We start from the raw sequence: 55213 nt of genomic DNA, 5'->3' as shown, positions 1-55213 counted from the left end.
CAGAATGAAACCGCCGGCGCCGGTGGCGACCGAGATTTCGGTGGCCACCGCGCGCTTGCCGGACGGAAGCAGCGACGACATCACACGGCCAGACGAATCAGCGATCTTCTCGCGCCGAACAGGCTCGCCCTCGAACATGGGCAGGCGCACCACGACGCCTGTCAGTTCAGTCATGGCCTGCGGGCGGGTGTTTTCGGTGATGAAACCTTCGACGATGCTGCCTTCGGGCCAGGCCATCCAGCGCATCGACTTGTCGTCAAGCCGGGAGCCGACGGGAAGGTTTGCGGCGGAAACCAGGACGTTGACCGTCGGTTCCTTCTTCATCACCGCCTCGGCCTGTTGCAGCACGACGGATTTCGAGCCGCTGAGCCGCATGGCCAGCAGCCCGGCCATGCCGGCGGCGACAATTGCCACTGCGAGAATGATGATACGCGCGGGTTTCATGATCGTTCCTTGAGGGACACAAAGGTCTGTGCCTCGCAGAATGGTCAGCAATTGGTATAATTATGGTTAATAAGCCGCTTACGATCTTGGTTAACGATCGCTTTCTTTCGACACGACGAAATGCCTCACCGGATGTTCTCGAGTGCCGCGAGCACGAGGGGCGACTGGGGGTAGGTCATCAGGCCGGCAAGGCCAATGCCGATGGCATAGGGCACCTTCTTGGCGCCGAGCAGCGAATGGGGCAGCGGAAGGCCCATGGCGAGCATGGTACTGGAGCGGGCGCGCAACAGCAGGATGGCGATGGTCAGGATGCCGCCGAGATAGGCGACATGGATCAGGAACGACAAGAGCGAGGGGCTGAGACCGTACCAGACGGCAGCCGCGGTCAGCAGCTTGGCGTCGCCGCCGCCCATGACGTTCAGCGCGAAAAGCGAAAAGCCGACGGAAAAGACGATGAGGCCGGCGAGAAGATGCAGGCCGAAGCCGGTCCAGGTGAGGCCGATAAACGGCGCCACGACGAGGAAAGCCGCCAGCAGGATCACCGGGATCCGGTTGGGGATCGTCATTTCGAGAAAATCCGTCAGAGCCGCGAGAACGAGGCACATCGGGAATATGACGAATATCGCGGCTTCAAGCATGGCAATATCCCACACCGACAGGGCTTAATTTTCCGGAAACGCCGGTTCGGAAGAACCGATCAAAGTCACCGGGTCCCCCTATAAAAAAAGTGCCGCCCGTGAGAGCGGCACTTTTGGAAGCCGAAGATCGGCTTGAGTGTATTACGGCTGGTTGTTGTTCAGCTCGGTCGACAGGTTGGTGAAGGTGTCGTTCAGCGAGTTGCCGAGCGTCGAAGCACCGGTGATGAGGGCGACGGAGATGAGAGCGGCGATCAGGCCGTACTCGATTGCGGTTGCGCCGGATTCATCCTTGAAGAAACGTGCAAAAATCTTGGTCATGTTACTCTCCTACTCCACGAAGTTGTTCAGCACTTCCGGCAACTGTTTGCCGTTGCTCGGATGACTGCAAACTACACAGCGGCCATTGCCATCGGCTTAACAAAAAAGGTTAGCGAGTCCTAAAGGCCGGAATGCGCGCAGTGTGGTAAATGAATGGGGAACGGTTCTTGTGACATTTGATCCAATTCTGCACGCGCCTCGCGTCTGTGGAAAATTACAAAGTATTATCAGCATCTTGCCTGCACCGCCGGAAAGCGTGAAGGCATGGGCACGGCCTGCCCCGGCGCAAGTATCGCCGGCCCGCGACCGCCAGCCGGGGTCTTAACGAAGCCTCGGCTGCGCCATTTCGGCACCCGAGGCCGGTCGGGGAGCGCGAAACGCCGAATTGCATCTCTTCGACTGATGAAAAGAAACCGGCGATCCGCCCCCGCCGCCGCCCGCACACGGCAGAAATCGCCTCCCCGTCGCCTTCAGGGCCGTTTCGCCCGGCAACTTAACGGTTCATTCACCATTCCTGCCCATGCTCTGGAGCCAGTCACTATAAGAAGCGGTTCAAAAGGCTGGCAGTTATGTTGTCTCGCAGCACAATCTTCTCGCTTGCCGGCGCCCTGGCGCTGAGCGGCGTTCTTGCCGCAGGTCCGGGCCGAGCCGAGGACGACACCGTCCTGCGCGTCTATATGAACAGTGCGCGCGTGCTCAAGCTCGACCGCCCCGTCAGCAAGGTGATCGTCGGCAATTCCGACGTGGCGGACGCAACGGTCGCCGACGCCAAGACCATTGTGCTTACCGGGCGCGCTTTCGGCACCACCAATCTCGTTCTGCTCGATGCGGACGGCAACGCGATCGTTGACGAGCGCATCCTGGTGTCGATCGACGAGGGCAATACCGTGCGCGTTTTCAAGGCAACGTCTCGAACCGTCCTGTCGTGCTCGCCCAATTGCGAGGAACATGCCGCCACCGGCAGCGCAGCCGCCACGAACTGAGCCGCAACCGGGCTTCGGCGGCTCTTGTCCCAAGCGAGACGGCGGAACCTCGAATTGTAGATATCGCCGAAACGGAAAATCAATACTTCGCTCTTAACGTCGAGCCTTATTCCGGACATCGGATATGAGCGATGAGCGCGAACGTGAAGCACCATGAAGGGCAACCGAAGGCCCGCCGGCAGAAACGCCGCGCCTGGCGTCGTCTCCTGCGCTCCCGCGACGGCGCGGCGGCGATCGAGTTCGCCATCCTCTCGGTCCCATACTTCATCATCGTCTTCGCGATTTTCGAGACTTTCGCAGCCTACACCGCCGAGCAACTGGTGACGAATGCCGTCAATACGATGGCGCGCGAACTGCGCACCGGCAACATCACATTCGCTCTCGGCCGCTCGACGGACATGACGGAGACGGAGTTCCGCACCGCGTTCTGCGAGGAGGTCTCGATCATGATCGCCTGCTCGGCGAGCGAGGCGGACACGCCGGAGAAGCTCTATCTCGACGTCGAAACACTGCCGACCTTCAAGGCGATTGCGGACAAGGCCAGTATCCCGCGCGTCGGCGGCGAGTATTCCGACCTCGACACCTCCGTCTTCCATTTTTCGCCCGGCGGGCCTAACACCATCAACCTGCTGCGCGCCTATTACCGTTGGAACATCACCTTCGACTACCTCCGCGCCATCACGCATATCCGGCCGGATAGCGAAACCCAGCAGTTCCTCATCATCGCGACCACCGCGTTCAGGAGCGAGGACTACCCGTGACGCGTCCCGACACCTTCGACAGAGAGAAAAACGTGCGCCGCGACGGCCGCACGGCCGTTCTCGCGCGCCCGGCCGCGCTGCTGCGCCGGTTCCTGTCCGAGCGGGACGGGGTCGGCGCGGTGGAGTTCGCCCTCCTGGCGCCCGTGCTGATCGTGCTCTACCTCTGCGCCTTCGAACTGATGACGGGGTTCAGCGTCTCGAAAAAGGTTACAATGGCGGCGAGCACGGTCGCCGACCTCGTGAGCCGGACAGACAAGGTTTCCAAGGCCGATCTCCTGGGGATGGTCGATGTCACGAACGCCGTTTTCCCCCCCTACGGCGTCGATAACCTCTCGCTGAACATCACCGGCGTCTCCATCGACAGCGCCAAGCAGGCCAAGGTGGCCTGGTCCTGGTCGAATTCCGGGGCGGCACCCTATGCGGTCGGCGCGACGGTCGCCGTGCCCGACGACATGCTGAGCGAAGAGACCTTCCTTGTCCGGTCCGAACTGAGCGTCGATCACGAGCTGCTGATGTATCTCCCCGCCCTCTCCGGTTCGGCGATCAAGGAAATCACGATCCGGCGCGAGTTCTTCTTCCGGCAGCGCATCAACACCGACATCAGCTGCACCGACTGCTGACCGGCTGCCTTTCCGGCGGCGTTTCCTCGCAGACGCAGAACCCGTTCACAGGCCTGCCCACAGGTTTGCCAAGCCGATCGCTTGGCGCTAAACATGCCGCTTCGACCGCCCGGAAGACAAGGGGCCATGACGGCCAAGTCCCGCGGCGCAGGTGAGCCATGGCACGAGCATTTCTCTTCGTTCTTGATTCCTTCGGCATCGGCGGCGCGCCCGATGCGCCCGCCTATGGCGATGACGGTTCCGACACGTTCGGCCATATCGCCGAGTTCTGCGCAGCAGGTGCGGGCGACCGCAAGGGCCTCCGGTCCGGTCCGCTTTCGCTTCCCAACATGTCGGCGCTCGGGCTGATCGCCATCGCCAAGCTCGCGACAGGCCGCGCGCCGGCCGGCATGCCGCTGCCCGAGCGGGTTTTCGGCCTGCACGGCGCGGCAAACGAGGTCTCGCACGGCAAGGACACGCCGTCCGGCCACTGGGAGATGGCCGGCACGCCGGTGATGTTCGACTGGGGTTACTTCCCCGCCGAGGGAGAGGCCTTCTCTCCCGAATTGGTCGAGGCGATCTGCCGCGAGGCGGAGCTTCCCGGCATTCTCGGCAATTGCCACGCGTCGGGCACCGAGATCATCGCCAGGTTCGGCGAGGAGCATATCCGCACCGGCAAGCCGATCTGCTACACATCCTCGGATTCGGTCTTCCAGATCGCCGCCCACGAGACGCATTTCGGCCTCGAACGCTTGCTGAAGCTCTGTCAGATCGTGCGTAAGCTGATCGATCCGCTCAATATCGGCCGCGTCATCGCACGCCCCTTCGTCGGCGAGGCGCCCGCCACCTTCCAGCGCACCGGCAACCGCCGCGACTATTCCGTGCTGCCGCCGGAGCCGACATTGCTCGATCGCCTCGTCGAGGCCGGCCGCACGGTGCATGGCGTCGGCAAGATCGGTGATATCTTCGCCCACCAGGGCGTGTCCCGCGTCATCAAGGCGAACGGCAACATGGCGCTGATGGATGCGACGCTTAAGGTCATGGACGAAGCGGCGGACGGCGATCTGGTGTTCAGCAATTTCGTCGATTTCGACATGCTCTACGGCCACCGCCGCGACGTGCCGGGCTATGCCGCGGCGCTCGAGGCCTTCGACCGGCGGCTGCCCGAGGTGCATCGCAAGCTCAAGCCCGGCGACATGGTGCTGATGACCGCCGACCACGGTTGCGACCCGACCTGGCGCGGCACGGACCATACGCGCGAGCGCGTGCCGATCATGGCCTTCGGCCCCGGCATCAAGTCGCGCATGATCGGCATCCGCAACACCTATGCCGATATCGGCGAGACGGTCGCCGCCCATCTCGGCATTCCGGCCGGGCCGCACGGACGGAGCTTCCTTTGACGGCACATCTGAAAAAGGCTGAACTCCACTGCCACGTGGAGGGGGCTGCACCGCCAGCGCTGACGATGGCGCAGGCTGAGAAATACGGCGTGGCAACCGACGGCTTCGTCCAGGACGGCGCCTATGTGTGGAGCGACTTCACGAGTTTCATCGCCTGCTATGATTTCGTCGCTTCGGTCTTTCGCACGGCCGAGGACTATGCGGCGCTGGCCGAGGCCTATCTTCTCGAGCTTGCGGCTGCGAACACGATCTATAGCGAGCTATTCATTTCACCGGACCATGGCGAGGCCGTCGGCCTTTCGCCCGACGACTATGTCGGCGGACTTGCGGCCGGCATTCTGTCGGCCCGGGAAAAGACCGGCATCGAATGCCGCATGGTGATCATCGGCGAACGGCATCTGGGACCGGAGAACGTGCTGGCCCGCGCCAAATGGGCGGCCAGGTTCGACCATCCGCTGGTCACCGGTTTCAACATGGCCGGCGAGGAGCGGATGAACCGCGTGGCCGACTATGCGCCGGCCTTCGACATCGTGCGCGGGGCGGGCCTCGGCCTCACCATCCATGCCGGCGAGTTGTGCGGCGCCTTTTCCGTCGCCGATGCGCTGGATCTGGTGAAGCCGAGCCGGATCGGCCACGGCGTGCGGGCGATCGAGGATGCGGATCTGGTGAAGCGCCTGGCCGATCTCGGCACGGTGCTGGAGGTCTGCCCGGGATCGAACATCGCGCTCAAGGTCTTTCCCGACTATGCCAGCCATCCGCTCCGGCGCTTTGTCGAGGCCGGGGTGCGCGTCACGCTCAATTCCGACGATCCGCCGTTCTTCCACACGTCGCTTGCCGCCGAGTACGAGACGGCGTCGAAGGTGATGGGCTTCTCCGACGCAGAGATTGACGCGATGACCAGGACGGCGATCGAGGCGGCCTTCGTCGACGAACCGACCCGGAAGGCGCTGCTTGACCGTCTTTGAGCGGCCGCGCCTGGGGATGAGCGGGCAAATTTCATCGACGCCCTTGCGGGCGCCCGAGGGAATGTGGAAAACATTTCCTATCACAAAAGAAGAATAGAAGGGCCCGACCATGGACGGCGTCACAGTCATCAACCACCCGCTGGTTCAGCACAAGCTCACCATCATGCGCCGCAAGGAGACCTCGACCTCGAGCTTCCGCCGGCTGCTGAGGGAAATCTCCACGCTGCTCTGCTACGAGGTGACGCGTGACCTCGAACTGACCATGGAGACCATCGAGACGCCGCTGACGACCATGCAGTCGCCGGTGCTCGAGGGCAAGAAGCTGGTCTTCGCCTCGATCCTGCGCGCCGGCAACGGCCTTCTGGAAGGCATGCTGGAACTGGTTCCCGCCGCCCGCGTCTCGCATATCGGCGTCTACCGCGATCACGAAACGCTGCAGCCGGTCGAATACTACTTCAAGGCGCCCGATGCGCTGGACGAGCGCCTGATTATCGTCGTCGACCCGATGCTCGCCACCGGCAATTCGTCGATCGCGGCGGTCGACAAGTTGAAGGAGCGCGGCGCGAAGAACATCCGCTTTCTCTGCCTGCTCGCGGCCCCGGAAGGCATCAAGCATTTCCGCGAGGCGCATCCGGACGTGCCGGTCTTCACCGCGGCGATCGACAGCCATCTCAACGAGAAGGGCTATATCATGCCCGGTCTCGGCGATGCGGGCGACCGCATGTACGGGACGAAATGAAACCTTAACCAGTTTGCCGAGATCACGGTCCGGAACGGCAGTTCCGGACCGTTTTCGTTTGCGCTTTAGCGGCTTTTCAACCGGGATGGGCTAACAGACCCCAAGAGGCTGAGACAGGCGGGAGACATGCCATGCTGATGCGCGCAATCGGGCTGGTTTTCGTGGCGGCGGTGCTGGCAACGCAGGTGCCGGGTGCGTTCGAGGCTTGGCAGAAGCCCGTCTCCGGCGGCGGCGGTGGGACACCGACCTCGACGCCGGTGGCGGTCGTGCCCATTGGAACCACGATCCTGGAAGCCGACGCGACCGGCCACTATCGCGGCACATTCAAGCTCAACGGCAAAGCGACCGAGGCCATGGTCGATACCGGGGCCTCGCTTGTGGCGATCAACGAGACGACCGCACGGCGCATCGGGGTCAGCATCGCCTCGCTCGACTTCAAATATCCGATCAGCACGGCCAACGGCGAGACCCGCGCCGCGCATATCCGCCTGCAGCGCGTCGAGATCGGTTCGGTCCGGGTCGAGGACGTCGATGCCTTCGTGCTGCGCGACAAGGCGCTGTCCGGCACGTTGATCGGGGTCAGCTTCCTCAAGCGCCTCGGCAGCTATTCCGCCGAGGGCAACCGGTTGCGACTGGAACGCTAAGGGCCGCGAAGCCGCCCTCGCCTCGACGTTCAGCTGATGCGTTTGCCGATGACAGGACGCAGAGCCGGCTTCTCGTCGGCAATGCCATAGCTTGCCATCACCATCTGCGCGGCGCGCTCTCCGCTGTCGCGATCATTGGCATGCACGGTGGCGATCAGATCGCCCCTCTCCACGGCCGTACCGAGCGGCATGAGACCGGTCAGGCCGACACGATGGTCGATGGAATCCGTCGGACGCTGACGCCCGCCGCCAAGCGCGACGACGCAGAGACCGAGGCCGCGGGTATCAGCCGAGGCTAGATAGCCGTCGGACTTGGCAAGCACCGGAATTTCGATCGCCGCCTTCTGCAGGTAACGATCCGCGCGGTCCATGAAGTCGACAGGGCCGCCGAGCGTATGCACCATGCGGCCGAACAGCTCAGCCGCCTTGCCGGAAGCGAGCACGTCACGGCACCGGGCCAGGCCGGTCCCGATATCGGCGACGGTACCGGCATTCACCAGCATTTCCGCCCCGAGCGCCAGCGTCACCTCCTCGAGCCGGGTGCCGGCCTTGGCGCCACGGAGGAAATCGACTGCGTTCTGCACTTCGACGGCATTGCCCGCCGCATCGGCAAGCGGTTCGTTCATGTCGGTCAGGAGCGCCGTGGTGCGCACGCCGGCGCCATTGGCAACAGCGACCAGCGAGCGGGCCAGCGCCTCGGCATCCTCGGCCCTGGCCATGAAGGCCCCATTGCCGACCTTGACGTCGAGAACCAGGCTTTCCAGCCCTGCGGCGAGCTTCTTCGACAGGATGGAGGCGGTGATCAGCGGAATGGATTCGACGGTCGCGGTGACGTCACGGATGGCGTAGAGGCGCTTGTCGGCCGGGGCGAGGTCGCCCGTCTGGCCGATGATGGCGCAGCCGACCTCATCGACCACCCGGCGGAAGGTCGCCGCATCGGGCATGACATCGTATCCGGGGATCGACTGAAGCTTGTCGAGCGTGCCGCCGGTATGGCCGAGGCCGCGGCCGGAGATCATCGGCACGGCGAGCCCGCAGGCCGCGACGATCGGCGCCAGCATCAGCGAGACATTGTCGCCGACGCCGCCGGTCGAATGCTTGTCGGCGATCGGCTTGCCGACGCCTGCCCAGGACAGGACCTCGCCGGAATCGCGCATGGCAATCGTCAGCGCGACGATTTCCTCCGGCGTCATGCCCTGGAAGAACACTGCCATGGCAAAGGCAGCGACCTGCCCTTCGGATATGGTTTCCTGGCTCAGTCCCTCGACGAAAGCGGCGATCTCGGCTGCGGTGAGCACGCCGCCGTCACGCTTGCGACGGATGATTTCCTGGGGAAGCATGGATCAGTATCCCGTATTGTCGGCGGTCGAACGGCCACCGCCGAGCACCGTGAGAATATCGTCGAGCAGCCCGGAAGCGCCGAAGCGGAAGGTGGACGGCATGACCCAGTCCTCGCCCAGGATGGTATCGGCAAGCCGCAGATAGAGGCCCGCATCGGCGACCGTCGAGATGCCGCCGGCCGGCTTGAAACCAACTTTCCGGCGACTGTCGCGGATGGCCTGGAGCATGATGTCGGCCGCTTCGAGCGTCGCATTGACGGCGACCTTGCCGGTGGAGGTCTTGATGAAGTCGGCACCGGCGGCGATCGCCAGTTCCGAGGCGCGGCGGATGAGGCCGGTATCCCTGATCTCGCCGGTTTCGAGAATGGTCTTCAGCAGGACAGGCTCCGGACACGCGGCGCGCACCGCCTCGACCATGGACGTCACGGCCGCTTCGTCGCCGGCCAGGAGAGCCCGGTAGGGGATGACCAGATCGATCTCGTCGGCGCCGTCGGCGATGGCTTCGCGGGTCTCGGCCAGCACGTCCTCGAGCTTCAGGTCGCCGGAGGGGAAATTGACCACGGTTGCGATGCGGACCGGGCTTTCCGGCCCGAGCAGCGTGCGGGCGCGGGCGATGAACCGCGGCCAGATGCAGATGGCAGCGGTATGGCCGTAGGGCGTTACCGCCCTGGCGCACAGCGCGTCGATCTGCTGCGGCGTGCAATCGTCCTTGAGATTGGTGAGATCGACCAGGGCCAGCGCCCGGGTCGCGGTTGCCCGCGCTTCGTGACTATCCAAGGTCCGTCCCTCCGCCTGCTATCATCCTCTTGAGGATGGCGGCCAATCGCTTGCCGCCGATGGGAGCCATGTCCTTGGTCTCGGCATGACTGAGTTCTGCCCCGGTCATTCCCGCCCCGTAATTGGTAATAACCGATGCGGCCGCGACGCGCAGCCCGAAAAAGCGTGCGAGGATGACTTCGGGCACCGTCGACATGCCGACGGCATCGGCGCCGAGGATGCGGGCCATGCGGATTTCGGCCGGCGTTTCGAAGCTCGGGCCGGAGAACCACATATAGACACCGGAGGACAGCGGTATGCCCTCCTCCTCCGCGGCGCGCTGCATGGCGACCGTGAGATCGGCGTCATAGGCGGAGGTCATGCCGACGAAACGGCTGTCGCTTCCCTCGCCGATCAGCGGGTTGACGCCGGAAAAATTGATGTGATCGCTGATCTGCATGACCGAGCCCGGCGGCAGATCCTCGCGCAGCGAACCGGCGGAGTTGGTGAGGATCAGCGACTGCACGCCGAGCCCCCGCAGCACCTCGATCGGTACCCGCATGGCGTTCGCGTCGCCGTGCTCATAGTAGTGGATGCGGCCCGCCAGCATGATTACCGGCTCGCGGTCGAGATAACCCGCGACCAGTTCGCCGGCATGGCCGGACACGCCGCTCTCCGGAAAGCCGGGCAGATCATGGTAGGAGACGCGGATCGGATCGCGGATCTCCTCCACAAGCGAGCCGAGGCCCGATCCAAGAACGATGCCGTAGCGCGGCAGAAGGCCGTCCAGCCGGTCGACGAGGAAGTTGATCGCCTCCCTCATCCGAGGATATCCGTCTTGAAGGAGAAGGGCAGGAGTTCGTCCATGGTCATCGTCTTCTGCAAGCCGACCTCGTCGCACAGATAGATCTTCGTGCCTGCCTCGGCGAATTCGGCGATCTTCTGGCGGCAGCCGCCGCAGGGCGGGCAGAGCGCCATCTTCTCAGCGATGACCGCCATCTCGACGATCTTCGTGGCCCCACCCATGATCATGCAGCCGATCGCCGTCGGTTCGGCGCACCAGCCCTGCGGGAAGGAGAGGTTCTCGATGTTGGCACCGGTGTAGATCCGGCCATCGTCGGCGCGGATCGCCGCCCCGACGGGGAATTTCGAATAGGGCGCATGGGCGAAGCGCATGGCGTCGCGCGCGGCCTCGAACAGGTCATGGGACATGGATCAACGCTCCTTCACGTAAGGGACACCGCCGGCCTTCGGCGGGTTGGCAGAGCCGATCAGGCCGGCCAGCAGGATGCAGGTGAGGATGTAGGGCAGCGCCTGGAAGATCTGCACCGGCACTTCGCCGATACCCGGAACCGACTTGCCCTGCATGAAATTGGCCAGCGCATCGAGGAAGCCGAACAGCAGGCAGGCGAGCAGGACCGGAACCGGTTTCCACTTGGCGAAGATCAGCGCGGCGAGCGCGATATAGCCCTTGCCGGCCGACATGTTGTTGATGAAGGCCGCCGACTGGGCGATCGCCAGATAGGTTCCGGAGAAGCCGCAGAGGAAACCGGCGACCAGAACGGCGCGGTAGCGCAGCCAGGTCACCGAAATGCCGGCGGTGTCGACGGCGCCCGGATTTTCGCCGACGGCGCGCAGCCGAAGGCCGAAACGCGTGCGATAGAGCACCCACCACGAGATCGGCACGGCGAGGAAGGCGAGATAGGTCAGCAGATTGTTGCCGGAGATGACGTTGGCATAGAGCGGGCCGACGATGGGCACGTCGCGGATCAGGTCGACGCCCGGAAGCGTGATCGGGGAAAAGCGCGCATCGGCGGTGAGGCCGGGGGTGCGTCCGCCCTGGCGGAACCAGGCATGGCCGAGCACGGCGGTGAGGCCGGCGGCGGCGAAGTTGATCGCCACGCCGGAGACGATCTGGTTGCCGCGATTGGTGATCGAGGCAAAGCCGTGGACCAGCGAGAAGGCCAGCGAGACGCCGATGCCGGAGGCAAGCCCGAGCCAGGGCGAGCCGGTCATGTAGGCGGCCGTGGCGGCGGCGAAGGCCGCGGCCAGCATCTTGCCCTCGAGGCCGATGTCGAAGATGCCGGCGCGTTCGGAAAACAGGCCGGCCAGCGCGGTGAAGATCAGCGGGATCGACAGACGCACGGTGGAGCCGAGGATGCTGACGAGAATGTCGAAGTAATCCATGTGCTCACCTCACGCTTTGACGATTTGCTGGTAGATGCGCACGATCGTCGGCCGGAACATGTATTCGAGCGCGCCGGCGAACAGGATCACCAGACCCTGGATCACCATGATCATGTCACGGGTGATGGTGGGCATGTCGAAGGACAGTTCCGCACCTCCCTGGTAGAGCACGCCGAACAGGATTGCGGCGAGCACGATGCCGATCGGGTGGTTGCGGCCCATCAGCGAGACGGCGATGCCGACGAAGCCGGCGCCGCTGACGAATTCGACCTGCAGGCGGGCAGACGCGCCCATCACCGGATTGAGCGCCATCATGCCGGCAAGGCCGCCGGAGATCAGCATGGTGATGATGACGATCTTGACATAGGGAATGCCGGCATAGGCGGCGACCGAACGGCTGATGCCGAGCGTGCGCATCTCGTAGCCGAGCTTGGTGCGCCAGATCAGCACCCAGACCAGCACGCACATGACGAGCGCGATCAGGAAGGAGACGTTGAGCGGCGCTGGGCCGAGCTTCAGGCCGAACATCGCCATCAGCCAGTCGAGCTTGGGCAGCTGTCCGCCTTCGAGGAAGGTGCGGGTTTCCGGCGCCATCTTGCCGGGCACGATCAGCACATGCACCAGCACATAGTTCATCAGCGACGAGATGATGTAGTTGAACATGATCGTGGTGATGACGATGTGGCTGTTGCGCTTGGCCTGCAGCCAGGCGGGAATGGCAGCCCCGGCAGCGCCGAACAATGCTGCGGCACAGATGGCGAGCGGCATCGTCACGTACCACGGCACGTAATGGTCGAGCGACAGCGCCACTAGCGCCGCGCCAAGACCGCCGAGATAGGCCTGGCCTTCGGAGCCGATGTTGAACAGGCCGGCATGATAGGCGACCGCGACGGACAGTCCGGTGAAGATGAAGTTGGTGGCGTAGAACAGGGTGAAGCCGATGCCCTCGCCGCGTCCGAGCGCGCCGGCCAGCATCAGCTTCAAGGCTTCATAGGGATCCTCGCCGATGATCCAGACCACGAGACCGGAGACCAGGAAGGCGAGGACGAGGTTGATCAGCGGGATCAGCGCGTAGTTGATCCAATTCGGCAGCGGTACGGAAGCGGTGCTCATCAAAACCTCATGCGGCAATGCCGGCCATCATCAGGCCGAGCGTCTGTTCACCGGTCTCCGGGCTCTTCTCGCCGACGATCTTGCCGGCGAACATCACCAGCACCCGGTCGGAGAGCGAGCGAATCTCGTCGAGCTCGACCGAGACCAGCAGCACGGCCTTTCCGGCGTCGCGCGTTTCGATGATCCGGCGATGGATGAATTCGATGGCGCCGATATCGACGCCGCGGGTCGGCTGGCCGACGACCAGAAGCTTCGGGTCGCGCTCGATCTCGCGGGCAACCACGATCTTCTGCTGGTTGCCACCGGAGAAATTGGCGGTCTTCAGCCGCGGATTGGGCGGGCGGATGTCGTATTTCTCGATCTCGTCGACGGCGGCCTTGCGCACCGCATCCGGATTGAGCCACGCGCCCTTGCCGTAGCGGGCGTCACGATGATAGCCGAGGATGGCGTTCTCGGCCTCCTCGAAGGCCAGCACCAGGCCCATGTGATGGCGGTCTTCCGGAATATGCGCGATGCCAAGTCGGCGCAGGCGTGCGGGGTCGAAACCGGTCACAGGCTCGCCGCCGAACAGGATTTCGCCGGAGGTCGGCTTGCGGATGCCGGTGATGGCCTCCAGCAATTCGCTCTGGCCATTGCCCGCGACGCCGGCAATTCCGACGATCTCGCCGGAACGGACGTCGAAGGAGACGTTGTCGACCATGGTGACGCCGCGGTGGTCCTTGACCGTCAGGTTGCGCACCGAGAGGAAGACCTCGCCGGGCTTGGAATCACCCTTGTCCACATGCAGCAACACGCGGCGGCCGACCATCAGTTCGGCCAGTTCCTCGACCGTCGTTTCCGACGTCGTGCGGGTCGCGACGATCTCGCCGCGGCGCATGACCGACACCGTGTCGGTGATCGCCATGATCTCGCGCAGCTTGTGGGTGATGAGGATGACGGTCTTGCCCTGGTCGCGCAGCACGCGCAGGATTTTGAACAGGTGGTCGGCTTCGGCCGGGGTGAGAACGCCGGTCGGCTCGTCGAGGATCAGGATCTCGGCGCCGCGATACATGGCTTTCAGGATCTCGACCCGCTGCTGCAGGCCGACGGGCAACTCCTCGACGACCGCATCCGGGTCGACCTCGAGTTCATAGTCGTCCTCGAGCTTCTTCAAGGCGTCGCGCGCCGCATCCGTGCCCTTGCCGAGCAGGGGGCCGCCCTCGGCGCCGAGCATCAGGTTTTCCAGCACGGTGAAATTCTCGACCAGCATGAAGTGCTGGTGCACCATGCCGATGCCGGCGGCGATCGCCGACTGGCTGTCGCGGATGGCGACCGGCTTGCCGCCGATGCGGATCTCGCCGCTGTCGGCATGGTAGAAACCGTAGAGAATCGACATCAGCGTCGACTTCCCGGCACCGTTTTCGCCGATGATGCCGTGGATCGAGCCCTTGGCCACGGTGAGGTTGATGTTCTTGTTGGCGTGCACCGCACCGAACTTCTTGTCGATGCCGATCAGCTCGATCGCCGGCGCCTGGCTCTTGTCGTTCATTCCGGTCCCCCAGACATGGAAAGGGCGCAAGGCGGATAAATCAACCGCCTTGCGCCCGCATCAGATCACTTCGGGCAGGAATTGTCCGACATGTAGTCGTGAACCTTGATGGTTCCGGCAATGATGTCGGCCTTGGCCTTCTCGACGGCTGCCTTCATATCATCGGTGATGAGCTTGGCATTGTTGTCGTCGAGCGCGTAGCCGACGCCGTCTTCCTTGACGCCGAGCGCCTGGACGCCGGCGGTGAACTTGTCACCCTTGCTGTCGGCATAGGCGTTGTAGACGGCGAGGTCGACGCGCTTGACCATCGAGGTCAGCACCGAGCCCGGATGCAGGTGGTTCTGGTTGGAATCGACGCCGATCGACAGCTTGCCGTTGTCGGCAGCGGTCTGCAGCACGCCGAGGCCGGTCGCGCCGGCTGCCGCGTAGATGACATCGGCGCCCTGGTCGATCTGGTTCTTGGTGAGCTCGCCACCGCGAACCGGGTCGTTCCAGGCCGCACCGGTCGTGCCGGTCATGTTCTGGAATACCTGAACGTCAGCCTTGGCAGCGCGCGCGCCCTGCTCGTAGCCGCATTCGAACTTGCGGATCAGCGGGATGTCCATGCCGCCGACGAAGCCGACCTTGCCGGTCTTCGACGCCATGCCGGCGAGAACGCCGACGAGGTAGGAGCCTTCTTCTTCCTTATAGACGACCGAGCGGACGTTCGGCAGGTCGACGACCGAGTCGACGATGACGAACTGGGTGTCGGGGAATTCGGCGGCAACCTTTTCGATCGCCGAGGTCCAGGCGAAGGACACGGCCACGACCGGGTTATAGCCCTTGGAGGCGAAGTTGCGGATCGCCTGCTCACCCTGCGTGTCGCCGGTCGGCTCGAAGTCGCGATAGTCGATGCCGGTTTCGGCCTTGAACTTTTCCGCTCCGGCATAGGCTGCTTCGTTGAACGACTTGTCGAACTTGCCGCCGGTGCCGTAGACAAGCGCCGGCTTGACGTCGGCGGCGAGCGCCGTTGCCGACATCGCGGCCAAGGCAAAGAGACTCAAAAGGGTTTTCTTCATTTTGCAGCCCTGTTGTTGCTATTGATCTTATTGGGTCCTCCCGCAAGCGCTTTGACACGCATGTCTGCGGAACCACCGACCCCTTTTCCAGGGGCCTGGCTGGACGCATCCTTGCATGGCTTTTGGAAAAATTCACCCGATTTTTTTCAACTGGTAAAGAATAGTCGAACGGGCGAACTTTCCGTCTCTCGCGCCGAAAATTCAGCCAGATCAAAGGGCTTGCTGCCGCTTGCGCAGGCAGATCGCGCTCAGTCGGCGGCCGGAAGCGGGCAGGCCACGCCGAGACCGCGCAGAGCGCAATAGCCGCCCGGGTTCTTCGCCAGATACTGCTGGTGGTAGTCTTCGGCATAGTAGAACGGCCCGGCCGGAGCGATCTGCGTGGTCACCGTCTGCTTGCGGCCCGCGGCGATCAGCGCCTGCTGAAAGGCATCGCGGACCCTTAGCGCCGCGTCGATGTCATCGGCGTTCTCGGCATAGATCGCCGAGCGATAGGTGGTGCCGATATCATTGCCCTGACGCATGCCCTGGGTCGGATCGTGCGCCTCGAAGAAGACCCGCAACAGCGCCTCGAGCGTCACGGCCTTCGGATCATAGACGACCTTCACCACCTCGGTGTGGCCGGTCAGCCCGGTGACCGTTTCCTGGTAGGTCGGGTTCGGGGTGAAGCCGCCCTGGTAACCGACGGCGGTGACATAGACGCCGGGCACCTTCCACAACAGGCGCTCGGCGCCCCAGAAGCAGCCCATGCCGAGATAGATGGTCCTGAAGCCCTCGGGGCAAGGCCCTTTCAGGGGATGGCCCGAGACGAAATGGGTCTCGGCCGTCGTCAGCGGCTCGGTCCTGCCCGGCAGCGCCGTCTCGGCGGTCGGCATGGTCGTCTTCTTGTTGAACATATCGATCAGGAACATCAGGCTCTCCTTGCGAAGGCCGTCCGCGCCTTCGGAAACGACGACCCCGAACGGGTCAGGCGGCGAAACGTCCGGCAGGCGACGGCTTCTTGTAGCCGATCATCCAGAATATCAGCGCAAGGCTGAGAAGCACGGCAAAGGCGGGCTGAGGCAACAGCCAGGCTTCGAACACCTGCCAGACGGAGGCACCGGCCCTGTCTCCCACGACAGCGCGGAACCGCACGAGCGAGGTCGGATCGATCTCCACCCAGGCCAGACGAAGCGGGGTGACGACAAACTGCGACGCGGACACCGAGGCAATCGAATCCATGGCGGCGGCGATCACCGCAAGACACAGAGCAGTAAAACTCACCAGGCGGAAAACAAACCGCACCATCCCCATTCCCCCAAGCAATCACACCGCGCGTTCAGGACGCCTGCCCCACACAAGCGCCCGCGCGTCGACGCGGACCAGCTAATAGATAGGCTTTTGCCCGGGCAAGTCAAAAAACCGTCAGATTTCGGTTGATCGCCGGGAAATCCTCGTTATATATCGCGCCCGACCGGCCGCTTCACCCAAACGATGCGCCGGATCTTACGGACAGGTGGCCGAGTGGTTTAAGGCGCACGCCTGGAACGCGTGTGTACGTGAAAGCGTACCGAGGGTTCGAATCCCTCTCTGTCCGCCATTCTATTAGCCAATATATTATTTTATAACGATTTTTTCGATTGACTAATTTCCGACCCAACGCTCGGCCCTTCACCAACACTATGCTTTGACGAACAATTAAATCGTTCGTACCGCATTGAGAGCCGGCCTACAGCCGATCGAACAAGACCGCAACGGGCTCTTTAAGGGTGACGTACCAAACGAGTTTCACCGGCAAAAGAGGGAAGCGGCCAAGCGCCACCTTGAACCATTTGAGGCGTATTGCGTAACTTGCAGGCGCAAGCATTCGCTTCTGGACGATTCCATTTATGAGAATTTCATAGGCAGAATGGTCTTGGTCTCTGTCGAATGCCCGGTTGGGTCATCTCGTGCTCCGGTCATGCTGTCCCGCAGCCGTTTTGACGCTGTCTCCGAGCTACGCGGTGCCAATCTCAGCACGAAGACTCCAGACTGCGCAGCCGGCCCGGATCATTCGGGGGAGTTTGGGCTTGCACCTTTAACCAGTAAAAACTATCTATTTGGCAGAATACCTCTTCAGTTAGCAGAGCCCTGCAGCAAGCCGCCAGCTTTCACGAACGAAATCGAGTTCTCCCCATGCTCACGAAAAAAGGCAAATACGGATTGAAGGCGCTGGTCGATCTGGCGCAGCTCGATCCGGGCGAAACCGCGTTCGTCACCGACATCGCCACGCGCAACAATATTCCGAAGAAATTCCTCGATACGATTCTGCTGGAGCTGCGCAACAACGGAATCCTGCGCTCGAAGAAGGGGCCGAACGGCGGATATTCGCTTTCAAAACCCTCCGACGATATCATGATCGGTCAGGTCATTCGCGCGCTGGACGGCCCGCTCGCCCCGATCCGTTGCGCCAGCCGCACGGCTTTCGAGGCCTGCGACGACTGCGCCGATCCGGCGACCTGCCAGGTGCGCCTGTCGATGACCGAAGTGCGCGATGCAATCGCCACCATTCTCGACAACATGACGCTCACCCAGTTCGTCGCGCGCGAGAAGAACATCGGCTCCGAGGGCTCGCCAAGGCTTGAGCCGCAGGCCCGTTGATTCGCCCTGATGGACTAAGCCGTCATTTCGTCCCGGCCGGCGATCAATAGCCTGCCGAGAGCGGCGACGACAGCCTCTTCTTCTTCGCCTGCCGTTCGCCCGGTGTCCATCCGTTGCGCAGCGACACGCAGAATTGACGCGATCCGGTGGGCTTGCGCGATCGTCTCCGCCGCAGGATTGACCTGGGCTCCATCGATCGCCGCGGCAGCCCGCAGAATCAGGGCATGGACCGTCTCGATCTCGACCTGTCGCCAGCCGATTGCATGGGCCGATGCGACCGTTGCATCCGTCCCGGGATCGATCCTCGACAGAACGGTCTCCAGCTCTCGCCTGCCCCGCCCGAGAACGATGGCAGCCCGCAGAAGCCTGTCCACGCTCTCCACCATCTGACCTGCCTGGTTGCGGGTGAGAGCAAGGACACTGTCGGCCGCCACGTGAACGCCGGTAAACCGGAGCAACGACGAGGCCTCATCCCCCGGTTGGGTAGATTCGACACCCGCAGCGTGGCGCGGCACGAGAAGCAGGGCTGACTGTCCGGACGGATCAGCGACGGGTAGGGCAAGCCAGTCCGCGTCCACCACAGAAGTAACGTGCACCTCCCCTTCGAGGCGAAATCCCATGCCTTCAGGCAGGACACGCGCATCGGTCTTCAGCTCGGCAACGCCTCCTCCGGTCAACAGGAGGAAGCACTCGCCCGCCGCGGATCTGGCAAAGGCGGTTCTGCGCTGCTCTTCGCTGCCGGCATTGCGGATGGCCTCAAGTGCGGAGCAGTGGGATGCGAGGGCCTCGGCCGCCCTGGTCGAAACGGCGGCGATCACCGAAACGGCTTCGGCGAGCACGACGTTGGAGACATCGAGGCCGCCAAAATCACTCGGAACAGAGACGGGGAGAAGGCCGGATCGGCTGAGAGCCTCGGCCACGGGCAATTGCGACAAGGCGGGAAGGACGGCGGATGCGGCCGCGAGCACGTCCCCTTCCGCGTCGATGCGGTTGGGCACGGGACGGAGACGCTCGTGCAGATGCGTAATGGTTCCCATTGTTCGCTCCTTCAGGTTCTGCAGGCCGATCGCACCGCGACTTCGGAGGACGGAGACCGTTGCCACCATCAGAGCAGGATGAGAACGGCCACAAGAAACACAACGGCCGAGATCGCTGCGAGCGGCGCCAGGCGCTCGGCAAGGGCGCCGCCTGCGGTTTTGCGACCCTGGCCGGTCAGACTGTCGAGAACATGAGCCATGATTGTCTCCTGACTAGAGTACCGAAAACATGCCCCAGAAAAAATTCTCCTGGTCTCGGGCGCGTTCCGTATGCTGGTCGGCCTTGACATCCTGGTCCTCTGCCAGAGCCCTCGGGCGTCCACTGACCGCCTCGCGGCCGGTCGATTTTACCCGGCGCGTTATGCCGAACAGATCGAAGGAAAAGCTGTCTATACCCATCGGCATGCCTCATTCCTCCTGCTGCGCCCATCATGAGCTGATGTCGCAGTGTCGCCGTATTTTCGGCGATCGTCAATATTTTCGATAAAAACACTATTCTATTCTGCCTGACGTGCTTGGCACACCATTCTCCGGACCGCGCAAGCCTGAGCAAAAGCGGGAGAGCTTGCCGCAGACACCCGATCAGCCGTCGAGCGGCGAATAGCGCCCATTGCCGTAGACCAGCGAACCGCCGCCGAGGACGCGGATGCCGACGACCCGACCGATGACGATCGCATGGCTGTGGCGCTCCAGCACCTCCTCGACCTCGCAGTCGATGGCGGAGGCCGCATCCTCGAGAACCGGCGCCCCGGAAGCAAGCGTGGTCCAGGAGGCCCCTCGATAGCGATCCGGTCCCTTCAATCCGCCCCTGCCGGCAAACTGGTTGGCGAGCCCCTCATGCAGCGAGCCGACGACATTGACGCAAAAATGCCCGTAGCGCTCGACCACCGGCCAGGTGGAGGAGGTGCGATTGAGCGAGACCAGCATACGCGGAGGCTCAACCGAGAGTGCAGTGGCCGAGGTCACTGTCGCACCGGTGCGCGCGTCCCCCTCGCCAGCCGTGATGATGCTGACGCCGCCACCCAGGTTGCGCAATGCGGACTTCAGGCCATCCGCGTCGACGGAAGGCTCAATAGAGGGAAAGAGGGGCTCATGTTTGACTTGGCCCAGACTGATAAATGAACTGTTCATCGGGAACTCCGTGAAGGCTGGCAATCCGTGATCTGGAACCTTTCTAGCAGGCCAGACTTACTCCCCGTAGACATTCGATTTTATAATCTATATATTTTGTAGAAAATACATCTTCAAGTCCCTTGGATCGGGACGCTTTCGAAGCCGAAAGCTTCAACTGAAGGGAGAACGCCATGCTGCGAATGACCCTGCCCTCGGAAAAACCCATGCTCTCAGCCCACGACGGATCGTGCCGGGTCGCCATCATCGGCGGCGGTTTTGCCGGCGCCTCACTCGCCCGCCAGCTGGCAATCGGGGCGAATTGGGACGACCACCAGATCGCCGTCTTCGAGCCACGCGCCAGCCTGGGCGCAGGGCTTGCCTATGATACGGCCGACCCTGCCCTCAGGCTCAACGTCGAGGCATCGCGGATGCGCGCCATTCCCGGAGAGCCCGATGCCTTTGCCCGCTGGCTCGAAACAAGCGGAGCGAACGAGGCCGACCCCGATGCACGGGTCGGCAGCGGCGGCATCTACGCCCGCAGATCGGCCTTCGCCCGCTTCATGGCCGAGCGCATGCAGCCGTTTATCGACAGCGGCATCGTGCGGCATGTTCGCGAACGGGTCGAGAGGATTGCAAGGTCGGGCTCCCGATGGCGCGTGACCGGCAGTCTTGGTACCGAGATCGTCGCCGACATCGTCGTGATCGCCACAAGCCATCCAAAGCCCAAGGCACCCGGCATGATCGCCCTGGCGCTCAATGGCCATCCGCGTTTCATCACCGATCCGTCGCGAACCGATGCTCTGGCTTACATTCGCCCGGGTGAGAGAGTCTTCATTTTGGGAGCAGGCCTGACGGCCTTCGACGTCATCGCATCCTTGCGAAGCCGTGGTCACGACGGCGCGATCGTCGCTTTCTCGCGATCCGGCTTGCTGCCGCAGCCCCAGGTCGGCGGCACGCTTGCCCCAACCGGAAACTTCGTCGTGCCTCCAGCGACGAGCGCCCGGAACCTTCTGCGACGCGTGCGTGTCGCGATTGCCGACGCGAAGCGCTCCGGCCTTCCCTGGCAGAGCGTGTTCGACGCGCTTCGCCAGCAGGGGCAGACGATCTGGCAGGCGCTGCCGCGCCAGGAGCAGGCGCGGCTCCTGCGCCATCTGCGCCGCCGCTTCGAGACCCACCGCTACCGTATGCCGCCGCAGGTCGCAGACCTCATTCGCCAGGATATCCGGAACGGCCGACTTATGACGCGGGCCGGACGGATCTGTCGGGTCGAACGCGCGCCTCATGCGATTTCCATCGACCTGATCGTCAAGCCGGACGGCGTGGTCGAGCGGCAGTCCTTCGAATGGGTGGTGGTGGCAACCGGACCGGATCATACTGCCGCTATCGGCTCGCAGCCCTACCTCGCCGAACTCGACCGCCAGGGCTTCGTCAAGACGGACGGCCATGGCCTGGGCATCGCCTGCGACCGTGAGAGCCGCGCCATCGGCATCGATGGCCATGCGACGGAGGGGCTCTTCATCGCGGGGCCGCTTGCCCGGGGCACTTTCGGCGAACTCACCGGTGTTCCGGAAATCGCGGTCCAATGCGAACAGATCGCCAGGCAGATCATCGAAGGCGTCAAGGGCCGTCGACCGATGATGCACCACTCCTAGAGCGTTTCCAATCTAGCCAGGAAACGCTCTAAGCCAGACGAAGGCCTCCGACACGGTCGGAAGCCTTCTGGCGAACAAGTCATCGCCCCTCAGGCATTGCCGAGGATCGCCTCAAGCAACTGCCGCTCGAGCGCGGCAAGCTCTGGATCGCCGTGGCGCCGCGGATGCGCGGCGTCAACCTCGACATCAAGCGCAATGCGCCCCTCGTCGAGCACGATCACGCGATCGGCGAGATTGACCGCTTCACTGACGTCGTGGGTGACGAGGACGGCCGTGAAACCCAGTTCACGCCAGACACGGGCAACGAGCTGCTGCATGGTTATGCGGGTCAGTGCGTCAAGAGCGCCGAGCGGTTCGTCGAGAACGAGCAGGCCGGGCTTGCTGACCAGCGATCGGGCTAGCGCCACGCGCTGTCGCTGCCCACCGGACAGGCGGGACGGCCATTGTCCGGCCTTTTCCGAAAGCTGCACTTCTTCGAGCGCGGCAAGCGCTTCCCGGCGGGCCGTTTCCTTGTCGACGCCCTCACCGAGGCCGACAACGACATTGTCGAGCACGCCTGCCCAGGGGAGCAGCCGCGGCTCCTGGAAAACGATACGCGCATTGGGCACGGCCTCGTCACCGGACACGTCGGAGAAAGTGATCGAACCTCCGCTCTGCTTGTCCAGACCGACCAGCAAGCGCAGCAGCGTGCTCTTGCCGCAACCACTCTTGCCGACGATCGCGATGAACTGGCCGGCGGGTACATCGAGATCGATGCCGCGCAGGACCTTGTTGTCACCGAACGACTTCTCCACATCGCGAAGCCGGATCGATACCGGACCGGACGCATTGACGGCAGGGCGCGTGACGCCGTGATCGGCATAGGCTCCAGCATTGTCTGGCCGCTCGGTCAGTGCATAGAAGGCATGTCGCATCATCGTCCGATCCTCACTTCTGATAGACAGGGTTCCAGGAAAGACTGTAACGCTCCAGCGCACGGGCAATCATATCGGCCAGCTTGCCGAGGGCCGCATAGACCAGCAGCGACAACACGACGACATCCGTCATCATGAATTCGCGCGCCTCGTTCGCCATGTGGCCGATACCCGACGAGGCGGCGATCGATTCCGAGACGATGAGCGTCAGCCACATGATGCCGAGCGCGTAGCGCAGGCCGACGAAGATGGACGGCAGCGCACCGGGCAGGATCACCTTGCGGAAAAGGGTGAGACTGCTCATGCCATAGATCCGGCCCATCTCAAGGAGGTCGCGATCGACGTTTCGCACGCCGTGGAACGTGTTGAGGTAGACGGGAAAGAGCACACCGAGCGATGTGAGGAACAGTTTGGATTCCTCGCCAATGCCGAACCACAGGATGACGAGCGGGATCATCGCCAGATGCGGGATAGTGCGCAGCATCTGCAGGGTTGTGTCGGTCAGCTGTTCCGACAGCTTCGAAACCCCGTTGGCGATGCCAAGCGCCAGACCGATCGACCCGCCGACGACAAGTCCGGCCAGGGCCCGGGCGCCACTGACGGCGATGTCATGCAGCAGGGCGCCCGAGCTCAACTGGTCGACGAAGGCAAGGCCCACATCGGTCGGGGCCGGCATGATCCGCGACGAGATCCAGCCGACGGAGGACAGGAACTGCCACACCACAAGTACGACGGCCGGCAGCAAGTAGGGCAGCAGCCCTGCGAGCCGGATCTTGGGCAAGCTGATGGCGGGTATTGTGAGGCGGGCGCGGCGGGCCTCAGCATCGGTTACGATCTCGTATGCCGTCATGTCCTGTCTCCTGGTCAGAGGTACAGCCGTCCGGCTTACCGGGCGGCTGAGGGGCAATCGAAGTGCCGATTTCGGCGGCTCAGGAACCGGACACGAGCTTGACGTTGCCGCCGTGGCCGCCGCCGCCGAAGACCTGGCGCTCGCCGAAGGACGAGCGGATCTGGTTGCGTGGGCCGCCAAGGCCGATTTCCGGGAAGAGCAGCTCGGACACGGTGTAGGCCTCCTCCAGATGCGGGTAGCCGGAAGCGACGATCGTATCGATGCCCAACGCCTGGTATTCGCGCAGGCGGGCGGCGACCGTCTTTGGCGAGCCGACCAGCGCGGTGCCGGCGCCCGAACGAACCAGACCGATGCCGGCCCAGAGGTTCGGCGAAACTTCCAGCTTGTCGCGCCGGCCATTGTGAAGCGCCACCATGCGTGCCTGGCCGACGGAATCAGAACTCTTGGCAAAGACCTCCTGGGCTGCGGCGATCGCCTCGTCGGAGAGCTTGGAGATCAGCCTGTCGGCGGCGGCCCAGGCCTCCTCGTCCGTTTCGCGAACGATGAAGTGCAGACGGATGCCGAAACTCACGTCCTTGCCCCTGGATGCTGCCGCCTTGCGGACGGAGGCGATCTTTTCCGCCACCTGTGCCGGCGGTTCGCCCCAGGTCAGGTACTTGTCAACGCGACCGCCGGCAAACTCGATCGCCGCGTCCGACGAGCCGCCGAAGTAGAGCGGCGGGCGCGGCTCCTGGACCGGCGGGATGCCGAGCTGGGCATTCAGCGCCTTGATGTACTTGCCGTCGAGATTGGCCTTGCCGGTTTCGATCAGTTGATTGAAAACCTGGAAGAATTCCTCGGCATGGGCGTAGCGTTCGTCATGCGGCAGGAAGATGCCGTCGCCCGCCAGCTCCTGGGCGCTGCCGCCGACGACGATGTTCAGCAGCAGACGTCCATTGGAAACGCGGTCGAGCGTCGAGGCCAGACGAGCATAATAGGCCGGCGAAGCCGTACCCGGCCGGATCGCCACGAGAAACTTCAGCTTTTCCGTAACCGCCGCCAGATGGCCGGCCAGCACGAAGGACTCCTCGCAGGCCACACCGGTCGGGATCAGCACGCCGGTATAGCCGAGGCGGTCGACGGCGGTGGCGATCTCGCGGAAATAGCCCGGATCGGCGGGCCGGCTGCGGTCGTCGGAGCCGAGATAGGATCCGTCACCCGAGGTTGGGATGAACCAGAGGAAATCGAGCGGCTTTTCAGTCTTGGTCATGTCGAGGTCCTTTCAACAATGGGAGTCAGCTGGCCTTCGGCCGCCAGACGATATCGGAAATGGTGAGCTTCTTCGGCAGAATGCCGAGGCCGTGGAACTCGTCGGCGAGCGCCTGCTGATAGGAGATCGCTTCATCGGTCAGGGGATGGACCCTGCCGAGGTCGGCGCCCTTGCGGGTCAGCACGGTGCGGGTCACCTCGATCGGCACACCGGTGATTTCCGAAAGCGCGGAAATCGTCTCTTCGATGTGCGATTGCGCCCAGGCGCCTGTCCTTGCCAGTTCGTCGATCACCTCCGACAGCACGTCCGGATTGGCGGCCGTGAAGTCGCCGTTGCCGAAGTAGAAGCTCCAGCTGTCGACGATGCCCTCCGCGGTCGTCAGCACGCGCGTCTGCGGATCGGCTTGTGCGATCGCGTAGTAGGGGTCCCAGATCGCCCAGGCGTCGATGCTGCCGGTCTTGAAGGCGGCGGCCGCGTCCGGCGGGGGAAGGTCGATCGCCTCGACGTCGCCAACGTCGAGACCCGCCTTGCGTAGCGCCTTGACGGTGAAATTATGGGCGCTGGAACCGCGCTTGAACGCGACCTTCTTGCCCTTCAGATCCTCAAGCGAGGCGATCGGCGAGTCCTTGTGCACGAGGATGGCAGAGCCCGTGGACGGACCGCGATAGGTGCCGACATAGAGCAGGTTGCCGCCGGCGGCCTGGGCGAAGAGCGGCGGAACGTCGCCGGTCGGGCCGAAATCGAGCGAGCCGGCGCCCAGCGCTTCGAGCAGCGGCGGACCGGAGGTGAATTCCGACCAGGTGACGCTGATGCCCCGTGGCGCCAGTCTCTTTTCGATGGCGCCCGTGCGCTTCGCCAGCGCGAGCACGCCGTTCTTCTGCCAGCCGATACGAAACTCGGTCGCCGCCGCCCGGGCGGGCCGGAGGGCGGGCATCGAAAGCGAGGTCGCTGCCGCTCCGATCAGTGCCAAACTTTGCCTGCGCGTGATCATGGTCTCTCTCCGATGGGGGTTGGCGGGATCAGCTGGCCTTGGGGCGCCAGACGATGTCCGAGATGGTGAGCTTCTTCGGCAGGACGCCGAGCGCATGGAAGTCGTCGGCGAGCGCCTGCTGATAGGCGACGGCCTCGTCCGACACCGTGCCGACCTTGCCGAGATCGGATCCGGCGCGCGTCAGCGTCACCCGGGTGACGTCGGCGGGAACTCCGGTGATTTCCGACAGTGCCGCGGTGGTTGCCTCGATGTCCGCTTGGGCGGCAGTACCGACCTTGGCGAGCTCATCGAGGATCTCGGTGATCAGTTCGGGGTTCTGCGACGCGAAGGCGCCGTTGCCGAGGAAGTAGCCCCAGGCTTCGACGATGCCCTCCGAGGTCGTCAGGAGGCGGGCGTTCGGGTCCTTCTCGGCGATGGCGAAATAGGGATCCCAGATCGACCAGGCGTCCACGCTGCCGGTCTTGAAGGCGGCGGCCGCATCGGGTGGCGGCAGGTCGACGTTTTCGACGTCGTCCGGCGTCAGGCCGGCCTTGGCCAAGGCCTTGAAGGCGAAGTTGTGGGCGCTCGATCCGCGCTTGTAGGCAAGCTTGACGCCCTTGAGGTCGGCAAGCGTCTTGATCGCCGAATCCTTGTGAACGAGGATGCCATGAAAGGCAGCCGGCGGCTTGTAGGTGCCGACATATACAAGATCGCCGCGGGCGGCCTGGGCAAAGAGCGGCGGCACGTCGCCGGTTGGGCCAAAATCGAGCGAGCCGGCACCGAGCGCTTCGAGGAGCGGCGGACCGGAGGTGAACTCTGACCACTCGATGGTAATGCCACGGTCGGCAAAGCGCTTTTCGAGCGCGCCCTGCTGCTTGGCAAGCGCCAGCACGCCAAACTTCTGCCAGCCGATCCGGATCGTCTTGGCTTGCGCCCATGCCGTCCGCGTGAAGGGCAAGGCAGTGACGGCAAGGGCTGCGGCAAGCTTGAGACCCTGTCTCCTGGTAATCATGTCGACCTCCGATGTGTGCCAATCGCGGCACCGCTGAAACAATACCCCCACGGTAATATTCTCTATAGTTTTTGTAAGGAATATTTTTCCAACCGATCCGGTGATCTGGAGATTATCCGTCGCGTCGTGCGTTGCCGTTTGGATCGACTGCCGGACGGGGCGAATTCAGCGACTGCATTCCAGCCGCGACGGGGAATCACAACCCGGCGGCCGTCGCGGCCAAACCGCAGAGGGACGACATCTGCGCAACCAGTCTGCGTCGCTGGGCTCCAGCCGCAGCGCCCAGTCCCGGTTGGCCGGGACAGAAAAACCCGCGGTGTTTGCCGCGGGTTGTCTTCATTGTCCAAGGTCTGTCTGATCACTTCGGTTTGTAGATCTGATCGAAGATGCCGCCGTCGCCGAAGTGTTCCGGCTGTGCCTTGGCCCAACCGCCGAAGATCGGGTCGTCGATCGTGACCAGCTTGATGTCGGGCAATTGCTTCAGCAGTTCGGGCTTGACCAGATCCCGCTTGGACGGGCGGTAGAAATGCTTGGCCGCAAGGTTCTGGCCCTCCTCCGAATAGAGATAGGCGAGATAGGCTTCGGCCTGCTTGCGCGTGCCCTTGGCATCGACATTGCCATCCACGACAGTGACCGGCGGTTCAGCCAGGATCGAAAGCGGCGGTACGACGATGTCGAAGGAGTCCGCACCGAATTCGGCGCCGGCCAGGTAAGCCTCGTTTTCCCAGGCCAGCAGGACGTCGCCGATCTGACGCTGGGCGAAGGTGGTCAGCGATCCACGGGCACCGGTGTCGAGGATGGGCGCGCGCTTGTAGAGTTCCGCGATATAGGCAAGGATCTTGCCCTGGTCGCCCTTGTATTCCTCATGCGCCCACGCCCAGGCCGCGAGATAGTTCCAACGCGCGCCGCCCGAGGTTTTCGGATTGGGGGTGACGATCTGGACATCGCCCTTCACCAGGTCGCCCCAGCTCTGGATTCCCTTGGGATTGCCCTTGCGCACCAGGAAGACGATCGTGGAAGTGTAGGGCGAGGAGTTGTTCTCCAGCCGTCCGCGCCAGTCCTTGGCGATCTTGCCGGTATTCTTCGCAATGGCGTCGATGTCGCCTTCAAGCGCCAGGGTCACCACGTCGGCCTCCAGCCCGTCGATCACGGCACGGGCCTGCTTGCCCGAACCGCCATGCGACTGCTGTACCGTGACATCCTCTCCGGTCTCGGTCTTCCAGTGCTTGGCGAAGGCCTCGTTATACTCCTTGTAGAACTCACGCGTGGGGTCATAGGACACGTTGAGCAGGGTCGTTTCCGCGAATGCGGCGGGAGCATTGCCGAGGGCAAGACCCAGGCTGAGAACCAGACCGAAGCTTTTCTTCAAAATATTCATTTCACACCTCCATTGGATGCATTAACTCTATCGAATCAATAGAGTTAATCAACGACATGGAATAACAACGCAAAACTGGTTCCCTCGAGGCACTCTCGGCGCAAAATCAGACGGGCGGAGCCAGCAATCGGCACATCCGGTTTTCTGTCAGCTGCAGTGAGCAGAGCATTCTGTTTTCGGCCTAATCTGCCAAAGAGGCGGTTGCAGCCGCCTTCTCCGGCAGTCGACCATGGCATCAACGCACATAAGCGGCCGCTCAGACCGCCTGGTCGTGCGACGGCTTTTCCCAGAGGTTGACGCCGCCCTCGACCGCGTAGCGGTCGATCTCGACGAGTTCTTCCGTGGTGAACGACAAATTGTTCAGCGCCGCGACATTCTCCTCGACCTGCCGCGCCGAGCTTGCGCCGATCAGGGCGGAAGTGACGCGCGGATCGCGAAGCACCCAGGCGAGCGCCAGTTGGGCCAGCGATTGGCCACGGCGGGCGGCGATGTCGTTGAGCGCGCGTGCCCGCTCAATATTCTCTTCCCTCAGGTGATCCGGCCGCAGGAAGCCACCGCCCGGTCGGTTGACGCGGGCATCGTCGGGGATGCCGTTCAAGTATTTGTCGGTGAGTAGTCCCTGAGCCAAAGGCGTGAAAGCGATGACGCCGGCTCCGACCTCGTCGGTCGCCTTCAGCAGGTCCTTTTCGATCCAGCGGTTGAACAGGTTGTAGGACGGCTGGTTGATCAGCAACGGCACGCCCCGCTCCGCCAACAGCGTGGCGATCTCGCGCGTCTTGTTGCCGGAATAGGACGAGATGCCGACATAGAGCGCCTTGCCCTGCTCGACCGCGGATGCGAGCGCCGAGGCCGTTTCGTCCAGCGGCGTGTCGGCATCGAAGCGGTGCGAATAGAAGATATCGACATAGTCGACACCGAGGCGCTTCAGGCTCTGATCGAGGCTGGACAACAGCGCCTTTCGCGAGCCGCCGCCCCGCCCATAAGGCCCCGGCCACATGTCCCAGCCGGCCTTGGTCGAGATGATCAGCTCGTCGCGATGGCCAGCCAGATCCTCTTTCAGGATGCTGCCGAAATTGATCTCCGCGCTGCCGGCCGGCGGACCGTAATTGTTGGCGAGATCGAAATGGGTAATGCCGAGATCGAAGGCCTTGAACAGGATTGACCGCTGCGTTTCGATCGGCGTCGTGTCGCCGAAATTGTGCCAGAGGCCGAGCGAGATCGCCGGCAGCTTGAGGCCGCTTCGGCCGACACGGCGAAAGGCGGCGTTGTCATAGCGGTCGGAGGCAGGAAAGTAGGTCATCTGGTGTTTCCATTGAATGAAAAAGACCGGACACAGGCTCTTTTGCAGGCCTGTGTCCGGCAAGTTGGGCTTGCCCTGAATTAAAGGGCACCATGCCTCGGCGGCAGGAGGCCGTTGAGGTAGTAGTTGCCGATATGGTGATATTTCCACCGGACCGGGTCGTGCAGCGAGTGGGTGCGGGCATTGCGCCAGAAGCGATCGAGACCATAGCTCTCGAGCGTGGAACGGGCGCCGCCCAGCTCGATCAGCTTGGTCGCCGCCAGTTGCGCCACTTCGGTTCCAAGCGCCTTGACCTCGGCAACCGCGATCGAGGCTTCGGCGACAGTTCTTTCGTTCGGATCAGCCGTCGCGAGATCCAGCAGTCGTCCTGCCCGCGCCAGTAACGCGTCGGCGGCATGGACCCGTATGGACACATCGCCGATCTGATGGATCGAATGCGGATCCTCGTAGCCATGTTCGATAGAGAGCTCAAAGAACGGCCGCGCGTAAGCCCTTATGTAGGAGATCGCCTCGGCCAGCGCGCCGCGGGCAAGGCCCACCTGTACGGCCGAATGGATGATCTGGGCGAACGGCCCCATCGGCGTCGGCTTTTCGAAGACGACGTCGTGGTCGACGACCTGGAACGGCGTGATCTCGACATCGTCGAAAGTGACTGTGCCGCTGCCGGTCGACCGCTGGCCGAAGGAGGACCAATCATCGACCAGGTCCAGACCCGGAGTGGCTCGGTCAATGAACACGATATGCACCCGACCGGTATCATCCTTTGCAACGACCACGATGATGTGGGCGAACAGCGAACCGGTCGCGTAGAATTTCTGGCCGTTAAGCCGAAGCTTGCCATCGCGCTTCACAAAACTGGTCTTGTAGTCGACCGGCGTCCTGGTGCCGATTTCCGTGAAGGCGTTGCCCAGCCGGTCGCCATCGAGGATGCGCGCGAAATAGTGTCGCTTCTGCTCCTCCGTGCCGGCGAGCCGCAAGGCCTCCACCATGTAGAAATGGTTCTGCGGGATCTGGCCGATCGAGGAGTCGGCGGCCGAGATGATGGCCGTCACCTCGGCCAGCGTGACGGCGGAGACGCCGGCACCACCATAGTCCTTCGGCACGGTGATCGCCCAGAGACCGGCTTGGGAAAAACGCTCGATCTCGGCGATCGGCAGCCGCCGCTCACGATCGCGGACAACGGCTCCGGCGGCAAATTCCCGCGCGAGTTCGCGCGCTACGGCGATGGCTTCCGCATCGTCCTTGATACGGTGTGCCTTGGTCTGGCGCGGCGGGATGTGGGGTGCCGGGCGGCCGGCGGTAAGTGCGGCCTCCCGATGCAGTTTTCTGTCGTTCTGGCTCATCGATCCGGCCTCAATTCCAGGCATGGCGCGGCGGATTGACGCCGTTCAGGTAGTAGTTGCCGACATGGTAGAACTTCCAGCGGACCGGATCGTGCAGGGTATGCACGCGGGCATTGCGCCAGTGGCGGTCGAGACCATGTTCGGCCAGCGTCGAGCGGGTGCCGGCAAGCTCGAACAGCTTGTTGGTGGCGAGGATGGCGATCTCGGTGGTCAGCACCTTGGATTCGGCGGTCTTGATCGTGGCCTCGGAGACTGTCTCCTCGTTCGGATCAGCGCCAGCCACGTCGATCGCGCGGCCGGCGATCTCCAGCAGGGCTTCAGCGGCATGCAACTTGATCTGCAGATCGCCGATCGCCGCGATGGTGAAGAGGTCCTCGCCAGCGGTTTCCTTGCCGCTATCGATCCAGGGCCTGCTCTGGGTCTTGACGAAGGTTATCGTATCCTCGATCGCGCCACGGGCGATCCCGAGATCGATCGCCGACTGGATGATCTGCGACACAGGACCCGCAATTGTCGGATGTTCAAAAGAGGTGACGTGCAGCGCACGGGCCTTCGGCACCCTCACATTCGCGATCCGCACACCACCCGAAGCAGTCGTGCGCTGGCCGAAGCTCGACCAGTTGTTGGTCACCGTGAGGCCTTGTGCATCGCGGTCGGCGAACACCAGATAGGCCTGCCCGTCCTCGGTGACGGCGACGATCGGCACGACATGGGCGAGAAGCGCACCGGTGGTATAAAACTTCTCGCCGTTGACCACGGCCTCGTCGCCCTCGAACCGGACACGGGTTTCGAAGGCGGCAACGTTCTTGCTCTTCAGCTCGGAAAAGGCATTGCCGAAACGGATGCCCGAGAGCGCCAGGGCAAAGAGGTCGCGCTTCTGCTCATCCGTGCCGTCGAGATCGATCGTGCCGACGATCGCCAGGTGGTTCTGGGTGATCTGGGCGATGGCCGGATCGGCGGCCGCGATGGTCTCGATCACCTTGGCAAGCGTGGCGTAGGAGACGCCCGGTCCGCCATAGGCCTTCGGCACATTGATGCTCCACAGTCCGCTCTGGGAGTATTCGTCGAGCTCGGCGATCGGCAGCAGACCTTCGCGATCGCGCAGGGCCGCGCCGATCTTGAACCTTTCGGCAAGCCGCTCGGCGATCTCGATGGCTTCGGCATCGGTCTTGATGACATGCGCCGGCGTTGCGGGCCGCGGCCGGGGCGCCACCGGATCGGTGGAGTTGACGCGCGGATGGATGGAATAGTCGATCTTGGTTTCGGGAAGCGTACCCATGGTCATATCCTCATTGAAAAGGGGAGAGAGAAATCAGCTGCCGGTCGGGCGCAGGGCTTCGCTGCGCTTGATCGCCTCGATGTCACGGTACCGGGCGCCCGGATGCGGCGCCTCAAGCCGGGCGCCACGGCCGAACAGCTTTTCGCGCAAGGTGCCGGGACGGTATTCCGTGGGGTAGACGCCGCGTTTCTGCAGCTCCGGCACGAGATAGCCGACGATGTTTTCGAAGGTTTCCGGGGTGACCGCATAGGCGAGATTGAAGCCGTCGACGCCGGTTTCCTCGACCCATTGCTGCAGCTCGTCTGCAACGGTCGCAGCCGAACCGACGATCACCGGGCCCATGCCGCCGATGCCGCCCCATTCGGCGAGTTCACGGATGGTCCAGCGCTTGTTGGGATCGCCCTCCGACAGGCTCTCGACCGCGGAATGGATCGCGTTGGTCTCGACTTTCGTGACCAGGTCATCCGGGCGGTATTGCGAGAAATCGATTCCGGTCCAGCCGGACATGAACACCAGCGAACCGTCATAGGACACGTAGTCGAGATAGTCGCGGAACTTGGCGCGCGCCTTCTCGTCTGTCTCGTCGACGATCACCGTGAGGAGATTGTAGATCTTCAAGCTGTCCGGCGCGCGGCCTGCGGCCGCGGCCCGCTGGCGGACATCGGTGACGTAGTTGCGCAGGATGGTCTTGGTCTGGGCGGCGACGAACACGCACTCGGCATGCTCGGCCGCAAACTTCTTGCCGGCCCCCGATGCGCCCGCCTGGTAGAGAACCGGCGTGCGTTGCGGCGACGGCTCGGTCAGCGCATAGCCCGGAACGTCGAAATATTTGCCCTTGTGGCCGATCTCATGGACTTTTTCCGGCAGTGTGAAGACCCGGTTGTCGCGGTCGCGTACCACGGCACCGTCTTCCCACGACCCTTCCAGCAGCTTGTAGATCACCTCGAGATACTCGTTGGCGATGTCGTAGCGGTTGTCGTGTCGCTGCAGGCCGGCCTGACCGATATTCTTGGCGCCGCTCTCCAGGTAGGAAGTGACGATGTTCCAACCGACGCGACCCTTGGTGTGGTGGTCGGCGGTCGCCAGACGGCGGGCAAATGTGTAGGGGTGCTCGAACGAGGTCGAGGCGGTAATGCCGATGCCGAGATGCTCGGTCGCAAGCGCAATCGGCGCGGCCAGCTGCAGCGGATCGTTGACCGGGATCTGCGCCGCTTGATGGATCGCGTGGTAATTGTCGCCCTTGTAGACATCGTAGTATCCGATGACGTCGGCGATGAAGATGCCATCGAAAATGCCGCTTTCGAGCGTGCGGGCAAGATCCTGCCAATAGTCCAGGTCCTTGTATTTCCACGACCTGTCGCGCGGATGGGCCCAGAGCCCAGGCGATTGATGACTAACGCAGTTCATATCGAACGCGTTGAAGTGAATGGTCCTGCTCATCGAAAGGCTCCTCAATCGGTCTCAGTGTGCGAGCAGCATCGCAGAGCGCGGAGAGAAAAACAGTTATTCTATATTTTTTATCAATTAATCGAGGGAACGTTTTTCCCCGAAAGCGGCATTTGAGGAAAACCGCTTTGACCCATGCCGGCCGGTGTGGCCACACCGATCCGCTCTCGGAGTTCGCCACGCCGCCGAACCGGGAGAATTCGGCAAAAGCATTTCGCTTGCCCCCTTTGAAACGGCACAAACATACTTTGTCTATTTAATTTATAGATTATAGCGTCTACCGAGTGTCGAGAAGACATCGTTGGGGCAGGCAGAACATGGTCAATCCGGTCTTCGGACAAACAGGCACGTCGATCTTCGAATCCATGTCACGGCTGGCGACGGAGACGGGCGCAATCAACCTTGGGCAGGGTTTCCCGGAGGGTTTCGAACCCGCGCCGCTGATCGAGGCTGCGGTTCAGGCCCTGCGCGACGGCCCGCACCAGTATCCGCCGATGATGGGTCTGCCCGCGCTTCGCCGGGCGGTCGCCGAAAATGCAAAACGCTTTCTCGATATCGACGTGGATTGGCAAAGTGAGGTGCTCGTCACCTCGGGCGCGACCGAAGCCCTGACGGATACCTTCTTTGCCCTTCTCGATCAGGGCGACGAGGTGATCGTCTTCGAACCGGTCTATGATGCTTATGCCACGCTGATCCGTCGTGCCGGCGCAAAGGTCGTTCCGGTCCGGCTGACGCCCCCGCACTGGGAGCTGCCGCGCGAAGCGCTGGTCAAGGCCATCACGGCGCGCACCCGGCTCATCGTGGTGAACACGCCGATGAACCCGATCGGCAAGATCTTCGATCCGGAGGAATTGTCCTTCCTCGCCGACCTGGCAATCGCCCATGATCTCATCGTCGTCGCCGACGAAGTCTATGAGCATCTGGTCTTCGACCACCGCCCGTTCCATTCGCTGTTTGGCGTCGAGGCAATCCGCGACCGGGTGGTGCGCATCGGCTCGGCGGGCAAGAGCTTCTCGGTGACGGGTTGGAAGGTCGGTTACGTCACGGCGAGTGCCGGACTGTTGCAGCCGATCGCCCGCGCCCACCAGTATGTCACCTTCACCACGCCGCCGGCGCTTCAGGCCGCAGTCGCCGTCGGGCTGACGCTGCCGGACGACTATTTCCTCGACCTGCGTCGGACACTCGGGGCGCGGCGGGATCTGCTGGTGCGCGGCTTGCGCGATGCCGGCTTCGACGTTGCCGATGTGCCGGCAACCTATTTCGCCGTCGCCGATATCGGCCCGCTCGATCCCGACGGCGACGATCTGGCCTTCTCCCGCCGCCTCACGCTCGAGGCCGGCGTCACCCCTGTGCCCGTCTCCTCCTTCTATGGCGACCGCGACGTGAAGAGCCATGTGCGGTTCTGCTTCGCCAAGACGGAGGAGACGATCCTCGCCGCGATCGAACGGCTTCGCCGCTGGCGGGAAAAAGAGGGCTGGAGGGCGGCATCGTGACGCGGCGCGGGACGCCTCCCGACATTGGCGCGGCCATCGCCGCGCTCGAAGCGCGTTATCCAGCCTCGGTGACGACCGGCAAGTCGGCGCGCCGCCTGCATGCCAGCGACGAGAGCCATCACGAAGGGCACGAGCCGGACATCGTCGTGCATCCAAGGACGACGGAGGAGGTCGCCGACATCGTGCGGATCGCAGCCCGTAACCGTGTGCCGATCACGCCCTTCGGCGCCGGCTCGGGTCTGGAAGGCGGCGCCATCCCGCAATTCGGCGGCATCTCGCTCGACACGTCCGAACTCTCCGAGATATTCGAGATTCGCTCCGACGACATGATCGCCCGCGTCGGCGCCGGCGTCCGCCGGCTCGACCTCAACCGGGCGCTGCGCGACACGGGCCTGTTCTTTCCCGTCGATCCGGGCGCCAATGCCTCGATCGGCGGCATGGCCTCGACGGGAGCCAGCGGTACCAATGCCGTGCGCTATGGCGTCATGCGGGAAAACGTCCTCGGCCTGACCGTGGTCACTGCCGACGGCAACATCGTCAAGACCGGTTCGCTCGCACGCAAATCCTCCTCCGGCTATGATCTCACCCGCCTCTTCGTCGGCTCGGAAGGCACCCTCGGCATCATCACGGACGTCACGCTACGGCTCCATCCCATTCCTGATGCGGTCTCGGCCCATGCCGGGTTCGAGACGCTGGCCGGTGCGGTCAATGCGGTCACCGACATCAAGCGCGCCGGCCTTGCCATCGGCCGCGTCGAGCTTCTCGATGCGCCGCTGGTCGAGGTGATCAACCGCCGCGGCGCCATGCGCCTTGCCGCCCTGCCAACCCTGTTCTTCGAATTCCACGGCTCGACATCAGACATTGCCTCCGTCTCCGGAACCGTTTCCGAGATCATCACGGAAAACGGCGGCGGCGGGCTTCAGTGGCCGACACCTGGCGAGCAAACGACAGCCCTTTGGGAAACCCGCCGCGATTGTCTTTCCTGGGCGAAAGCTGAGCGACCCGGCTCGCAGTCCTGGCCGAGCGATGTCTGTGTGCCGATCTCAAGGCTCGCCGAAGTGATCCTGGCGACCCGTGAAGATGTGGCCCGCTCGCACATCCCGGCCCATATCGTCGGCCATGTCGGCGACGGCAATTTCCACTGCGTCTTCATCCACCTGCCCGAGGAAGAGCACGCCGTCGCGGAGCTCGCGGACCGCATCGTGACACGTGCCCTCGAGGCCGGCGGCACGGCAAGCGGCGAGCATGGCGTCGGTCTCGGCAAGCGGAAATTCCAGCTCGCCGAGCATGGCGCCGCTGCCGTCGCGCTGATGCACTCGCTGAAGCAGACGCTCGATCCGCTGGGAATTCTCAATCCCGGAAAGGTCCTGCCGGACCTCTCCCACACCTGAACCGCCTCGCATCTCGAAAAGGAAAGACATCGCATGCGTACTCCCTCTCTGATCACCGGAACCGTATCGGCCATCGCCCTGTTGATCGCCGCCCATGCCCCGGCCTTCGCCGAAACCATCAAGTTCGGCGTCACCGCCGGTCCGCACGCCCAGATCGCCGAGGCGCTGGTTCCGGTCGCCAAGGCCAAGGGCCTGGATGTCCAGGTCGTCGAATTCTCCGATGGCGCATTGATCGACCCGGCCACCAATGACGGTGACCTTGATGCCAACGGTTTTCAGCACACGCCGTATCTCGAGCGGCAGAACAAGGACCGCGGCCTCAACCTCGTCTCCGTCGCCGGCAAGACCGTCCTGCTGCCGATGGCCGGCTATTCGAAGAAATTCAAGTCGCTCGCCGACCTGCCGGATGGCGCTCAGGTGTCGATCCCGAACGATCCGTCCAACGGCGGCCGCGCGCTCAAGCTTCTCGAAGCCGGCGGCGTGATCAAGCTGACGCCCGGCGTGACCTTCCAGGCCACCGAACTCGACATCATCGAGAACCCGAAGAACATCAAGATCATCCCGATGGAGACCGCGCAGCTGCCGAGGTCGCTGGAAGACGTCGATTTCTCGGTCATCACCTCGCACTTCGCCCTTTCCGCCGGACTCAACCCGAGGAAGGACGGCCTGCTGATCGAAGACCAGCTGTCGGAATATTTCTGCCTGATCGCCGTGGCCGACAAGAACAAGGATGCCCCCTGGGTGAAGACCCTGGTCGAGGCCTACAAGTCTCCCGAAGTGAAGGCCGTCATCGAGAAGACCTTCGAAGGCAACGTGGTCGCAGGTTGGTAGGATGAACCTTCTGGCACGCACAGGGTCTGTTCTGCCCCGCCCCGCCCAATCCGGGCCGGCAAATGGCGCGCAAGCTGCGCCACTTGCTGCCCGGCCGATCATCGAGGTTCACTCGTTGACCAAGGTCTATGACCTGAAGGCCGGTCCGGTTCTCGATAACGTCTCCATCGTCGTCGAGGAAGGTTCGGTCCACGGCATCATCGGCCGGTCCGGGGCGGGCAAGAGCACGCTCGTGCGGTGCCTGAATGGTCTCGTATCCCCCACTTTCGGCCGGATCACCGTATCCGGCCGCGAGATCAGCGCCCTGAAAGGCGCGGACCTGCGCAGGGCGCGGCGCGACATCGCCATGATCTTCCAGCATTTCAGCCTTCTGTCCTCTCGGACGGCTGCCGCCAACGTCGCCCTGCCGCTCGAAATCGCCGGCGTGCCGAAGGAGACGATCCGTCAGCGCGTTCCGGCCCTGCTGGACCTGGTCGGACTTGGCGGCAAGGCAGATTCCTATCCGGTTGAACTCTCAGGCGGCCAGAAGCAGCGCATCGGCATTGCCCGCGCACTGGCCCTGGAACCAACAGTCCTGCTCTCCGACGAGGCAACCTCGGCGCTCGACCCCGAGACGACGGAGCAGATTCTCGCCCTGCTCAAGGACATCAACCGTCGCACCGGCATCACCGTCGTCCTCATCACCCACGAGATGGAGGTGGTCCGCCAGATCGCCGATCACGTGACGGTTCTGGAGCACGGCAAGGTCATCGAGACCGGCCCGACCTTTGACGTCTTCGCTTTTCCCAAGTCGCCGATCGCCCGCTCGTTTTTGTCGAGCATCGTCGCCCATGACCTGCCACCCGAGGTGTCGAATGGGCTGGTTGCGACCGCCACGGCGGAAACCGATCCCGTGCTGCGCATCACCTTCACCGGCGTTGCGGCCCATGATCCGGTCGTTGCGACCCTGGTCGAGCGCTTCAAGGTGCGGCCCAATATCCTGCACGGGCGCATCGACTACATCGCGGGAAAGCCGCTCGGCATCATGACGCTGATCGCCGAAGGCGGCGAGCCGAAGCTCGATGCCATCCTTTCCTATCTGTCTTCCCTCGGTCTCCACGGAGAGGTCATCGGCCATGCTGTCCGGTCTGTTTTCGCCGGCGCTCATCGCGCTCATTCTTGATTCACTGCGGGATACGGTCACCATGGTGACTGTCGCAGCCTTGCTTTCGACCCTGATCGGACTGCCGCTCGGCGTGTTGCTGGTGGTAACATCGCCGGGCCAGTTCCTGGAGCGGCCGCTGTTCAACAAGGTGATCGGCACGCTGGTCAATCTGGTGCGCTCGACGCCATTCATCATCCTGATGGTGGCTATCATTCCGTTTACCCGGCTGATCGCCGGAACGACGGTCGGCACCTATGCCGCCATCGTTCCGCTGACGGTAGCGATCACCCCGCTCTTTGCGCGGCTTGCCGAGGCCGCCATGCGCGAGGTCGATCAAAGCCTGATCGAGGCCGCCGAAAGCATGGGCGCAAACCCGCTGCAGATCATTTTCAAGGTTCTGCTGCCCGAGGCCCTTCCCGGCATCGTCGCCGGCCAGACCGTCACCCTCGTCAGCCTGATCGGTTACTCGGCCATGGCGGGCACTGTCGGCGGCGGGGGCCTGGGCGATCTCGGCATCCGCTTCGGCTACCAGCGCTTCATGCCCGAGGTCATGGTCGCTGTCGTCGTCATCCTCGTCGTCATCGTCCAATCCGTCCAGATGTCCGGCGATCTCGCCGCCCGCCTCGTCAACCATCGGATCGCCCGCAGCCGCCGATCCCGCTGAAAGCGCCCGGCCGCCGAAAACGGGTGGCCGCCGGCGTTGTCAAATTCATCCTCCGATGGCTGCTCGGGGGACGCCCAATAAGGAGAACTCAAATGACCATACACACCCTCCCGGTCCACCTGCCGCTCATCGACATTTCGCGCTTCCATGCCGGTCCCGCCGAACGCGAACGCTTCATCGCCGACCTGCGCAAGATTCTGCACGATCACGGTTTCTTCTATCTCACCGGCCACGGCGTCGATCCCAAGCTTGTCGCCGACGTGGTTGCCAACTCGAAGCGCTTTTTCGCGCTGCCGCTCGAAGAGAAGCTGGAGATCGAGATGGTGAAGTCGCCGCATTTCCGCGGCTACAATCGCGCCGGCTATGAGCGCACCCGCGGCCAGCAGGACTGGCGCGAACAGCTCGACATCAATACCGAAGGCACAGCGGTCGAGATCGGCCGCGACACGCCCGCCTGGAAGCGCCTGCTCGGCCCGAACCAGTGGCCAGCCGCCCTTCCGGAATTGAAACCCCTCCTGCTCGCCTATCAGGCGGAGGTCACCCGCGTCGGTATCGACGTGCTGAAGGCGATCGCGGTTGCCCTCGGCCAGCCAGAGGATGCCTTTGCCCAGATCTATGAGCCGCAGCCGTCGCAGCTTCTGAAGATCATCCGCTATCCCGGCCGTGAAGTGGCTGAGACCGATCAGGGCGTCGGTGCCCACAAGGACGGCGGCTTCGTCACCGTGCTGCTGCAGGATACCGTTCCGGGCCTGCGCGTCCAGACCGAAGACGGCGTCTGGCTGGAGGCGCCGCCGGTGCCGGGTACCTTTGTCATCAACACGGGCGAACTGCTGGAACTGGCGACCAATGGTTTTGTTCGTGCCGACGTGCATGACGTGATCGCCCCACCGGCCGGCGTCGAGCGCTTCTCTGTCGCCTTCTTCCTGGGCTCGCGTTACGACGCCACCATCCCGGTCATCGCGCTGCCGGAAGAACTGAAGCGTGACGAGCGTGGTGTGACCGTCGACCCGCTCAACCCGATTTTCCGCGAAGTCGGCCAGAACCACCTGAAGAGCCGCCTGCGGTCGCATCCCGACGTCGCACGGGCGCATCACGCGGACCTGCTAACGCCGGAGCAGCTCGCCGGCGAGGCGGTTGCCTCAGCCTATTGACGCACTTCGGCCCCGGAGCGCCCTTGCGCTTCGGGGCCGAGCACGGACGCCCGCGCGTAACGCGCAGAAGAGCAAAAAAATCCTGCTCGGTCATTTCTATTAGTCTATAAAATCTATCAATTTTATATTGATTAATTAGTCTGTTCCCATCATCTCATCCATGGGGACAAGCCGATGACCAACACGCCCACCAGACAACAGCAGCCAGCATCCGGTGCGTTTTCGCGCCGCACACTCCTCAAGACGGCCGGCATCGCCGGAGCCGCCGCCGGTTTTGGTGCCCTCGCAGGCCGCAGCGGCTCCTACGCCATCGCCGGCAATCTCATCCCGATCAAGCTCGAATGGACCGAAGTCGCAGCCTGCCATTCGCCGGTGGGCTTCGGGCTTGCCAAGGGCATCTATGCCAAGCACGGCCTGGAGGTGGAACTCTTCTATCAGGGCGCCAGCGGCCAGACGCTGATCCAGGCGCTTGCAACCCGCAAGGCTGAAGCCGGACCCGGTCTCCTCTATGATTGGCTGAAGCCGATCGAACAGGGTTTCGACGTCAAGCTGTTTGCCGGCTCTCATGGCGGCTGCCAGCGCGTTCTCGTCAAGCCCGATTCCGGCATCAAGACGCTGACGGACCTCAAGGGCAAGACGATCGGCACCTTCGACGTCATGTCGCCGTCGCGCGTCGCCTTCTCGGTGGCGCTGGCCAAGGCCGGCCTCAACCCGGAGACCGACGTGACCTGGAAGGTCTTTCCCTTCGACCTCGTCGCTGAAGGCGTGTTGAAAGGCGAGGCCGATGCCGTGGCGCACATGGACCCCTGGGCCTATTCCTACGAAAAGCAGCACGGCTTCGTGAAGATCGCGGACACCCAGACCGGCGCCTTCCAGGACCGCGTGTGCTGCGTGCTTGGCGTGAACGGCGACTACTACGAGGCCAACAAGGATGCGATCAAGCGCGTCGCCGCGGCCAACCTGGAAATCCACCAGTACACGGCCAAGCATCCGGACGAAGTGGCCAAGTGGTACTTTGATACGCTGAGGCCGGGCCTGCCGCTCGAGGATCTCACCGAAGTGCTGGCCTCCTTCACCTATCACGACCACTGGTTCGGCAAGGAACTGCTGAAGGAGGTCAGGATCGGCTACGAGGACCTGAAGCTCACCGGCGTTGCCGATGCCTCCACCGATCCGGAGGAAATCGCCAACCGCATCACCATCGACATCTTCGCGTGATCCGGCCATGAGCGAGGTCATCCGAAGCGACATCGATCTTCTGTCCCGGGCGGCAACGCCCCGCAGAAACCTCCTGTGGCGCGACGGCCTTCTGGCCGCCGCGACCTGGGCGACGGCCGCCGCCATCACAGCACTGCTGCCCGATGTCATCACATGGGGCGCGACCGGCCTGTTCGCCATCGTGACGGGCGCCATTGCGGCCGTATTCCTGGCGCTCTCCCTCGCCGTCCCGCAATTTGGTCGTTCGGCGAGAACCCTGGTCCACTACGGTCCGTGGTTCATAGCATTGGGCATCTGGCTTGCCGCTTGGGAACTGCTGACGGCCAAGCTCGGCTGGCTGCCAAAGCCCTTCTTCTCGCCGCCGCAGGGGCTTTTGCATGTCTATGTGACAGACTGGGATCGCCTGCTCGTCTGCGTCGCCTACACGGCGCGGCTCTGGGGCCTTGGCTTCTTCTCCGGCATCGCGGTCGGTTTTGCCGCCGGCGTGGCGCTGGGCTGGTCGAACCGCTTCTCCTATTGGGGCATGCCGCTCCTGAAGCTGATCGGCCCGGTTCCGGCGAGCGCCTGGATCCCCTGCACCTTCTTCATCTTTCCGAGCACCTTCCAGGCCTCGATCTTCCTCGTTGCCCTGGCGTCGGGAATCCCCGTGGCGATCCTGACCGCCGCCGGTGTCGAACAGGTCAACCGCGCCTACTACGACGTCGCCCGCACACTCGGCGCCTCCAAACGCTACCTGATCTTCAAGGTGGCGATCCCGGCCTCGCTGCCCAATGTCTTCGTCGGTCTGTTCATGGCGCTCTATTATTCATTCGCCGTCCTGGTCGTTGCCGAAATGCTCGGGGCCAAGTTCGGGCTCGGCTGGTACCTGCAGTTCAACACCGCCTATTCGGCCTATGCCAATGTCTACGCCGCGCTGATCGTCATGGCGCTGATCTGCGCCGGCCTCGTGCACCTGCTGTTCGTCGCCCGAAACCGGCTTCTCGGCTGGCAGAAGGGGATCCTCTGATGGCGCTGGCTTACCAACAATCCGAACCGGCAAGCCGGAACCTGGCCCTGGATATCGACCGGGTGTCGCATGCCTACGATCTGGGCGAACGCCTCCTGCCGGTCCTCGACAATGTGTCAATCACCGTGCAACCCGGCGAGTTCGTCGCGCTGCTTGGGCCTTCCGGCTGCGGCAAGTCGACATTGCTGCGGCTCGCGGCAGGCCTCGAACATCCTCGCCAAGGCGAATTGCGCGAAGACGGCGAAACCATCGGCGAACCGAACCCCGACCGCATTCTCGTCTTCCAGGAGGCAACGCTGTTTCCCTGGCTGACCGTGCGCAAGAACATCGCCACGGGCCTTGATGCCCGCGGCGTGCTGCAAGAGCAGGGGCACCGAATCGACGAGGTGCTGAAACTCGTAAAGCTCGAAGCCTTCGCCGACGCCTATCCGCACCAGCTGTCCGGCGGCATGGCCCAGCGCGTGGCGATCGCCCGGGCGCTGGTCAACGATCCGAAACTGCTGCTTCTCGACGAGCCCTTCGGCAAGCTCGATTCGCTGACGCGGCTGTCGATGCAGAAGGAGCTGCTTCAGCTATGGAAGCAGGCCGGCTTTACCGCCCTGCTCGTCACCCACGACGTCGAGGAGGCCCTGCTGCTCGCCGACCGCGTCATCGTCTTTTCCGACCGCCCGGCGCGCATCGTCGCCGAGGTAACCGTCGAAAAACCGCATCCGCGCCGACGCGACGATGCCGAACTGGTGCAATTGCGCCAGACGCTCCTCGAACAGTTGGGGGTGGCTCATGACGTCTGAGACGCGGCTCCCCGTGCTGCTGGCGGCAATCGGCGTGGCCGTTACGGCACTTTCAGTTGGCTGGTGGTGGCTGATCTTCGGCACGGTCGTCGAAAGCGGCTACATCACCCATGTCCAGGCGGCGAGCTGCCTCGCCGGGACGTCGGCTCTGTGCAACCTCGCCCAGGCGCTCTGCACCAACGATCACCTGTTCGGCATCCGCTGGTATGCGCCCGAAGTCTTCTGGGCCGGTGCGGCAATGCTGACTGCCGCCCTCGTCCATCTCGCGATCCGGGCAGACAACCGGCCCGCCGATCAAACCCACTCAACGGAGGTAGAACCATGACCATTCAGCAGTCGACCGACACGATCGTGCAATCGGCAACGCCGCAAGTTCCTGTAGGCGCACCGAGCTTCAAGAGCCTTCACCCGGAAACCCTTGCGCTCCATGGCGGGAACTTCCGCTTCGATCCGACGACCGGCGCCGTCGCCGTTCCGATCTACCAGACCACCTCCTATCAACTGCCGGGCACCGAAGGCGCCGACAAGCTCTTCGCGCTCGAGGCACCGGGGCACCTCTACAGCCGGGTCTCCAATCCGACCCAGGACGCCTTCGAGCAGCGCCTTGCCGAAATCGAAGGGGGTGCCGCGGCCCTGGCAGTCGCATCCGGACAGGCTGCCTCAGCATTTGCCATCCTGAATGTCGCCCGCGCCGGCGACAACATCGTCAGCGCCGCCGGCCTCTATGGCGGCACCTGGGCACTGTTTGCCGCGACGCTGAAGAGCTTCGGTATCGAAACCCGCTTCGTCGACGCTGCCGATCCGGAAGCCTTTGCCCGTGCCACCGACGACCGTACGCGCGCCTATTACGCTGAATCGCTGCCCAATCCGAAGCTTGAAGTCTTCCCGATCGGCGAAGTCGCCGCCATCGGCCGTCGCTTCGGGATCCCGCTCATCGTCGACAATACCGCGGCACCGCTCATCATCCGCCCGCTCGAACACGGCGCCGCGGTCGTCGTCTATTCGGCGACCAAATATATCGGCGGACACGGCACGTCGATCGGCGGCGCCATCGTCGATGGCGGCAATTTCCCCTGGGCTGAGCTGAAGGATCGTCAACCCAACCTGAACGAGCCCGATGCGAGCTATGAGGGCAAGACCTGGATCGAGAAGGCCGATGCTATCGGCTTCTTCCCCTATATCCTGCGGGCCCGGGCCGTGTTGTTGCGCGACATCGGCGCGGCCATCAGCCCGCAGAATGTCTTCCAGCTGATCCAGGGCCTGGAAACCCTGCCGCTGCGTCTTCGCCAGCACAACGAGAACGCCATCAAGGTGGCCGAATTCCTCAAGAACCATCCGAAGGTCGCGAACGTGATCTTCCCGAAGTTCCAGACGGGACTGGCCGGCGAGCGCGCGGCGAAGTACCTGAAGTCCGGCTCCTATGGCGCGCTTATCGGTTTCGAACTTAAGGGTGGCCGCGAGGCGGGCCGGCGCTTCATTGATGCGCTCAAGCTCTTCTACCATCTCGCCAATATCGGCGACGCGCGGTCGCTGGCGATCCATCCCTCGACCACGACCCATTCGCAGCTTTCGGCCGACGATCAGCTCGCGACCGGCGTCACGCCCGGCTACGTTCGCCTTTCCATCGGCATCGAACATGCCGATGACATCATCTCCGATCTCTCCCAAGCGATCGACGCTGCCTGAGGCAACTTGGACAGCAGGAGAAGGGGCGGATGTGACACCCACATCCGCCCCTTTTTCTTTCGGGCTCGAAGACCACGTATGTGACTGGGTCAGCCGGCCAGCTTGCCAACATCCCGCCGGTCGGCCGCCAGTGTTTCGAGCGCCGTGCTCAACTGCTCGGCGACGAAGACGGCATGGTCGGTCACCTGCGGCAAGCCCATCAACTCGCCGAAGGTACCGCGCGCCAGGGGTCCGCCGATGAAGAGACCGGGTGCCGCCTTGCCGTCGACGCCAAGCGCGCGGGACCGGCTGTCGCACAAGAGCCCGAGCCCGGTCGGGCAAAGCGCCAGATAACCCTGCGTCTCCAGCTCGGTCAGGAACGGTTGAGACTTGAGAATGCCCCCATGGGCGGGACCCGTCGTCACCACAACCCAATCCACAGTCAATTCGCGTATGACGTCGCTTCCCTTCAGCTTTACGCCGACGTTCAAAGCGGGGCCGACTACTGAAGCGGTAGCAAGAGAGGCGGCCAGGACTTCCAGGCGGCCGGCACCGATCGCGTCATCCAGCACGCGCTCGACCTGCGGTGCGATCCGGAACCGGTGGGCATCCCAATAAGGTCGCACGTGACGTGCCAACCTGCGCCGCTCCTGCACGGGGAGGACCTGCCAGATCTGCTGGCCTTGGGCACGCACGGCATCAAGCACCGGATGCCAACCGAGGCCCAGGCGTCGCGCTTCGCGCAGTGCCCCCCGGATGCGGAATAGCAGTTGCGATGCGGTGAAGGCCGGCTGCGTGACGAAATCGCCAAACGGTTCGCGCGCCACGGCGGGATGGCCGCGGGATCTAAGGCCTCGGCGGGAGATGGAAACGATATGTCCGACATGACCGCGTTCGGATAGAGCCGCCACGACGTCGGCCGAGGTCAGCCCGTTGCCGATGATCAACACCCGGTCATTCACGCCGATCGCATCCAGCGCGCCGGGCGCCGTCGGATCGATAATGTAGTGCGGATTTCCGGCAAGCGGGGACAGCACCCGCGGAGGCGCCGTTTCAGGATGACTGGTGGCGAGCACGACGAGGTCGGCCTCCAGATCCGCCCCATCGGCGGCGCTGACGCGCCATCGGCCCTTGGAGCGCGTCAGTCCGGTCACGCGCGTCCGCCGATGTTCCACCGCGCCGCTGGAAAGATAGGGCGCCACCATTGCGAAGGCATAGTCCCCAAAGACATGGCGGCGCGGAAAGGGCTGGCCGTCCGGGGCGAAGGCCGTTTCATCACCCGCCAACGCGCCCGTCTCGGCGATCCACCGGGCAAAGCTTTCCGGATCGTCGGGAAAGAGGCTCATCTTCGAAGCCGGCACGTTGATCCGGTTCGCCGGCTCGTTGGTATCGTAGGCCAGGCCCTTGCCGAGTTTTTCCCTCGGCTCGAACACGACAATGCGCGCTTCGCGCCCCGCGCGATTTCGCGATGCCAGATGAAGGGCGACGGCGGCTCCGGTGAAACCGCCGCCGATGATTGCGACGACGGGAAGGGGGGCGTGGGGCGGCATTTCGATCTCTCCAACGAGGAATGGCACGGGACGCGAAGGCGCAACGGACCTCGGGTGAATGGGACGAAGTTATCCAGACAGGAGCGTCAAGCGAACACATCTATTTCTATAGATTCAGACCACTATAGATTATTTTCCCTCGCGCTCTACGCCTTGATGTCACGGACCTTGGGCGCTTCCCGTCGTCGAGACGGATCGAACTGCTCGCAAATCTGGCCAAGGCGGAAATTCGTGACCGAAAGCCTCGGAAAAAGAGAGGAATTTATCTCTACTAATTTGATGGATTAACTCATCATCTTCTCAATCGCATGCAAAGCATCCGCGACCAGCCAAGGAGAGGAAAGCATCATGGCATTGAAACGCAGAGATATAGCCGGCCTTGTCGCCGCCACCGCCCTTTTCACCATCCTGCAGGGAGCACCGGCTTTCGCCGCCGACGTCACGCTCAACATCGGCTACCAGCCGATCGTCGAGCCATCACGCGTGCCGCAGGCCGACGGCACCTATGAGAAGGTGACCGGCGCGAAGATCAACTGGCAGAAATTCGACGGCGGCGCCGACGTCATCGCCGCGATCGCCTCCGGCTCGCTCGACATCGGTTATGTCGGCTCCTCGCCGCTCGCCGCCGCCGCAAGCCGCGGCCTACCGATCGAAACCATCGCCCTCGTCGGTCTGATCAGCGAGGCGGAAGCCCTTGCCGTGCGCGACATTTCCAAGCCCGAAGATCTGGCCGGCAAGAAGATCGCCACGCCCTTCGTCTCGACCGCGCACTACAGCCTGCTGACAGCGCTGAAGCACTGGAACATCGATCCGAAATCGGTCGAGATCCTCAATCTGCGCCCGCCGGAAATTGCCGCCGCCTGGTCGCGCGGCGACATTGACGGCGCCTATGTCTGGGATCCTGTTCTGGCTGAGCTCAAGAAGTCCGGCACGGTGCTTGCGACCTCGGCGGACGTCGCCGACTGGGGTGGCCCGACCTTCGACGCCTGGATCGTCAGCAAGACGTTTGCCGAAGCCCATCCTGACATCGTCGCCGCCTTCGTGCGCGTCACCGGCGATGCGACCGCGGCCTATCGCGCCGACCCGGAAGCCTGGGGCCCGACCTCCCCCGAGGCCGAGAAAATCGCCAGGCTGACCGGCGCCAAGCAGGACGAAGTTCCCGCCCTCCTCAAGGGCTACATCTTCCCGACGCTGGAGGAACAGGCCAAGCCCGACCTTCTCGGCGGCGGCACGATCAAGGCGGTCGCGGAAACCTCGGCCTTCCTCAAGGAACAGGGCAAGATCCCGGCCGTCCTCGCCGACTACGCACCCTATGTCTCGTCGCGCTGGGTCGTCGACGCGTCCAAGCTTTCGTTCTGACGAGCCAGACGTTGGCAAGTGGCCCGGTTCGCAAGGCCGGGCCATTTCCGTTCAAGATCCAAGAGGAGATTTGACGATGAGCATACTGTCATTTCATGACGTCTCGCTGCGCTATCCGGCGCGTCAAGCCGGGTCCGGCCAGCCGCCGCTGGTTCTGGAGCGGATCAACCTTTCCGTCGAGACCGGAGAGTTCATCGTCGTCATCGGCCGCTCGGGCTCGGGCAAGACCAGCCTCCTCAATCTCGCCGCCGGTTTCCTGACGCCGTCCAATGGCCGGATCGCCGTGGACGGAGCCACGATCGCGGGACCGGGTGCCGACCGCGCCGTGGTCTTCCAGGACGATGCGCTGTACCCTTGGCTCGACGCCCGCGATAATATTGCCTTCCCGCTCAAGCTGCGCGGCGTGCGCGAAAAGGACCGTCGTGTCCGCGCCGAAGAACTGCTCGAGCTTGTCGGCCTCGCCGATGCGGGACGCCGGCGCATCTCGGAGCTTTCCGGCGGCATGCGCCAGCGCGTCGGGATTGCCCGAGCTCTGGCCTCCGATCCGCGTTTCCTGCTGCTCGACGAACCTCTCGGCGCGCTCGATGCGCTGACCCGGGCCAAGATGCAGGGTTTCCTGCTCGACGTCTGGTCGAAGAGCCGTGCAGGTGCGCTGCTCATCACCCACAGCATAGACGAGGCCCTGCTGCTTGCCTCACGTGTCATCGTACTCTCGCCCAATCCTGGCCGGCTGGCCGCTGACATCGAGACGGGTTTCGCCGCCGAACTGCTGGCCGGGGCCTCGGTCAACCAGATCAAGGCATCGCCGCTCTTCAAGCGCATGCATGACGGGCTGACCAATCTCATCCATTCGATCTCCGACGAAACCGAGGCGGCAGCATGACCCTCATCAGCGAAGCTCCCGTGCTCTTGTCAGAGACGCCCTCCGAACAGCCAAGACGGAAGATCGCCGTCCCGCTCTACGTCTATTCGGGCCTGACGGTGACCGCCATCGTCGCCATCTGGTGGCTGGCGGCGCGCCTGGAGCTGGTGTCTCCGGTCTTTCTCCCATCGCCGAACCTGGTGGCCCAATCGGCATGGAGCCTGCTGACCGTCGGCTTCGTCGATTCGACCCTTGCCGAACATGTTGTCGCCAGCCTCGGCCGGATTCTCGGCGGCCTGCTGGTCTCGATCCTTCTCGGGGTCCCGGCGGGCCTGGCGATCGGCACCAGCCGCATCGGTCGCGGTATCCTCGATCCGATCGTCGAGTTCCTGAGACCGCTGCCGCCGCTTGCCTATCTGCCGCTCGTCATCATCTGGGTCGGGATCGGCGAAGCCTCGAAGATCACCGTGATCGCCCTTTCCATGCTGCCGGCGATCATTCTGTCGACGGCCGCCGGTGTGCGCTCGGTATCGAAGGATCACCTCAATGCCGCCCGCTCCTTCGGCGGAACGGAACGCCAATTGTTGCTGCACGTGATCCTGCCCTCCGCCCTGCCCGCGATCCTTACCGGCATCCGGATCGCGCTTGGCACTGGCTGGTCGACCCTGGTCGCCGCCGAACTGGTCGCGGCAACGCGGGGGCTCGGCTTCATGATCCAGTCGGCCGCGCAATTTTTGGTCACGGACGTCGTGCTGGCCGGGATCGGTGTCATCGCCCTGATCGCCATCCTGCTGGAACTGGCAGCGCGCGCGCTCGAACGCTGGCTGGTACCGTGGGCCGCGGAAAAGTGATGCCCGTCGCTTGAGCCGCGGAGGAGAATGAAGAAAGGGCTCCCGGCCGGGGAGCCCTTTTCGTTTGTCGGCATTGCCGCTCGGCACCGTCAGAGAAAGACGAGCAAACCGGCAATGAAGAAGAAGGAGGCAATCAGCGCACCGGCCGGAAGCGCCTTGCGCAGATCGGGCCTGGCGGGATTTACGGTCCTTGACTGGCGGGAGGAGTTGTAGGGGATGTAGGACATGGAGCCCGCTCCCTCAATAGATCGGGAAAAAGCCCGATTGGAAAATCGCCTGATGTTCCAATGGCTTTTCATTGTCACGAATGTCGTGTTGTCGGGTTTCGGTTGCAGGCCGCGAATCCGCACCACGATCCCGCTCGGCGTCGCTCAAGCCGGCCTTCTCGCCGCGCGACGAGCCGAACAGGCCGAAGGAGAAGACATTGATCCCAAGGGGCATTGCGCATTCCTCCAGTGTTTTGCGAGGCCGTGCTCGCGTTGAAGCCGAGACTTCTCAATGAGCCGCCACGCCACGCACATCGGCAAAACGATTTTCGCTGACGATTTGGTCCTGCGCAGCGCGGTGACGGGCCGCGGTTTTCAGCAGCGAAAGCAGCTCGTAGCCGCCCGTCCAGCGTCCGAAACCGCTCTTGATATTGATGTGTCCGGCCTCGCCGATGTCGATGAGTGCGCTCTGCCAGGAACTTGCAACGGTCTTGACCTTGCTGAAGGTCATGTAGGGGTCGTCCAGGCTCGCGACCACGAGGCTTGGAAAGGGCAGCGGAGAAAGCGGCATATCACCAAAGTTGAGAACGCAAGGGTGAAGCTTCTCCGTCGCGACGAGGTCGCAAGGGGCGACAAGCAGCGCGCCGCGAATCCGGTTGGCCAGCGGGCTTGTCGCGATGTTGGCGGTCAGGATACAGCCGAGGCTGTGAGCGACGATCCACACGTCGTCCGAACACTCAAGGACCGCTTCAAGCCGGCTGCGCCAGTGGGAAAGGTCCGGGCAGGTCCAATTGTCCTGCTCGACGAAGACGGCATCCTCCTTGTCGCGCGCCCAGTGCCATTGCCAATGGCCCTCGCCCGAACCGTTCAGTCCGGGAAGAATAAGCGTCTTGGAATCGTCAGCAGGGCGCATTCGCATCATCGTGGCCATCCTCGACTTGTGATGTCTGAGAACGATTATGGCGCAACGCGCGGGCTTCGCTAAGAAAGCGACACCTATTCTCTATATATTTTGTAGAAATAATTTCTTGGAGCGTGCGAGGGCTGCACCGCCTGCCTCGCCAACGGCCGAACTTGTTCTTGGCCACGCCATAGGTTCTGCAAACAGCCTCGTTTCGATGAGATTGTGCTTCGCAACGCTATTTCCCTCGACATCACAAGGCACCCTTTGCTGCAGTGCGCAAACAGTGCCTTCTACGAGACTGCAATTTGGGCGACATGTTCAAAATCCGTGCATTCGACAAAATAAAATACCTATTACATAAATTTAGTAGATTTATGATCATGACAGTTCCGCATCGAACCCAAGCGATGGGAATTTCACGCAAGCAGGAGATATCATGTCGGATTTTTCGAAACTCAACCGCCTCGCTGCGATCGCCCTGATGGCGGCAACGGCCCTCTCGGCCGGCATTGCCAACGCCGGCGAGACGCTGGACAAGATCAAGGAACGCGGCCTCATCAAGGTCGGCGTCGGCACTACGCCGGGCTTTTTCTCGCCCGGCAGCGACGGCCGCTGGAACGGCTTCTTCGTCGACTACGGTCGCGCACTGGCCATCACCGTTTTCAATGACCCCGAGAAGGTGGAGTTTACCAATTCTTCGCCGCAGCAGCGCCTGCCGGCGCTACAATCGGGCGAATACGACATTCTCTTGTCCGGCGTCACGCAGACCATCACCCGCGCCTTCAAGCTGGGCTTCCATTTCGGTCCGGTGATCTTCTATGACGGCCAGGGTCTGTTGGTTCGCAAGGACCTCGGCGTCACCAAGGGCACCGAGCTCGATGGCGCCACCATCGGCGTCCAGAGCGGCACGACCGGCGAGTTGAACATCGCCGACTTCTTCCGCAAGACCGGCAAGAAATTCACGCCCGTGACGATCGAGGAAACCGGCGAATTCGTCAAAGCCCTGGAATCGGGCCGCGTCGACGCACTCACCCAGGACTCCACCGACCTGGCCGGCAAGCGCACCCAGTTGAAGAATCCGGACGACTACGTTCTGCTGCCCGAACGCCTGTCCAAGGAGCCGCTGGCTCCTGCGATCCGCGCCGGCGACGATCAGTGGCTCGAAATCGTCAACTGGACGGTCTATGCGACGATCCAGGCTGAAGAACTCGGCATCACCAAGGCCAATGTCGACGAGTTCCTGAAGAGCGAAGACCCGGCGATCCAGCGCTTCCTCGGCGTCGATCCGTCGCTCGGAGAAGCCATCGGCCTCGATCCGAAATTCGCCTACACCATCATCAAGACGGTGGGCAATTACGGGGAAATCTTCGACCGCAATATCGGCAAGGGCACGACGCTCAATCTCGAGCGCGGCTACAACAACCTGTGGACGAATGGTGGCCTTCTCTATTCTCCGCCCTTCCGTTGATCGAAACGGGGAAACCTCATGACGATCAAAGTACTGCCGGGTCCGAAAGGGCCCGGCTTGCTCATACGGGTATCCGAATGGATCGGCCCGCTGCCATTCAGGCAATCGGCCCTGCTGTTCGGCCTGCTGATTGCCTTCTGGTTCTTCGGCACCAACACGCTTGAAAGCATGAACCGGGCCGGCCTCACGCCGGGATTCGGCTTCCTTTCCCAGCAGGCCAATTTCGAGATCGGCGAAAGTGTGATCGCTTACCGGGCCGGTGACAGCTATGGCCGGGCGCTGCTGGCGGGCCTGGCCAATACGGCCAAGGTCGCCCTTTTCGGCTGCATCCTTGCAACCATCCTCGGCGTCACGCTCGGCATAGCGCGTCTGGCCGGCAACCGGCTGATCGCCGCGCTGATCCGCGGCTATGTCGAAATCCTGCGCGGTACGCCATTGCTGCTGCAGCTGTTTGTCTGGACGGGCATCTTTCAGAGCCTGCCGGCGCCGCGCAATGCCGTAACCGTGCTTGACCTCGCCTTTCTCAGCAATCGCGGGGTTTTCGTGCCCTCGGTCAGCATCGCCGGTTTCTCGGTCTTCGTCTGGCTCCCGGTGCTGTGCCTATTTGCCGGCGGGGTCGCCCTTGCCGCGCGGCGGATCTTCAAGGAGACGAACCTTTATATCTCGAAGAGCCTGGGGTTGGTTGCCGTTTCGATCGGCCTCCCGCTTGCGATCTTGGCATACATCGGGCACCCGCCTTTGATCGAGGTTCCGGCGCGAGGCGGTTTCAACATTCGCGGGGGCTGGTCGCTGACGCCCGAATTCGCGGCCCTTCTCACCGGCCTCACCATCAACGCCTCGGCAATGATCTCGGAGATCGTCCGTAGCGGCATCCAGTCGGTGCAAATGGGACAATGGGAAGCGGCCCGTGCGCTCGGCCTGAAACCGGGGCAGATCATGCGGCTCGTCGTCCTGCCCCAGGCCCTGCGGGTGATCACGCCGCTGATGACCTCGAGCTATCTCGACCTGACGAAAAACTCCAGCCTCGCGGTGGCGATCGGCTTTCCCGACATCGTCAGCGTCGCCAACACCACGGCCAACACCACCGGCCAGGTGATCGAGTCTATTGCGATCATCATGGTGGTCTACCTCACCGTCAATCTGTTCGTCTCGGCACTCATGAACCAATATAATCGCAAGATTGCGCTGAAGGGCGCCTATCCACGATGACCGTGATATCCCTGCCCTTGCCGGCACAGCGCCGTTTTGCGGCAATGCGCCTCCGGCTGCTCCTGGCCCATCCGGCCAATACCGCCGTCACGCTTGCCGTTCTGGCCGCGATCTCCTGGATCGCGTTTCCACTGCTGAAATGGGCGGTCCTGGACGCCGTCTGGTGGGGAACGTCGGATGACTGCGCCGCCAGCGATGCGGGAGCCTGCTGGGCCTTCATCGGCGTGAAGCTCCGCTTCATCCTCTTCGCCTTCTATCCGCCCGACCTGCAATGGCGGCCGGCGCTTGCCACCCTTGCGGTCTTCACGCTCTTGGCAATCTCGGCCATGCCGCGCTTCTGGAGCGGCCATCTGATCGGCGTGTGGATCGGTACCGTGATCGTTGCATACCTGCTGATATCCGGCGTCATTGCGCCGCCCCAAGTGTCGACCAATCAATGGGGCGGCCTGCCGATCACGATCTTCGTATCGATTGCAGGTCTGGGATTCGCCTTCCCGGTCGCCGTTGCCGTGGCGCTCGCAAGGCAATCGCGCATGCGCATCCTGCGCGCGTTGGCGGTCGCCTATATCGAGATCCTGCGGGGCGTTCCGATGATCGTCGTGCTCTATGTCGCGATGCTGATCGTGCCGACGGCTTTGCCGGCAGGTGCGCTGGTGGACAAGCTGTTGCGCGCGCAGATCGGCATCACGCTCTTTGCCTCCGCCTATCTTGCTGAAGTCATCCGCGCCGGCCTGCAGGCACTACCGCCCGGCCAGACGGACGCCGCATCGGCGCTTGGCCTTACCTACTGGCAAACTGTGCGCCTGATCATCATGCCGCAGGCCTTGCGAGCCGTCATCCCGGCGATCGTCAACCTCTCGGTCGGCATCCTGCTCAATACATCCCTGCTTGCCGTCATCGGCATCCACGACCTGCTCAACGCGGCAAAGTCGTCCGCGACCGATCCGCAGTGGCTCGGCTACTACACCGAAGCCTATGTGCTTACGGCCGCGATCTATTTCGCCATCAGCTTCAGCGCCTCGCGCTACAGCCTGTGGCTCGAACGGCATCTGCGCGCAAGTGGCCATCATTGAAAATGCGGTTGGATGTCCCGCTCGAAACGACCGCGTCGGCCGGCTTCAACCGCTCCGACGAGTCCAACCACGCATTCGACAGCAAGACCAGAAGAAATCGCACCGTGCTTTTGGCCGGAACACCGGAGTGCGGTTGATTCCAGCGTCGCGACCAGCCCCTCCATATCGAAGCGCGGGTCTTCGATGCAATCACACTTGGCGCACCGCAACGATTGAGCCTTCGCCCCGCCCTGCCGTCACTTGGCTAGACGGTGTCATCGTCATCCGATCGTTCAGCCGTCAACGAGGTACCGAATGTTCCTGGAAATTGCGGCTCATCTTCGTCGATCAAGGGCGAGGGCCGCGCATAGTCTGCAAGCTTGGCGATATCGGTGATGTCGACCTGCAGTCCTTTGATATTCACTCCGTGAGCCGACAGAGCTGAAAATCCGCGCGACAGGTTTTCCGCGGTCATGCCGAGATAGGCGGCCAGGACCCGCTTTTCGAACGGGATGGTCAGGCATCCTTCTCCACCCTGGCCGCGCTCTTCCCTGAGCAGCCAGTTGGCCAGCCGTTCCGTGCCGCTGCGCAGCTTCTGGTTCTTCAATTCCTTCACTGTTCGCCGATAGGCGCTTGCCAGCTCGAACACCACCGCCTTCATGAAATCGTGATCCTCTCCCAGCAGGTCCCGAATGAGAGTGGCTGGAATCATCAGGATCCGCGCGGGTGTCAGCGTCTTGGCGGACTGAAGGCAAATGTTGTTGTT

General features: G+C 63.3%; 58 protein-coding genes and 1 tRNA gene (1 of these 59 cut by a window edge). 27 read left to right on the top strand and 32 right to left on the bottom strand.

The features are described 5' to 3' along the window. From cpaB to L867_RS0119570, 3 genes are all read right to left on the bottom strand, one after another. On the bottom strand, window positions 1-444 hold the 5' portion of the coding sequence (gene cpaB / locus L867_RS0119580) for a Flp pilus assembly protein CpaB (protein ID WP_028738435.1). The gene continues 366 nt to the left of window position 1, outside the view; 444 of the gene's 810 nt are visible here — the first part of the coding sequence; the start codon lies at window positions 442-444; its stop codon lies beyond the left edge, outside the window. Between the two features lie 125 nt (window positions 445-569). After that, a complete protein-coding gene (locus tag L867_RS0119575; RefSeq protein ID WP_028738434.1) occupies window positions 570-1082 on the bottom strand; it encodes an A24 family peptidase in 513 nt (170 codons plus the stop codon). A gap of 141 nt (window positions 1083-1223) precedes the next feature. Continuing rightward, complete coding sequence (locus tag L867_RS0119570; RefSeq protein ID WP_028738433.1) at window positions 1224-1400, bottom strand: Flp family type IVb pilin; 177 nt, start codon at window positions 1398-1400, stop codon at window positions 1224-1226. A gap of 572 nt (window positions 1401-1972) precedes the next feature. Here L867_RS0119570 and L867_RS0119565 point away from each other — a divergent pair. The 7 genes from L867_RS0119565 (at window position 1973) to L867_RS0119535 (ending at window position 7491) form a co-directional block, all read left to right on the top strand. Then, on the top strand, window positions 1973-2383 hold the full coding sequence (locus tag L867_RS0119565; protein WP_232363975.1) for a pilus assembly protein N-terminal domain-containing protein: 411 nt from the start codon (window positions 1973-1975) through the stop codon (window positions 2381-2383). Between the two features lie 131 nt (window positions 2384-2514). Beyond that, window positions 2515-3144 carry a TadE/TadG family type IV pilus assembly protein gene (locus L867_RS0119560; RefSeq protein WP_037173981.1) on the top strand — a complete coding sequence of 210 codons (630 nt, stop codon included), beginning with the start codon at window positions 2515-2517 and terminating at the stop codon, window positions 3142-3144. After that, window positions 3141-3764 carry a TadE/TadG family type IV pilus assembly protein gene (locus L867_RS0119555; protein ID WP_232363974.1) on the top strand — a complete coding sequence of 208 codons (624 nt, stop codon included), beginning with the start codon at window positions 3141-3143 and terminating at the stop codon, window positions 3762-3764. The genes L867_RS0119560 and L867_RS0119555 overlap by 4 nt, the downstream gene beginning before the upstream one ends. Before the next feature lie 158 nt (window positions 3765-3922). Then, window positions 3923-5143: a phosphopentomutase gene (locus L867_RS0119550; protein ID WP_028738429.1), complete on the top strand. Its 1221-nt coding sequence runs from the start codon at window positions 3923-3925 to the stop codon at window positions 5141-5143. After that, on the top strand, window positions 5140-6108 hold the full coding sequence (locus L867_RS0119545; RefSeq protein ID WP_028738428.1) for an adenosine deaminase: 969 nt from the start codon (window positions 5140-5142) through the stop codon (window positions 6106-6108). Before L867_RS0119550 ends, L867_RS0119545 begins: the two co-directional genes overlap by 4 nt. 109 nt (window positions 6109-6217) lie before the next feature. Then, window positions 6218-6847: a uracil phosphoribosyltransferase gene (upp, locus tag L867_RS0119540; protein WP_028738427.1), complete on the top strand. Its 630-nt coding sequence runs from the start codon at window positions 6218-6220 to the stop codon at window positions 6845-6847. A gap of 131 nt (window positions 6848-6978) precedes the next feature. After that, the gene (locus L867_RS0119535) at window positions 6979-7491 is read left to right on the top strand and encodes a TIGR02281 family clan AA aspartic protease (protein ID WP_028738426.1); all 513 of its coding nucleotides are present in this window, start codon (window positions 6979-6981) and stop codon (window positions 7489-7491) included. A 29-nt stretch (window positions 7492-7520) separates the two neighbouring features. On the opposite strand, the gene deoA is transcribed toward L867_RS0119535, so the two are convergent. The 10 genes from deoA to L867_RS0119485 form a co-directional block, all read right to left on the bottom strand. After that, complete coding sequence (deoA, locus tag L867_RS0119530) at window positions 7521-8831, bottom strand: thymidine phosphorylase (protein WP_028738425.1); 1311 nt, start codon at window positions 8829-8831, stop codon at window positions 7521-7523. Between the two features lie 3 nt (window positions 8832-8834). Further along, on the bottom strand, window positions 8835-9608 hold the full coding sequence (gene deoC, locus L867_RS0119525; protein WP_028738424.1) for a deoxyribose-phosphate aldolase: 774 nt from the start codon (window positions 9606-9608) through the stop codon (window positions 8835-8837). Next, a complete protein-coding gene (locus L867_RS0119520; RefSeq protein ID WP_028738423.1) occupies window positions 9601-10410 on the bottom strand; it encodes a purine-nucleoside phosphorylase in 810 nt (269 codons plus the stop codon). The genes deoC and L867_RS0119520 overlap by 8 nt, the downstream gene beginning before the upstream one ends. Next, a complete protein-coding gene (locus L867_RS0119515; protein ID WP_028738422.1) occupies window positions 10407-10799 on the bottom strand; it encodes a cytidine deaminase in 393 nt (130 codons plus the stop codon). Before L867_RS0119515 ends, L867_RS0119520 begins: the two co-directional genes overlap by 4 nt. A gap of 3 nt (window positions 10800-10802) precedes the next feature. After that, the gene (locus L867_RS0119510; protein ID WP_028738421.1) at window positions 10803-11774 is read right to left on the bottom strand and encodes an ABC transporter permease; all 972 of its coding nucleotides are present in this window, start codon (window positions 11772-11774) and stop codon (window positions 10803-10805) included. A 9-nt stretch (window positions 11775-11783) separates the two neighbouring features. Then, a complete protein-coding gene (locus L867_RS0119505) occupies window positions 11784-12887 on the bottom strand; it encodes an ABC transporter permease (protein WP_028738420.1) in 1104 nt (367 codons plus the stop codon). A 7-nt stretch (window positions 12888-12894) separates the two neighbouring features. Further along, complete coding sequence (locus tag L867_RS0119500) at window positions 12895-14415, bottom strand: ABC transporter ATP-binding protein (protein ID WP_028738419.1); 1521 nt, start codon at window positions 14413-14415, stop codon at window positions 12895-12897. 65 nt (window positions 14416-14480) lie between these two features. Next, on the bottom strand, window positions 14481-15473 hold the full coding sequence (locus L867_RS0119495; protein ID WP_028738418.1) for a BMP family lipoprotein: 993 nt from the start codon (window positions 15471-15473) through the stop codon (window positions 14481-14483). 248 nt (window positions 15474-15721) lie between these two features. Beyond that, window positions 15722-16381, bottom strand: a complete 660-nt coding sequence (msrA, locus tag L867_RS0119490; protein WP_028738417.1) for a peptide-methionine (S)-S-oxide reductase MsrA — start codon at window positions 16379-16381, stop codon at window positions 15722-15724. A 55-nt stretch (window positions 16382-16436) separates the two neighbouring features. Further along, window positions 16437-16757 carry a hypothetical protein gene (locus tag L867_RS0119485; RefSeq protein ID WP_051439106.1) on the bottom strand — a complete coding sequence of 107 codons (321 nt, stop codon included), beginning with the start codon at window positions 16755-16757 and terminating at the stop codon, window positions 16437-16439. A gap of 202 nt (window positions 16758-16959) precedes the next feature. Here L867_RS0119485 and L867_RS0119480 point away from each other — a divergent pair. Together L867_RS0119480 and L867_RS25820 are read left to right on the top strand one after the other, a co-directional pair. Further along, window positions 16960-17049: transfer RNA gene (locus L867_RS0119480), tRNA-Ser, on the top strand. 575 nt (window positions 17050-17624) lie between these two features. Next, window positions 17625-18089, top strand: a complete 465-nt coding sequence (locus tag L867_RS25820; RefSeq protein ID WP_051439105.1) for an RrF2 family transcriptional regulator — start codon at window positions 17625-17627, stop codon at window positions 18087-18089. A 14-nt stretch (window positions 18090-18103) separates the two neighbouring features. Here the strand turns inward: L867_RS25820 and L867_RS0119465 are convergent, their stop codons facing one another. From L867_RS0119465 to L867_RS0119450, 4 genes are all read right to left on the bottom strand, one after another. Beyond that, window positions 18104-19087: an acyl-CoA dehydrogenase family protein gene (locus tag L867_RS0119465; protein ID WP_169734103.1), complete on the bottom strand. Its 984-nt coding sequence runs from the start codon at window positions 19085-19087 to the stop codon at window positions 18104-18106. 107 nt (window positions 19088-19194) lie between these two features. Next, window positions 19195-19326, bottom strand: coding sequence for a hypothetical protein (locus L867_RS28150; RefSeq protein ID WP_269748271.1), 132 nt, complete (start codon window positions 19324-19326; stop codon window positions 19195-19197). Between the two features lie 13 nt (window positions 19327-19339). Further along, window positions 19340-19531, bottom strand: coding sequence for a hypothetical protein (locus L867_RS0119455; RefSeq protein WP_028738414.1), 192 nt, complete (start codon window positions 19529-19531; stop codon window positions 19340-19342). A gap of 177 nt (window positions 19532-19708) precedes the next feature. Next, window positions 19709-20257, bottom strand: a complete 549-nt coding sequence (locus tag L867_RS0119450; protein ID WP_028738413.1) for a flavin reductase family protein — start codon at window positions 20255-20257, stop codon at window positions 19709-19711. Window positions 20258-20430: 173 nt separating this feature from the next. Between L867_RS0119450 and L867_RS25815 the strand changes: the two genes are divergently transcribed. Beyond that, window positions 20431-21891: an FAD/NAD(P)-binding protein gene (locus tag L867_RS25815; protein WP_051439104.1), complete on the top strand. Its 1461-nt coding sequence runs from the start codon at window positions 20431-20433 to the stop codon at window positions 21889-21891. Window positions 21892-21980: 89 nt separating this feature from the next. On the opposite strand, the gene L867_RS0119440 is transcribed toward L867_RS25815, so the two are convergent. The 10 genes from L867_RS0119440 to L867_RS0119395 form a co-directional block, all read right to left on the bottom strand. Beyond that, the gene (locus tag L867_RS0119440; protein ID WP_037173977.1) at window positions 21981-22808 is read right to left on the bottom strand and encodes an ABC transporter ATP-binding protein; all 828 of its coding nucleotides are present in this window, start codon (window positions 22806-22808) and stop codon (window positions 21981-21983) included. 10 nt (window positions 22809-22818) lie between these two features. Next, window positions 22819-23655: an ABC transporter permease subunit gene (locus L867_RS0119435; RefSeq protein ID WP_028738411.1), complete on the bottom strand. Its 837-nt coding sequence runs from the start codon at window positions 23653-23655 to the stop codon at window positions 22819-22821. Window positions 23656-23734: 79 nt separating this feature from the next. Beyond that, window positions 23735-24904 (bottom strand): FMNH2-dependent alkanesulfonate monooxygenase, encoded by a 1170-nt coding sequence (gene ssuD / locus L867_RS0119430; protein ID WP_028738410.1) that lies wholly within the window; start codon window positions 24902-24904, stop codon window positions 23735-23737. 25 nt (window positions 24905-24929) lie between these two features. After that, window positions 24930-25895, bottom strand: a complete 966-nt coding sequence (locus tag L867_RS0119425; RefSeq protein ID WP_028738409.1) for an aliphatic sulfonate ABC transporter substrate-binding protein — start codon at window positions 25893-25895, stop codon at window positions 24930-24932. A gap of 28 nt (window positions 25896-25923) precedes the next feature. After that, window positions 25924-26886 carry an aliphatic sulfonate ABC transporter substrate-binding protein gene (locus L867_RS0119420; protein WP_028738408.1) on the bottom strand — a complete coding sequence of 321 codons (963 nt, stop codon included), beginning with the start codon at window positions 26884-26886 and terminating at the stop codon, window positions 25924-25926. 358 nt (window positions 26887-27244) lie between these two features. Then, window positions 27245-28264 (bottom strand): sulfate ABC transporter substrate-binding protein, encoded by a 1020-nt coding sequence (locus L867_RS0119415; protein ID WP_028738407.1) that lies wholly within the window; start codon window positions 28262-28264, stop codon window positions 27245-27247. A gap of 256 nt (window positions 28265-28520) precedes the next feature. Continuing rightward, a complete protein-coding gene (gene mgrA / locus L867_RS0119410) occupies window positions 28521-29564 on the bottom strand; it encodes an L-glyceraldehyde 3-phosphate reductase (protein ID WP_028738406.1) in 1044 nt (347 codons plus the stop codon). A gap of 80 nt (window positions 29565-29644) precedes the next feature. Continuing rightward, on the bottom strand, window positions 29645-30907 hold the full coding sequence (locus L867_RS0119405) for an SfnB family sulfur acquisition oxidoreductase (RefSeq protein WP_028738405.1): 1263 nt from the start codon (window positions 30905-30907) through the stop codon (window positions 29645-29647). 10 nt (window positions 30908-30917) lie between these two features. Further along, window positions 30918-32186 (bottom strand): SfnB family sulfur acquisition oxidoreductase, encoded by a 1269-nt coding sequence (locus L867_RS0119400; protein WP_028738404.1) that lies wholly within the window; start codon window positions 32184-32186, stop codon window positions 30918-30920. Between the two features lie 33 nt (window positions 32187-32219). After that, the gene (locus tag L867_RS0119395; protein ID WP_028738403.1) at window positions 32220-33626 is read right to left on the bottom strand and encodes an LLM class flavin-dependent oxidoreductase; all 1407 of its coding nucleotides are present in this window, start codon (window positions 33624-33626) and stop codon (window positions 32220-32222) included. A 323-nt stretch (window positions 33627-33949) separates the two neighbouring features. Between L867_RS0119395 and L867_RS0119390 the strand changes: the two genes are divergently transcribed. From L867_RS0119390 to L867_RS25810, 11 genes are all read left to right on the top strand, one after another. Further along, a complete protein-coding gene (locus tag L867_RS0119390; RefSeq protein ID WP_028738402.1) occupies window positions 33950-35125 on the top strand; it encodes an aminotransferase in 1176 nt (391 codons plus the stop codon). Beyond that, a complete protein-coding gene (locus L867_RS0119385) occupies window positions 35122-36516 on the top strand; it encodes an FAD-binding oxidoreductase (RefSeq protein ID WP_028738401.1) in 1395 nt (464 codons plus the stop codon). The genes L867_RS0119390 and L867_RS0119385 overlap by 4 nt, the downstream gene beginning before the upstream one ends. A gap of 33 nt (window positions 36517-36549) precedes the next feature. Continuing rightward, the gene (locus tag L867_RS0119380) at window positions 36550-37347 is read left to right on the top strand and encodes a MetQ/NlpA family ABC transporter substrate-binding protein (RefSeq protein ID WP_028738400.1); all 798 of its coding nucleotides are present in this window, start codon (window positions 36550-36552) and stop codon (window positions 37345-37347) included. A gap of 1 nt (window position 37348) precedes the next feature. Further along, window positions 37349-38509 carry a methionine ABC transporter ATP-binding protein gene (locus tag L867_RS0119375; protein WP_028738399.1) on the top strand — a complete coding sequence of 387 codons (1161 nt, stop codon included), beginning with the start codon at window positions 37349-37351 and terminating at the stop codon, window positions 38507-38509. Further along, entirely contained in the window at window positions 38463-39155 is a 693-nt protein-coding gene (locus tag L867_RS0119370; RefSeq protein WP_028738398.1) for a methionine ABC transporter permease, read from the top strand. The genes L867_RS0119375 and L867_RS0119370 overlap by 47 nt, the downstream gene beginning before the upstream one ends. A gap of 92 nt (window positions 39156-39247) precedes the next feature. Beyond that, window positions 39248-40306 (top strand): isopenicillin N synthase family dioxygenase, encoded by a 1059-nt coding sequence (locus L867_RS0119365; RefSeq protein ID WP_028738397.1) that lies wholly within the window; start codon window positions 39248-39250, stop codon window positions 40304-40306. Window positions 40307-40480: 174 nt separating this feature from the next. After that, window positions 40481-41524: an ABC transporter substrate-binding protein gene (locus L867_RS0119360; protein ID WP_028738396.1), complete on the top strand. Its 1044-nt coding sequence runs from the start codon at window positions 40481-40483 to the stop codon at window positions 41522-41524. 7 nt (window positions 41525-41531) lie between these two features. Further along, complete coding sequence (locus L867_RS0119355; protein WP_028738395.1) at window positions 41532-42530, top strand: ABC transporter permease; 999 nt, start codon at window positions 41532-41534, stop codon at window positions 42528-42530. Further along, entirely contained in the window at window positions 42530-43321 is a 792-nt protein-coding gene (locus tag L867_RS0119350; protein WP_037173971.1) for an ABC transporter ATP-binding protein, read from the top strand. The genes L867_RS0119355 and L867_RS0119350 overlap by 1 nt, the downstream gene beginning before the upstream one ends. Next, window positions 43311-43646, top strand: coding sequence for a hypothetical protein (locus L867_RS0119345; RefSeq protein ID WP_028738394.1), 336 nt, complete (start codon window positions 43311-43313; stop codon window positions 43644-43646). The genes L867_RS0119350 and L867_RS0119345 overlap by 11 nt, the downstream gene beginning before the upstream one ends. After that, window positions 43643-45007, top strand: a complete 1365-nt coding sequence (locus L867_RS25810; RefSeq protein WP_084638650.1) for an O-acetylhomoserine aminocarboxypropyltransferase/cysteine synthase family protein — start codon at window positions 43643-43645, stop codon at window positions 45005-45007. Before L867_RS0119345 ends, L867_RS25810 begins: the two co-directional genes overlap by 4 nt. Window positions 45008-45096: 89 nt before the next feature. Here the strand turns inward: L867_RS25810 and L867_RS0119335 are convergent, their stop codons facing one another. After that, window positions 45097-46536 (bottom strand): FAD/NAD(P)-binding protein, encoded by a 1440-nt coding sequence (locus tag L867_RS0119335; protein ID WP_028738393.1) that lies wholly within the window; start codon window positions 46534-46536, stop codon window positions 45097-45099. A gap of 348 nt (window positions 46537-46884) precedes the next feature. Between L867_RS0119335 and tauA the strand changes: the two genes are divergently transcribed. The 3 genes from tauA (at window position 46885) to L867_RS0119320 (ending at window position 49608) form a co-directional block, all read left to right on the top strand. Further along, window positions 46885-47895: a taurine ABC transporter substrate-binding protein gene (tauA, locus tag L867_RS0119330; RefSeq protein WP_028738392.1), complete on the top strand. Its 1011-nt coding sequence runs from the start codon at window positions 46885-46887 to the stop codon at window positions 47893-47895. Between the two features lie 76 nt (window positions 47896-47971). After that, window positions 47972-48778 carry a taurine ABC transporter ATP-binding protein gene (locus L867_RS0119325; protein ID WP_028738391.1) on the top strand — a complete coding sequence of 269 codons (807 nt, stop codon included), beginning with the start codon at window positions 47972-47974 and terminating at the stop codon, window positions 48776-48778. After that, the gene (locus tag L867_RS0119320) at window positions 48775-49608 is read left to right on the top strand and encodes an ABC transporter permease subunit (RefSeq protein WP_084638649.1); all 834 of its coding nucleotides are present in this window, start codon (window positions 48775-48777) and stop codon (window positions 49606-49608) included. The genes L867_RS0119325 and L867_RS0119320 overlap by 4 nt, the downstream gene beginning before the upstream one ends. 89 nt (window positions 49609-49697) lie before the next feature. On the opposite strand, the gene L867_RS27520 is transcribed toward L867_RS0119320, so the two are convergent. From L867_RS27520 to L867_RS25805, 3 genes are read right to left on the bottom strand one after another with little or no spacing between them, the layout of a single operon-like run. Next, a complete protein-coding gene (locus L867_RS27520; RefSeq protein ID WP_156951577.1) occupies window positions 49698-49835 on the bottom strand; it encodes a hypothetical protein in 138 nt (45 codons plus the stop codon). Between the two features lie 13 nt (window positions 49836-49848). Then, window positions 49849-50049, bottom strand: coding sequence for a hypothetical protein (locus L867_RS0119310; protein WP_028738389.1), 201 nt, complete (start codon window positions 50047-50049; stop codon window positions 49849-49851). A 54-nt stretch (window positions 50050-50103) separates the two neighbouring features. Next, a complete protein-coding gene (locus L867_RS25805) occupies window positions 50104-50745 on the bottom strand; it encodes an RBBP9/YdeN family alpha/beta hydrolase (protein ID WP_232363972.1) in 642 nt (213 codons plus the stop codon). Window positions 50746-51199: 454 nt separating this feature from the next. On the opposite strand from L867_RS25805, the gene L867_RS0119300 reads away from it, so the two are divergent. Genes L867_RS0119300 through L867_RS0119290 form a run of 3 tightly spaced genes read left to right on the top strand, consistent with a single transcriptional unit; the run spans window position 51200 to window position 54468 of the window. Beyond that, complete coding sequence (locus L867_RS0119300) at window positions 51200-52186, top strand: amino acid ABC transporter substrate-binding protein (RefSeq protein WP_232363977.1); 987 nt, start codon at window positions 51200-51202, stop codon at window positions 52184-52186. An 18-nt stretch (window positions 52187-52204) separates the two neighbouring features. Further along, the gene (locus tag L867_RS0119295; RefSeq protein WP_051439103.1) at window positions 52205-53395 is read left to right on the top strand and encodes an amino acid ABC transporter permease; all 1191 of its coding nucleotides are present in this window, start codon (window positions 52205-52207) and stop codon (window positions 53393-53395) included. Then, window positions 53392-54468, top strand: a complete 1077-nt coding sequence (locus L867_RS0119290; RefSeq protein WP_028738386.1) for an amino acid ABC transporter permease — start codon at window positions 53392-53394, stop codon at window positions 54466-54468. Before L867_RS0119295 ends, L867_RS0119290 begins: the two co-directional genes overlap by 4 nt. A 244-nt stretch (window positions 54469-54712) precedes the next feature. Here the strand turns inward: L867_RS0119290 and L867_RS25800 are convergent. Beyond that, the coding region (locus L867_RS25800) for a helix-turn-helix domain-containing protein (protein WP_037173969.1) at window positions 54713-55213 on the bottom strand (501 nt) is incomplete at its 5' end.

The organism is Paenirhizobium selenitireducens ATCC BAA-1503 (assembly GCF_000518785.1).
GTDB classification, from domain to species: Bacteria; Pseudomonadota; Alphaproteobacteria; order Rhizobiales; family Rhizobiaceae; genus Allorhizobium; species Allorhizobium selenitireducens.
The sequence above is the reverse complement of the archived record's forward strand: the minus strand, read 5'-3'. Positions and strand labels throughout refer to the sequence as shown.

Excerpts from the sequence above, each read along its gene's own strand:
- L867_RS0119485 (WP_051439106.1), bottom strand. The coding sequence starts at position 16,757 with ATGGTGCGGTTTGTTTTCCGCCTGGTGAGTTTTACTGCTCTGTGTCTT.
- L867_RS0119495 (WP_028738418.1), bottom strand. The coding sequence starts at position 15,473 with ATGAAGAAAACCCTTTTGAGTCTCTTTGCCTTGGCCGCGATGTCGGCA.
- L867_RS0119405 (WP_028738405.1), bottom strand. The coding sequence starts at position 30,907 with ATGAGCCAGAACGACAGAAAACTGCATCGGGAGGCCGCACTTACCGCC.
- L867_RS0119455 (WP_028738414.1), bottom strand. The coding sequence starts at position 19,531 with ATGCCGATGGGTATAGACAGCTTTTCCTTCGATCTGTTCGGCATAACG.
- msrA (WP_028738417.1), bottom strand. The coding sequence starts at position 16,381 with ATGTTCCTGATCGATATGTTCAACAAGAAGACGACCATGCCGACCGCC.
- L867_RS0119520 (WP_028738423.1), bottom strand. The coding sequence starts at position 10,410 with ATGAGGGAGGCGATCAACTTCCTCGTCGACCGGCTGGACGGCCTTCTG.
- L867_RS0119310 (WP_028738389.1), bottom strand. The coding sequence starts at position 50,049 with ATGCCCCTTGGGATCAATGTCTTCTCCTTCGGCCTGTTCGGCTCGTCG.
- L867_RS0119415 (WP_028738407.1), bottom strand. The coding sequence starts at position 28,264 with ATGAATATTTTGAAGAAAAGCTTCGGTCTGGTTCTCAGCCTGGGTCTT.
- L867_RS0119450 (WP_028738413.1), bottom strand. The coding sequence starts at position 20,257 with ATGAACAGTTCATTTATCAGTCTGGGCCAAGTCAAACATGAGCCCCTC.
- L867_RS0119350 (WP_037173971.1), top strand. The coding sequence starts at position 42,530 with ATGGCGCTGGCTTACCAACAATCCGAACCGGCAAGCCGGAACCTGGCC.
- L867_RS0119510 (WP_028738421.1), bottom strand. The coding sequence starts at position 11,774 with ATGGATTACTTCGACATTCTCGTCAGCATCCTCGGCTCCACCGTGCGT.
- L867_RS0119290 (WP_028738386.1), top strand. The coding sequence starts at position 53,392 with ATGACCGTGATATCCCTGCCCTTGCCGGCACAGCGCCGTTTTGCGGCA.
- L867_RS0119365 (WP_028738397.1), top strand. The coding sequence starts at position 39,248 with ATGACCATACACACCCTCCCGGTCCACCTGCCGCTCATCGACATTTCG.
- L867_RS27520 (WP_156951577.1), bottom strand. The coding sequence starts at position 49,835 with ATGTCCTACATCCCCTACAACTCCTCCCGCCAGTCAAGGACCGTAAAT.
- mgrA (WP_028738406.1), bottom strand. The coding sequence starts at position 29,564 with ATGACCTACTTTCCTGCCTCCGACCGCTATGACAACGCCGCCTTTCGC.
- L867_RS0119295 (WP_051439103.1), top strand. The coding sequence starts at position 52,205 with ATGACGATCAAAGTACTGCCGGGTCCGAAAGGGCCCGGCTTGCTCATA.
- L867_RS0119505 (WP_028738420.1), bottom strand. The coding sequence starts at position 12,887 with ATGAGCACCGCTTCCGTACCGCTGCCGAATTGGATCAACTACGCGCTG.
- L867_RS0119380 (WP_028738400.1), top strand. The coding sequence starts at position 36,550 with ATGCGTACTCCCTCTCTGATCACCGGAACCGTATCGGCCATCGCCCTG.
- L867_RS0119395 (WP_028738403.1), bottom strand. The coding sequence starts at position 33,626 with ATGAGCAGGACCATTCACTTCAACGCGTTCGATATGAACTGCGTTAGT.
- L867_RS0119320 (WP_084638649.1), top strand. The coding sequence starts at position 48,775 with ATGACCCTCATCAGCGAAGCTCCCGTGCTCTTGTCAGAGACGCCCTCC.
- L867_RS0119560 (WP_037173981.1), top strand. The coding sequence starts at position 2,515 with ATGAGCGCGAACGTGAAGCACCATGAAGGGCAACCGAAGGCCCGCCGG.
- L867_RS0119375 (WP_028738399.1), top strand. The coding sequence starts at position 37,349 with ATGAACCTTCTGGCACGCACAGGGTCTGTTCTGCCCCGCCCCGCCCAA.
- L867_RS0119535 (WP_028738426.1), top strand. The coding sequence starts at position 6,979 with ATGCTGATGCGCGCAATCGGGCTGGTTTTCGTGGCGGCGGTGCTGGCA.
- upp (WP_028738427.1), top strand. The coding sequence starts at position 6,218 with ATGGACGGCGTCACAGTCATCAACCACCCGCTGGTTCAGCACAAGCTC.
- L867_RS0119360 (WP_028738396.1), top strand. The coding sequence starts at position 40,481 with ATGACCAACACGCCCACCAGACAACAGCAGCCAGCATCCGGTGCGTTT.
- L867_RS25805 (WP_232363972.1), bottom strand. The coding sequence starts at position 50,745 with ATGGCCACGATGATGCGAATGCGCCCTGCTGACGATTCCAAGACGCTT.
- deoA (WP_028738425.1), bottom strand. The coding sequence starts at position 8,831 with ATGCTTCCCCAGGAAATCATCCGTCGCAAGCGTGACGGCGGCGTGCTC.
- L867_RS25815 (WP_051439104.1), top strand. The coding sequence starts at position 20,431 with ATGCTGCGAATGACCCTGCCCTCGGAAAAACCCATGCTCTCAGCCCAC.
- L867_RS0119355 (WP_028738395.1), top strand. The coding sequence starts at position 41,532 with ATGAGCGAGGTCATCCGAAGCGACATCGATCTTCTGTCCCGGGCGGCA.
- L867_RS0119570 (WP_028738433.1), bottom strand. The coding sequence starts at position 1,400 with ATGACCAAGATTTTTGCACGTTTCTTCAAGGATGAATCCGGCGCAACC.
- L867_RS0119440 (WP_037173977.1), bottom strand. The coding sequence starts at position 22,808 with ATGATGCGACATGCCTTCTATGCACTGACCGAGCGGCCAGACAATGCT.
- L867_RS0119345 (WP_028738394.1), top strand. The coding sequence starts at position 43,311 with ATGACGTCTGAGACGCGGCTCCCCGTGCTGCTGGCGGCAATCGGCGTG.
- L867_RS0119370 (WP_028738398.1), top strand. The coding sequence starts at position 38,463 with ATGCTGTCCGGTCTGTTTTCGCCGGCGCTCATCGCGCTCATTCTTGAT.
- L867_RS0119390 (WP_028738402.1), top strand. The coding sequence starts at position 33,950 with ATGGTCAATCCGGTCTTCGGACAAACAGGCACGTCGATCTTCGAATCC.
- L867_RS0119425 (WP_028738409.1), bottom strand. The coding sequence starts at position 25,895 with ATGATCACGCGCAGGCAAAGTTTGGCACTGATCGGAGCGGCAGCGACC.
- L867_RS0119550 (WP_028738429.1), top strand. The coding sequence starts at position 3,923 with ATGGCACGAGCATTTCTCTTCGTTCTTGATTCCTTCGGCATCGGCGGC.
- tauA (WP_028738392.1), top strand. The coding sequence starts at position 46,885 with ATGGCATTGAAACGCAGAGATATAGCCGGCCTTGTCGCCGCCACCGCC.
- L867_RS28150 (WP_269748271.1), bottom strand. The coding sequence starts at position 19,326 with ATGGCTCATGTTCTCGACAGTCTGACCGGCCAGGGTCGCAAAACCGCA.
- L867_RS25810 (WP_084638650.1), top strand. The coding sequence starts at position 43,643 with ATGACCATTCAGCAGTCGACCGACACGATCGTGCAATCGGCAACGCCG.
- L867_RS0119400 (WP_028738404.1), bottom strand. The coding sequence starts at position 32,186 with ATGGGTACGCTTCCCGAAACCAAGATCGACTATTCCATCCATCCGCGC.
- L867_RS25820 (WP_051439105.1), top strand. The coding sequence starts at position 17,625 with ATGCTCACGAAAAAAGGCAAATACGGATTGAAGGCGCTGGTCGATCTG.
- L867_RS0119515 (WP_028738422.1), bottom strand. The coding sequence starts at position 10,799 with ATGTCCCATGACCTGTTCGAGGCCGCGCGCGACGCCATGCGCTTCGCC.
- L867_RS0119500 (WP_028738419.1), bottom strand. The coding sequence starts at position 14,415 with ATGAACGACAAGAGCCAGGCGCCGGCGATCGAGCTGATCGGCATCGAC.
- ssuD (WP_028738410.1), bottom strand. The coding sequence starts at position 24,904 with ATGACCAAGACTGAAAAGCCGCTCGATTTCCTCTGGTTCATCCCAACC.
- L867_RS0119420 (WP_028738408.1), bottom strand. The coding sequence starts at position 26,886 with ATGATTACCAGGAGACAGGGTCTCAAGCTTGCCGCAGCCCTTGCCGTC.
- L867_RS0119300 (WP_232363977.1), top strand. The coding sequence starts at position 51,200 with ATGGCGGCAACGGCCCTCTCGGCCGGCATTGCCAACGCCGGCGAGACG.
- L867_RS0119575 (WP_028738434.1), bottom strand. The coding sequence starts at position 1,082 with ATGCTTGAAGCCGCGATATTCGTCATATTCCCGATGTGCCTCGTTCTC.
- L867_RS0119325 (WP_028738391.1), top strand. The coding sequence starts at position 47,972 with ATGAGCATACTGTCATTTCATGACGTCTCGCTGCGCTATCCGGCGCGT.
- L867_RS0119435 (WP_028738411.1), bottom strand. The coding sequence starts at position 23,655 with ATGACGGCATACGAGATCGTAACCGATGCTGAGGCCCGCCGCGCCCGC.
- L867_RS0119335 (WP_028738393.1), bottom strand. The coding sequence starts at position 46,536 with ATGCCGCCCCACGCCCCCCTTCCCGTCGTCGCAATCATCGGCGGCGGT.